This window comes from Bradyrhizobium sp. SZCCHNS1050 (assembly GCF_032484785.1).
In the GTDB taxonomy this organism is placed as follows: Bacteria; Pseudomonadota; Alphaproteobacteria; order Rhizobiales; family Xanthobacteraceae; genus Bradyrhizobium.
On record NZ_JAUETR010000001.1, the window covers coordinates 3,735,823 to 3,793,347 of the forward strand.

The 57,525-nt window shown below is 66.4% G+C and carries 48 protein-coding genes and 1 other RNA gene (1 of these 49 only partly in view); 30 read left to right on the forward strand and 19 right to left on the reverse strand.

The features are described from left to right. Positions 1-99 precede the first annotated feature (99 nt). Complete coding sequence (locus QX094_RS16870) at positions 100-303, reverse strand: hypothetical protein (RefSeq protein ID WP_315713915.1); 204 nt, start codon at positions 301-303, stop codon at positions 100-102. Between the two features lie 211 nt (positions 304-514). On the opposite strand from QX094_RS16870, the gene QX094_RS16875 reads away from it, so the two are divergent. Continuing rightward, on the forward strand, positions 515-1,783 hold the full coding sequence (locus QX094_RS16875) for a serine hydrolase domain-containing protein (protein WP_315713916.1): 1,269 nt from the start codon (positions 515-517) through the stop codon (positions 1,781-1,783). Between the two features lie 3 nt (positions 1,784-1,786). Continuing rightward, entirely contained in the window at positions 1,787-2,428 is a 642-nt protein-coding gene (locus QX094_RS16880; RefSeq protein WP_315713917.1) for a glutathione S-transferase family protein, read from the forward strand. Positions 2,429-2,746: 318 nt separating this feature from the next. On the opposite strand, the gene QX094_RS16885 is transcribed toward QX094_RS16880, so the two are convergent. Next, positions 2,747-3,994: a TAXI family TRAP transporter solute-binding subunit gene (locus QX094_RS16885; RefSeq protein WP_315713918.1), complete on the reverse strand. Its 1,248-nt coding sequence runs from the start codon at positions 3,992-3,994 to the stop codon at positions 2,747-2,749. 116 nt (positions 3,995-4,110) lie between these two features. After that, a complete protein-coding gene (locus QX094_RS16890; RefSeq protein ID WP_315713919.1) occupies positions 4,111-4,566 on the reverse strand; it encodes a DsrE family protein in 456 nt (151 codons plus the stop codon). A gap of 346 nt (positions 4,567-4,912) precedes the next feature. Between QX094_RS16890 and QX094_RS16895 the strand changes: the two genes are divergently transcribed. The 4 genes from QX094_RS16895 (at position 4,913) to QX094_RS16910 (ending at position 8,988) form a co-directional block, all read left to right on the forward strand. Beyond that, positions 4,913-6,601 (forward strand): IS1182 family transposase, encoded by a 1,689-nt coding sequence (locus tag QX094_RS16895; RefSeq protein ID WP_316188052.1) that lies wholly within the window; start codon positions 4,913-4,915, stop codon positions 6,599-6,601. 707 nt (positions 6,602-7,308) lie between these two features. After that, positions 7,309-7,470, forward strand: a non-coding RNA gene (ssrS, locus tag QX094_RS16900) — 6S RNA. 110 nt (positions 7,471-7,580) lie between these two features. Continuing rightward, positions 7,581-8,162, forward strand: a complete 582-nt coding sequence (locus QX094_RS16905) for a 5-formyltetrahydrofolate cyclo-ligase (RefSeq protein ID WP_315714372.1) — start codon at positions 7,581-7,583, stop codon at positions 8,160-8,162. 1 nt (position 8,163) lies between these two features. After that, a complete protein-coding gene (locus QX094_RS16910) occupies positions 8,164-8,988 on the forward strand; it encodes a TIGR00282 family metallophosphoesterase (protein WP_315713920.1) in 825 nt (274 codons plus the stop codon). Positions 8,989-8,997: 9 nt separating this feature from the next. On the opposite strand, the gene QX094_RS16915 is transcribed toward QX094_RS16910, so the two are convergent. Together QX094_RS16915 and QX094_RS16920 are read right to left on the reverse strand one after the other, a co-directional pair. Then, complete coding sequence (locus QX094_RS16915) at positions 8,998-10,428, reverse strand: methyl-accepting chemotaxis protein (RefSeq protein ID WP_315713921.1); 1,431 nt, start codon at positions 10,426-10,428, stop codon at positions 8,998-9,000. Positions 10,429-10,473: 45 nt separating this feature from the next. Next, complete coding sequence (locus tag QX094_RS16920; protein WP_315713922.1) at positions 10,474-12,222, reverse strand: methyl-accepting chemotaxis protein; 1,749 nt, start codon at positions 12,220-12,222, stop codon at positions 10,474-10,476. 222 nt (positions 12,223-12,444) lie between these two features. On the opposite strand from QX094_RS16920, the gene QX094_RS16925 reads away from it, so the two are divergent. The 7 genes from QX094_RS16925 to ybgC all read left to right on the forward strand — a co-directional run bounded on the left by QX094_RS16925 (position 12,445) and on the right by ybgC (position 17,453). Beyond that, entirely contained in the window at positions 12,445-13,191 is a 747-nt protein-coding gene (locus QX094_RS16925; protein WP_315713923.1) for a YebC/PmpR family DNA-binding transcriptional regulator, read from the forward strand. Between the two features lie 73 nt (positions 13,192-13,264). Then, a complete protein-coding gene (ruvC, locus tag QX094_RS16930; RefSeq protein WP_315713924.1) occupies positions 13,265-13,792 on the forward strand; it encodes a crossover junction endodeoxyribonuclease RuvC in 528 nt (175 codons plus the stop codon). Beyond that, positions 13,789-14,406 (forward strand): Holliday junction branch migration protein RuvA, encoded by a 618-nt coding sequence (ruvA, locus tag QX094_RS16935; RefSeq protein ID WP_008961684.1) that lies wholly within the window; start codon positions 13,789-13,791, stop codon positions 14,404-14,406. Before ruvC ends, ruvA begins: the two co-directional genes overlap by 4 nt. 46 nt (positions 14,407-14,452) lie before the next feature. After that, complete coding sequence (locus tag QX094_RS16940) at positions 14,453-14,872, forward strand: cytidine deaminase (protein ID WP_315713925.1); 420 nt, start codon at positions 14,453-14,455, stop codon at positions 14,870-14,872. After that, positions 14,869-15,918 carry a Holliday junction branch migration DNA helicase RuvB gene (ruvB, locus tag QX094_RS16945; protein ID WP_315713926.1) on the forward strand — a complete coding sequence of 350 codons (1,050 nt, stop codon included), beginning with the start codon at positions 14,869-14,871 and terminating at the stop codon, positions 15,916-15,918. Before QX094_RS16940 ends, ruvB begins: the two co-directional genes overlap by 4 nt. 84 nt (positions 15,919-16,002) lie before the next feature. Further along, positions 16,003-16,923, forward strand: a complete 921-nt coding sequence (locus tag QX094_RS16950) for a metallophosphoesterase (RefSeq protein WP_315713927.1) — start codon at positions 16,003-16,005, stop codon at positions 16,921-16,923. Between the two features lie 80 nt (positions 16,924-17,003). Continuing rightward, positions 17,004-17,453 carry a tol-pal system-associated acyl-CoA thioesterase gene (ybgC, locus tag QX094_RS16955; RefSeq protein ID WP_315713928.1) on the forward strand — a complete coding sequence of 150 codons (450 nt, stop codon included), beginning with the start codon at positions 17,004-17,006 and terminating at the stop codon, positions 17,451-17,453. Between the two features lie 180 nt (positions 17,454-17,633). Here the strand turns inward: ybgC and QX094_RS16960 are convergent, their stop codons facing one another. The 4 genes from QX094_RS16960 to QX094_RS16975 all read right to left on the reverse strand — a co-directional run bounded on the left by QX094_RS16960 (position 17,634) and on the right by QX094_RS16975 (position 21,605). Then, a complete protein-coding gene (locus QX094_RS16960; protein WP_315713929.1) occupies positions 17,634-19,508 on the reverse strand; it encodes a pyrroloquinoline quinone-dependent dehydrogenase in 1,875 nt (624 codons plus the stop codon). A 257-nt stretch (positions 19,509-19,765) separates the two neighbouring features. Further along, the gene (locus tag QX094_RS16965; protein WP_315713930.1) at positions 19,766-20,128 is read right to left on the reverse strand and encodes a hypothetical protein; all 363 of its coding nucleotides are present in this window, start codon (positions 20,126-20,128) and stop codon (positions 19,766-19,768) included. Positions 20,129-20,300: 172 nt separating this feature from the next. Continuing rightward, a complete protein-coding gene (locus QX094_RS16970) occupies positions 20,301-20,717 on the reverse strand; it encodes a DUF4396 domain-containing protein (protein ID WP_316185855.1) in 417 nt (138 codons plus the stop codon). Positions 20,718-21,077: 360 nt separating this feature from the next. Next, complete coding sequence (locus tag QX094_RS16975) at positions 21,078-21,605, reverse strand: ParB N-terminal domain-containing protein (RefSeq protein WP_316185854.1); 528 nt, start codon at positions 21,603-21,605, stop codon at positions 21,078-21,080. A 284-nt stretch (positions 21,606-21,889) separates the two neighbouring features. Here QX094_RS16975 and QX094_RS16980 point away from each other — a divergent pair, with 284 nt between their 5' ends. Next, positions 21,890-22,870 carry a catalase family peroxidase gene (locus QX094_RS16980; protein WP_316185853.1) on the forward strand — a complete coding sequence of 327 codons (981 nt, stop codon included), beginning with the start codon at positions 21,890-21,892 and terminating at the stop codon, positions 22,868-22,870. An 80-nt stretch (positions 22,871-22,950) separates the two neighbouring features. On the opposite strand, the gene QX094_RS16985 is transcribed toward QX094_RS16980, so the two are convergent. Beyond that, positions 22,951-23,094, reverse strand: a complete 144-nt coding sequence (locus QX094_RS16985; protein WP_315713934.1) for a hypothetical protein — start codon at positions 23,092-23,094, stop codon at positions 22,951-22,953. A gap of 885 nt (positions 23,095-23,979) precedes the next feature. On the opposite strand from QX094_RS16985, the gene QX094_RS16990 reads away from it, so the two are divergent. After that, positions 23,980-25,446 carry an outer membrane protein gene (locus QX094_RS16990; RefSeq protein WP_316185852.1) on the forward strand — a complete coding sequence of 489 codons (1,467 nt, stop codon included), beginning with the start codon at positions 23,980-23,982 and terminating at the stop codon, positions 25,444-25,446. 84 nt (positions 25,447-25,530) lie between these two features. Here QX094_RS16990 and QX094_RS16995 read toward each other — a convergent pair whose 3' ends face one another. Continuing rightward, the gene (locus tag QX094_RS16995; protein ID WP_315752629.1) at positions 25,531-27,720 is read right to left on the reverse strand and encodes a methyl-accepting chemotaxis protein; all 2,190 of its coding nucleotides are present in this window, start codon (positions 27,718-27,720) and stop codon (positions 25,531-25,533) included. Positions 27,721-28,047: 327 nt separating this feature from the next. Here QX094_RS16995 and QX094_RS17000 point away from each other — a divergent pair, with 327 nt between their 5' ends. The 4 genes from QX094_RS17000 (at position 28,048) to QX094_RS17015 (ending at position 32,968) form a co-directional block, all read left to right on the forward strand. Beyond that, positions 28,048-29,049: a helix-turn-helix domain-containing protein gene (locus QX094_RS17000; RefSeq protein ID WP_315713937.1), complete on the forward strand. Its 1,002-nt coding sequence runs from the start codon at positions 28,048-28,050 to the stop codon at positions 29,047-29,049. A gap of 147 nt (positions 29,050-29,196) precedes the next feature. Then, positions 29,197-30,714: an aldehyde dehydrogenase gene (gene adh / locus QX094_RS17005; RefSeq protein WP_315713938.1), complete on the forward strand. Its 1,518-nt coding sequence runs from the start codon at positions 29,197-29,199 to the stop codon at positions 30,712-30,714. 444 nt (positions 30,715-31,158) lie between these two features. Continuing rightward, complete coding sequence (locus tag QX094_RS17010) at positions 31,159-31,680, forward strand: PAS domain-containing protein (RefSeq protein WP_315713939.1); 522 nt, start codon at positions 31,159-31,161, stop codon at positions 31,678-31,680. Next, entirely contained in the window at positions 31,658-32,968 is a 1,311-nt protein-coding gene (locus QX094_RS17015) for a methyl-accepting chemotaxis protein (protein WP_315713940.1), read from the forward strand. The genes QX094_RS17010 and QX094_RS17015 overlap by 23 nt, the downstream gene beginning before the upstream one ends. A gap of 65 nt (positions 32,969-33,033) precedes the next feature. Here the strand turns inward: QX094_RS17015 and QX094_RS17020 are convergent, their stop codons facing one another. The 5 genes from QX094_RS17020 to xylB form a co-directional block, all read right to left on the reverse strand. Continuing rightward, on the reverse strand, positions 33,034-33,372 hold the full coding sequence (locus tag QX094_RS17020; protein WP_315713941.1) for a Rieske 2Fe-2S domain-containing protein: 339 nt from the start codon (positions 33,370-33,372) through the stop codon (positions 33,034-33,036). Between the two features lie 287 nt (positions 33,373-33,659). Beyond that, on the reverse strand, positions 33,660-34,607 hold the full coding sequence (locus QX094_RS17025) for an ABC transporter substrate-binding protein (RefSeq protein ID WP_315713942.1): 948 nt from the start codon (positions 34,605-34,607) through the stop codon (positions 33,660-33,662). A gap of 100 nt (positions 34,608-34,707) precedes the next feature. Next, complete coding sequence (locus QX094_RS17030; protein WP_315713943.1) at positions 34,708-35,748, reverse strand: ABC transporter permease subunit; 1,041 nt, start codon at positions 35,746-35,748, stop codon at positions 34,708-34,710. After that, positions 35,741-37,264 carry a sugar ABC transporter ATP-binding protein gene (locus QX094_RS17035; protein ID WP_316165753.1) on the reverse strand — a complete coding sequence of 508 codons (1,524 nt, stop codon included), beginning with the start codon at positions 37,262-37,264 and terminating at the stop codon, positions 35,741-35,743. The genes QX094_RS17030 and QX094_RS17035 overlap by 8 nt, the downstream gene beginning before the upstream one ends. Positions 37,265-37,412: 148 nt before the next feature. Further along, the gene (xylB, locus tag QX094_RS17040) at positions 37,413-38,858 is read right to left on the reverse strand and encodes a xylulokinase (protein ID WP_316185851.1); all 1,446 of its coding nucleotides are present in this window, start codon (positions 38,856-38,858) and stop codon (positions 37,413-37,415) included. 128 nt (positions 38,859-38,986) lie between these two features. Here xylB and QX094_RS17045 point away from each other — a divergent pair, with 128 nt between their 5' ends. From QX094_RS17045 to QX094_RS17060, 4 genes are all read left to right on the forward strand, one after another. Further along, positions 38,987-39,820 carry a glucose 1-dehydrogenase gene (locus tag QX094_RS17045; RefSeq protein WP_315713946.1) on the forward strand — a complete coding sequence of 278 codons (834 nt, stop codon included), beginning with the start codon at positions 38,987-38,989 and terminating at the stop codon, positions 39,818-39,820. Between the two features lie 186 nt (positions 39,821-40,006). Next, on the forward strand, positions 40,007-41,131 hold the full coding sequence (locus QX094_RS17050; RefSeq protein ID WP_316185850.1) for a GGDEF domain-containing protein: 1,125 nt from the start codon (positions 40,007-40,009) through the stop codon (positions 41,129-41,131). Between the two features lie 113 nt (positions 41,132-41,244). Next, complete coding sequence (locus tag QX094_RS17055) at positions 41,245-42,579, forward strand: acyclic terpene utilization AtuA family protein (protein WP_316185849.1); 1,335 nt, start codon at positions 41,245-41,247, stop codon at positions 42,577-42,579. Positions 42,580-42,665: 86 nt separating this feature from the next. After that, positions 42,666-44,216 (forward strand): GMC family oxidoreductase, encoded by a 1,551-nt coding sequence (locus QX094_RS17060; RefSeq protein ID WP_316165747.1) that lies wholly within the window; start codon positions 42,666-42,668, stop codon positions 44,214-44,216. A gap of 3 nt (positions 44,217-44,219) precedes the next feature. On the opposite strand, the gene ggt is transcribed toward QX094_RS17060, so the two are convergent. Further along, positions 44,220-45,893 (reverse strand): gamma-glutamyltransferase, encoded by a 1,674-nt coding sequence (ggt, locus tag QX094_RS17065; RefSeq protein ID WP_316185848.1) that lies wholly within the window; start codon positions 45,891-45,893, stop codon positions 44,220-44,222. Between the two features lie 216 nt (positions 45,894-46,109). Between ggt and QX094_RS17070 the strand changes: the two genes are divergently transcribed. Both QX094_RS17070 and QX094_RS17075 read left to right on the forward strand, forming a co-directional pair. After that, the gene (locus QX094_RS17070) at positions 46,110-47,603 is read left to right on the forward strand and encodes an amidohydrolase family protein (RefSeq protein WP_315826045.1); all 1,494 of its coding nucleotides are present in this window, start codon (positions 46,110-46,112) and stop codon (positions 47,601-47,603) included. Further along, positions 47,600-48,529 (forward strand): GTP-binding protein, encoded by a 930-nt coding sequence (locus QX094_RS17075; RefSeq protein WP_316188053.1) that lies wholly within the window; start codon positions 47,600-47,602, stop codon positions 48,527-48,529. The genes QX094_RS17070 and QX094_RS17075 overlap by 4 nt, the downstream gene beginning before the upstream one ends. A gap of 16 nt (positions 48,530-48,545) precedes the next feature. On the opposite strand, the gene QX094_RS17080 is transcribed toward QX094_RS17075, so the two are convergent. Together QX094_RS17080 and QX094_RS17085 are read right to left on the reverse strand one after the other, a co-directional pair. Next, on the reverse strand, positions 48,546-49,682 hold the full coding sequence (locus QX094_RS17080) for a GGDEF domain-containing protein (RefSeq protein ID WP_315713953.1): 1,137 nt from the start codon (positions 49,680-49,682) through the stop codon (positions 48,546-48,548). Between the two features lie 93 nt (positions 49,683-49,775). Next, the gene (locus QX094_RS17085) at positions 49,776-50,843 is read right to left on the reverse strand and encodes a J domain-containing protein (RefSeq protein ID WP_315752637.1); all 1,068 of its coding nucleotides are present in this window, start codon (positions 50,841-50,843) and stop codon (positions 49,776-49,778) included. 129 nt (positions 50,844-50,972) lie between these two features. On the opposite strand from QX094_RS17085, the gene QX094_RS17090 reads away from it, so the two are divergent. From QX094_RS17090 to QX094_RS17110, 5 genes are all read left to right on the forward strand, one after another. Continuing rightward, on the forward strand, positions 50,973-51,140 hold the full coding sequence (locus tag QX094_RS17090; RefSeq protein WP_315713955.1) for a hypothetical protein: 168 nt from the start codon (positions 50,973-50,975) through the stop codon (positions 51,138-51,140). A 194-nt stretch (positions 51,141-51,334) separates the two neighbouring features. After that, entirely contained in the window at positions 51,335-52,210 is an 876-nt protein-coding gene (locus tag QX094_RS17095) for a dihydrodipicolinate synthase family protein (RefSeq protein ID WP_316185847.1), read from the forward strand. A 277-nt stretch (positions 52,211-52,487) separates the two neighbouring features. Then, positions 52,488-54,827 (forward strand): xanthine dehydrogenase family protein molybdopterin-binding subunit, encoded by a 2,340-nt coding sequence (locus tag QX094_RS17100; protein WP_316185846.1) that lies wholly within the window; start codon positions 52,488-52,490, stop codon positions 54,825-54,827. Between the two features lie 390 nt (positions 54,828-55,217). Continuing rightward, positions 55,218-56,279 carry a linear amide C-N hydrolase gene (locus QX094_RS17105; protein ID WP_315767824.1) on the forward strand — a complete coding sequence of 354 codons (1,062 nt, stop codon included), beginning with the start codon at positions 55,218-55,220 and terminating at the stop codon, positions 56,277-56,279. A gap of 241 nt (positions 56,280-56,520) precedes the next feature. Next, positions 56,521-57,525, forward strand: partial view of an amidinotransferase gene (locus tag QX094_RS17110; RefSeq protein WP_316185845.1) — the 5' portion only. The gene runs 114 nt beyond the window's last position; only the first 1,005 of its 1,119 coding nucleotides appear in the window; its start codon is at positions 56,521-56,523; its stop codon lies off the right edge, out of view.

Sequence of the window (57,525 nt, forward strand, 5' to 3'; positions counted from 1 at the left end):
GCCCGTAGCCTCAATGAAGGTCAGCGATATCCGAGACCATCTCGGTGCCCGCGCTTTCCCGGGCGTCGCTTCGCTCATGCGGGCTACATGGCCCTCGCGTCAAAGACCCTCCAACAGCGTCGCGATCGTCTCCAGCGGGTAGGCCGCCGCCAGGCTACCGACGCCCAGGCCGATGACGCCGAGGACAATGGCGCCGATCCAGCCATGATAGTGAAAGCCGACGGCTGCGCCGACGAAGGCTCCGGTCGCAAGCGTACAAATGGCCCAGAGCGTGTGAAGGATGAGTCCGATCGTCCTCAGCATGCGTGATCTCGCGTGTCAGCGGTCTCGCCCGTCTCCCTCCGATTGGTCGCGCGGATACGCCGTTGTGCGGCAGCGAGGCCGATCACGTCATCGCGATGCGATCGTGTTGCGACCGCTTGTCGTTCCTCCCTGTGTCCTCTACTCATTGTCCAGGCGGAGCCATTGAATCCCGTGGCGACAAACGGGATCGTCCGCGCATCAGGGAGTGCCCATGAAGACGCTGCTCAAGGCGGCCGTAGCCACAGCCTTCACCATGATCATCACGCAGCTCGCGGCCGCGCCGCTGCCCGAAGCCAAGCCCGACGAGGTCGGCTTCTCGCCGGCGGGTCTCGCGCGCATGGATGATTTCTTCGCCCGCGAGATCGCCGCCAAGCGCGTGCCCGGCGCGGTCGTGGCGATCGCGCGCGACGGCAAGCTCGTGCATTACAAGGCCTACGGCCAGCTCGATCCGGTCAAGGGCACGCCGATGCCGCTCGACGCGATCTTCGCCCTGGCCTCGATGACCAAGCCGTTGACTGCGGTCGGCGGGCTGATGCTGATGGAGCAGGGGCGGCTGCCGCTGCAGGCCAGGCTCGCCGACTACTATCCGGCATTCGCCGACATGAAGGTCGGCGTCACCCAGGAAAACGGAGCGCTGCTGCTGGTGCCGCAGGCCCGCCCCATCCTGATCCATGATCTCTACCGCCACACCTCGGGCCTGATGTATGGCGGCCGGCCGGACAGCTCGAGCGCGGTGGCGCGGCTCTATCCCGACGGCACCGCGCCTGCGATCGAAGGCGACACCCAGGCGTTCATCGAGCGCATCACCAAGCTGCCGCTGGCGCATCAGCCCGGCACGCAGTTCGAATACGGCTTCTCCATCGACGTGCTCGGCGCCGTGATCGAGAAGGTCAGCGAGCAGCGGCTCGGCGAATATCTGTCGGCCAATCTCTGGAAGCCGCTCGGCATGGCCGATGCGACGTTCGCGCCGACCGACGCACAGCGCCCGCGGCTGGCGCATCCGTTTCCGAACAATCCGCTGACCGGCAAGCCGCAGGCGATCAAGCTGCTGGACACGCCGACCAAGTCGGACTGCGGCGGCGTCTGCTCGTTCGCCACCATCGGCGACTACGTCCGCTTCGGCCAGATGCTGCTCAATGGCGGCGAGCTCGACGGCGCGCGCATCCTGAGTCCGAAGACGGTGCACCACATGACCTCCAACCATCTCGGGCCCGAGATCAAGAACACCGTCGCCAATGTGGAGCCGCATCGCGCCGGCTTCAGCTTCGGGCTCGGCGTCGCCGTGCGCGTCAGCGAGGGCCTGTCGGCGGTGCCCGGCAATCCCGGTGAGTTCAGCTGGAACGGCGCCTATGGCACGCAGTTCTTCTGCGATCCCAGGGAGCGTCTCGTCGTCGTGGTCGGCACGGCGGCGCCCGGGGACTTGCGCAAATATTATCGCGAGCAGGTGCAGGACATCGTCTATGGCGCGATGGTGAAATAGCGCATGCTCACGGTTCATCACCTCGGCAAGTCGCAGTCCGAACGTATCGTCTGGCTCTGCGAGGAGCTGGAAATTCCGTACGAACTGAAATGCTACACGCGCGACGCCCGGACGATGCTGGCGCCGCCCGAGTACAAGGCGCTGCATCCGATCGGCGCGGCGCCCGTGATCACCGATGGCGATCTCGTGCTCGCCGAATCCGGCGCGATCGTCGACTACGTCACCGCGACCTACGGCCAAGACCGCTTGCGGCCTGGGCCTGATGATCCCAGCTTCGCGCCGTTCCTCTACTGGCTTCATTTCGCCAACGGTACGTTGCAGGCGGCGATGGGCCGACTGATGATCCTCAACCGGCTGCATCTGCCCGACGACAATCCGGTTCTCGGCGCCATCAGGGCGAGGCTCGACCGTGCCTTCGCGCTGGTCGAGGCGCGTTGCGGCGAGGCGGATTATCTCGCGGGAAACGCGCTCACCACCGCCGACATCATGACCGTCTTCTCGCTCACCACCATGCGCTACTTCCTGCCCTACGATCTCGGACCCTTCCCCAACATCCGCGCCTATCTCGCCCGCATCGCTGCGCGCCCGGCCTATCAGCGCGCGATGGCCAAGGGGGATCCGGGGATGGCGTTGTTGTTGAGCTGATCGTCGCGGGTCGGAAGATCGCTTTGGCGGCTTGCTCGGTTTACCTCGCCCCGCTTGCGGGGAGAGCTCGGATTGCATCGTGAGATGCAATCCGGGTGAGGGGGGACAGGTCTCACCACGTGCACTCCCCGTGCGTCGGCCCCTTATCCCAACCCTCTCCCCGTGAGAACGGGGAGAGGGAGCAGACTGTCCGAGCCGCCATGTCTCGTCCCACTATTTTTCAGCTTCTCGCAACACGCCAGCGTTAGGGCGAGAATGCAAATGAACTTATGGTCGACAGCCCACCACCTCGCCCGCTGTCATCAGCCCATCGCCTGCTCACTTCTGCCGCTTGCGGCTCCAGTCCAGGAAGGAGCGATACAGCTCCTCCTTCTCCGCCTTCGAGGTCGGCGCCTTGGCCTGCGATTCGAGAAAGGCATCGAAGCGCTCCTGCTGCGAGAGACTGCCGGCCGCGGCGGGCGGCAGGCCGACATTGGCCTCCTTCTTCATCCGCTCCAGCACGGCGTCGACATACGGATAGCGCTGCCAGCCCGGCACCTGGGCCTCGAGATTGAGATCCTTCCAGCCCGGATGGAACGGCGGCTGCTGCAGCCGCGCGAGGTTGGTGAACAGCGTGTCGACGAAGCGGTTGACGCGGTCGGCGCGGTCGCTGCCCGGCTTCCAGTTGTAGACGGCCAGCACCGACGGCACGGCGATGGTTTCCACGGCGGTGTCGGGTGCGACCAGCCCTGGATAGGTGTCGGCCTTGATGCTGGTCGGATAATAGAAGTCCGAGAATTGCTGCGTGTACGGCACCGGCACGAAGTGGAATCCAGGATCCGCCTTCTTGCCGCTGAACAGTTCGCCGGGCTTGGAGGCGACATACACCATCGCGGCGATCTCGCCCTTGTGCAGCTTCTCCAGTGCGACGGGGCCACCGACCGCGACCGGCTCGATGTCGATGCCGAGGCGCCGGAAGATCAGTGGGCCGGTGTGGGCGGCGGCCACGCCCGCCGTGCCCACCGCGACCTTCTGGCCCTTCAGGTCCTGCAGCGACTTGAACTCCTCGCGCGCATAGATGTGCACGTCGGAGATGAAGAAGCGCAGCACGTAGCGGATGCGGTCGTTGATATTGGAAAGGCCGGCCTGCCTGGCATAGAAGTCGAATGCATCGGCATAGGTGATCGCGACGTCGACACCGCGCAGATAGAGCAGGTCGGCGATGTTCGAGGTGGTGCCGCGCGTCACCATCGGGATCAGGCGCATGTTGTCGCCGTCGTCCATGGTCCGCGCCATCTCGCTGGCGAAGCGCACGAAGCCGCCGTCGGGCAGGCCCGCGGCCAGGCCGACGGTCCATTGGTTCATGCGCGTCTTGATGGCGGCTTCGTCCGAGGCGCTCCGTGGCTCGGGGGCGCGGGTCTCGGAGACCCGAGGCTCGACGGCCCGCCGTTCCGACGCGCGCGCAGGCTTGATCGAGAGCGGAGCGGCGGACTGCCCTTGCGCAAGCACCGCGCCGACGGGGGTGAGCAAGGCAGCCGAAAGCGTTGCCAGCGCCAGCAGCGCCGGCCGGGCGAGTACTCTGTGCATGTGACTAGTCCCCGATCGCGTCTGCTCGCCATCCCCCGAGCAGACTGATGACACAGCTCAATCCAAGGTCGTATCTCAATGAGCCCTAAAGCTGGCAGTTTTGGGGCAGAAACTACCTAAGGTTTCAGATAGCTCCAGCCGCTCTCCTGCAGTTCCATCAGCCTCACCGCGCCCGATGGCACCAGGCTCGCTTCGGCGACGATCGCAATCGGATGTCCTTCGCGTTTCTCCATGCCGCGCTTGGTGATGTTGCAGGCGGAGAACTTGATCTTGGCGGGAAAGCTGAGCTCGGCGATCTGCTTGAGCCGGTCCTTCACCGGCGAGGTATCCTCGCGCAGCATGTTCAGCCCGGGTCCATAGGTGACGAGTTCGATCTCGACCTCCTCGCCCTTCTCCTTGAACGTCTCCATGATGTTGGTGGCGTTGTTCAGCGCCAGATTCATGATTGCCGGATCGTTCTGATCGACCTGGATCGAGACGCGATGAATCTTGACGTCGGCGGCGAGGCTCGCAGCAGCCGACGCGATCAGTAGCGCGCAGGCGGCCGTGACGGTTTTGAGATCGAAGCGCATGCCAGGACTCCAATGTACGATACAGGGCATTGGGATGTAGGCATGATCTGCCACAACCTCAGCTCCAAGTCGATGAGCCTGAATCGTGGCAAGACTATGCGCTGCCGACGCGGCGCTGCCGCGGGAGCGCCGTCATCACCACGGCGTCATTGCGAGCGCAGTGGCGAGGCGAAGCAATCCAGGCTGCATCTGCGGAGAGATCCTGAATTGCCTCGGCGCAAGGGCGCGCGAGGCCGGGACGACGGCGGAATGTTGAGCTGGCGGCACGGGAGCAGATGCACGTCGTAAACTGCACGACGGGCAAACCGCGCATGTCGATCATGCGCAGACTGCCCGTCGCGTTACGATGTCGCAGGCCGCATGGCTTGCCGTGTCGAGGCTGGGCAAGAACTCAGTGTTCACGGTAAGATTTGGAGGCATGACGAATCGGCCGTTCAAGAGCGGCGAGAGCCGCGATCAAGAGAGCCTGCTTCCGCCTCGGATTGAGGATTATGTCGGGCCGGACAATCCGGTTCGTGCGATTGACAGCTACGTCAACGCCCTCGATCTTGCCAAGCTTGGCTTCCGCCACGCCAAGCGGAGGGGATTGGGTGTCGGGCAGCCGCCGTACGATCCGGCGGACCTGCTGAAGCTTTATCTCTATGGTTATCTGAACCAGATCAGATCGTCGCGCCGGCTCGAGCGTGAAGCCGGCCGCAATCTGGAGCTGATCTGGCTGTTGAGGAACCTGAAGCCCGGCTATCGGACGATTGCGAACTTCCGCAAGGAGAACTGGGCTGCCTTGAAGGCGGCGAACCGTAGCTTCGTCCTGTTGCTGCAGGAGATCGGGCTGATCGGCGGGACCCTGGTCGCGGTCGATGGCGCGCTGTTCCACGGCAATGCCAGCAAGGACAGCATCTTCACGCGCGGGAAGCTCGCCAAACAGATCGCCAAGCTCGATGAGGAGATCGAGGCGTACGGCAAGTCTCTCGACACCAACGACGCGACGGAAGCCAAGCGGCCCGGCGACGGCAAGGATGACAACAAGGATGGAGGCGATGTCGGGGACAAGATCAAGGAGCTGATGGCCAAGCGTGAACGCGCACAGTCCGATCTGGAGAACCTGGACAAAGGCGACAAGGGACAGGTGTCGAAGACCGATCCCGATGCGCGGCTGCTGAGCAAGGGCGACCAGACGATCGCAGGCTACAATGTCCAGAGCGTCGTCGACGACAAGCATAAGCTGATCATCGCCAGCGAGGTCGTCAATCGCAGCGATACAGGACACCTTCATATGATGGCGAAGGCGGCCAAGGAGGGCCTCCAGGTCGAGGCGCTGCAGATACTGGCGGATGTCGGCTATTACAACAGCGGGGATCTCAAGGCTTGCGAGGATGACGGCATCACCGCCTATGTCCCGCTGCATCACGGCAATGGCAAGAAGCACGGTCGCTTCACGCGAGGTGACTTCACCTACAATTCCGCAACCGACACCTATCAGTGTCCCGCAGGCCAAGCGCTGCATCCAACGAAGAAGCTCTGGAAGAATACGAGCGGCAGGATGGAACGCCGCTACCTGGCCTCCGTAGCGACTTGCGGCATCTGCCTCCTCAAGGCGTCTTGTCTCTCTGCGAAGGCAAAAAGCCGCAGCGTCTCTCGATGGGAGCACGAAGAGGTGCTGGATCGTCACCGCCAGAGGATGGCGAGCGAACAGGCCGGCCGATTGATGCGCCGCCGCTCAGCCATCGTCGAGCACCCGTTCGGCACGCTCAAGTGCCGCGCCGGCTATCAGCACTTCCTTGTCCGCGGCTTCGACAAGGTTCGCGGGGAATGGAGCCTGATGGCGCTCTCCTACAACCTCACCCGCGTCCTCAACATTCTCGGTTTCGACGACTTCCTCGCCCGCATCGCCGAATGGGCTCTTGCAGCTCTACATGCCACTTCTGGCAAGGCAAGGGGCGCATGGGAGGCGATTTCGTTTGCCCTCATCCGGTTCTGGACCATGATGCAGTCATGGCTCGAAATTGCACCGCGCCGAGCCCTCTCAGCCCCCTAATTCGGATTCTTGCCCAGCCTCGTCGGGCAAATCAGGCGGATGCTTCCGCTCGTCCTGCTGCCGCATGAGGGGCGTGTCGCGACCGTCACGAGGCGTTGGCAGTGGGATGCGATGGGCGTGGATTGCCGCAGCGTGAGTTGATCGCGCGGACGAACGGCGATGCACGTACGGTCAAGTCGCGTGGTCCTGACACCCCGATGCTGGTGTCCCGCGCAACGCGCGCAAGCGCGTTGTCGCGCATGGTGGCCAACAAGCCCGGCGCACCAGGGAGATCGCGAAGCAGCCGTTCAAACCGTCGCGCAGGGAAGGCCGGGTGTTTCCGGCTGCACCTGTGGTACCTGCCGCCTGCATTTTTTACGCAGGCGGGCCACGGGCGTCAGCCGACGCCCGGCCTTCCCTGTGCCCTCTGTGTCGAGAGGGCGAGCCAAATGAACAACTCGGACGCCGAGCGCCACGAGGACGCGATGCCATGCCTATTCTGATCTGCTCTGCCGTGTTCGGCCCGGCTCCTACCACCCGACAACTGTCATCGCCCGCGAAAAGCGGGCGATCCGGTACGCCGCGGCCTGTCGGCTCAACCACTGCTGCCTCGGCGTACGGGGGCGCCCGGTCAAGCCGGGCGACGACGCCGAGGTTGGACAACGGCAGCGCGCGTCAATCCGCTTCCACCGCTGGCAAAATCACCCCGCCATGGTTACATTGCGTCAGCGAGGCTGCGACGCGCGTCCGGAACCAACATATCCCCGGGGCCTTATCGATCCTTTAGGGAACTGTCCCTGGCCAGGTCCGTGGACCTGGACATATGGTGCCCACCTACTTTCGTAGGGAACTCCGGGATCGAGCGTTTCAACGGCGATTGCGGCTTCGCGCTTGTCTCTCTCCCTCTGTTCTGTCCCCTTGATTGCCGACCTGCTGCGTTTCTGAGAACGTTGGAGTGCCCGCGTCCGCGAGCTCTTGACGGAGATCCCGCCGCATGCCGATGAAGGCCGTCCAGCACACCAAGCAGCAGCTGCGAGCTGCAGCCCTCGCCGCGCGCGACGCGCTGAGCGACGAGGCGCGCAGCGCCGCCGCGCAGGCCATCGCGGCGCGCGGGCTCCCCTTCGCGCTGGAGCCGGGCCAGGTGGTCTCGGGCTATGCGCCGATTCGCAACGAGCTCGATCCGGTGCCGCTGATGCGCGTGCTGGCGGCGAAGGGTGCGCGGCTGGCACTGCCGGTCATCCTGGCGCGCGGCCATTCGCTCTCCTTCCGGGCGTGGTCGCCGGGTGATCGGCTGACATTGGGCTCGCTCGGTATCCCCGAGCCGTCGCCTGTTGCGGCCGAACTGGTGCCGGACGTGATGCTGGTCCCGCTCGCCGCCTTCGACCGCACCGGCCATCGCATCGGTTACGGTGGCGGCTACTACGACTACACCTTCTCGCACTTGCGTAAATCGCATCACCTCATCGGCGTCGGCCTCGGCTTTGCCGTGCAGGAAACCGAGGCGATCCCGGCCTTGGCCCACGACGCGGCGCTGGATTATGTGCTAACCGAGCGCGAGACCTTGGATTTCCGGAGCAATTGAGTTGCGAATTCTCTTCGTCGGCGACGTCGTCGGCCGGGCCGGCCGCAGCGCCGTCTCGGACCACCTGCCAGGCCTGATCCGCGATTGGGCGCTCGATCTCGTCATCGTCAATGGTGAGAACGCGGCCGGCGGATTCGGCATCACCGAGGCGATCTATCAGGAGCTGGTCGACGCCGGCGCCGACGCGGTCACGCTCGGCAACCACTCCTGGGACCAGCGCGAGGCGCTGGTGTTCATCGAGCGCGCACCGCGCCTGGTGCGCCCTGCGAATTATCCGGCGGGCACGCCCGGCCGTGGCGCGGCGCTGGTCGACGCCAAGAACGGCGCCCGCGCGCTGGTGGTCAACGTGCTCGGGCGCGTGTTCATGACGCCGTTCGACGACCCGTTCGCGGCTGTCGGCCGCGAGCTCGGCGCCTGCCCGCTGCGCGAGGCGGCGGATGCGATCGTGGTCGACGTGCATTGCGAGGCCTCCAGCGAGAAGCAGGGCCTGGGCTATTTCTGCGACGGCCGCGCCAGCCTCGTCGTCGGCACCCATACGCATGTGCCAACGGCCGATCACCAGATCCTGCCCGGCGGCACCGCCTACATGACCGATGCCGGCATGACCGGCGATTACGACTCCATCATCGGCATGCAGAAGGACGAGCCGCTGCGCCGCTTCCAGTCGGGCATCCCGTCGGCGCGCTTCGAGCCGGCCTCCGGCGAGGCGACGTTGAGCGGCGTGGCGGTCGAGACCGACAACGGCACCGGGCTTGCGATCAAGATCGCGCCGGTGCGCATCGGCGGCCGGCTGTCGCCGGCGAAGCCTTCGTTCTGGGGAGGATGAGAGCCTGGATCAGGCCTTGAGCCGAAAACCCATCCGGAACGCGCCCCAATGCCGGCCCTTGATGAAGATCGGCGCCGAGAGGTCCTTCATCAGCACGAACTGCCCGCCGCCCATGTCGCGGCGGTAGGTCTGCAGCAGAAACGGCTTGTTGCTGGCGGCGGCGACCTTCTTCACCGCGCGGTCCTCGAACAGCCGGCGGTTGCGGCAGTTGGCGTTGTTCCAGACCGGATCGGGCCCCTGCGGCTTGCGGTAGTTCGGATTGTGCGTCGGCAGGTAGCCGCCGCGCGCCCAGGCGACGCAGAACACGATGCGCGGATCGCTGCCCTGGATCGGGTCCTGGATCGCCGGCAGGACGCGGTCGGTGAATTCGACGTAGCGCGTCATGTACTGCTTGGGATTGGTGCCGGGGATCTCGCGATAGCTCTCGTCCATCAGGTCGGCGAGCGTGATCTCGCCGCGGTCGATCGCCGTTTCGAAGGTCGCTGAGATCTGCCGGGCGGTGTCGACGACGGTCTTGATCAGCGGCGCGTCCGCGGTCTGTACGCCGCTCTCGGCGATCAGCCCGATCAGCGCCTCGGAATGATCGAGCAGCTTGGCGATCCGGCTGTCGGCCTGTTTGAGCTCGACCGAGGACTGGTCGACGCCCTTGGCGAGCTCGTTGAGCTCGCTGATCACGGCGTCGCAATGCGCGAGGTTGGAGGTCGCGGCCTTCGCCACGCCGTCGATCTCCTGGCCGACGCTGGTGAAGCCGTCCTGGACGCGGACGATGATGCCGCCGATCTGCTGGGCGCCTTCACCCGCGGTCTTGGCGCGGGAGGAGGCCTGGCCGCTCTCGCCGAGCAGGCTCTTCACCTGCGAGTCGAGCCCGCGCAGGGTATCGCCGATCTCCTGGGTGGCCTGCCGCGTCGCCTCGGCGAGCGACTTCACCTCGCTTGCGACGACAGCGAAGCCCCGGCCGGCGCTGCCGGCACGGGCCGCCTCGATGGTTGCGTTCAGCGCCAGCAGGTTGGTCTGCTTGGCGATCGCCTCGATCGCGACCGAGACCTTGGCGACCTGCGACAGCGCATCGCCGACCGAGCCGAGCCGCTGCTCGATGCGCTCGACGGACTCGACCAATTCGGCGATGTGCCGCACCGCGGTGTCGACCACGTTGCGCGACTGGGCGATGTCGCCGACCGCGGCGGTCGTGGCCGATTGCACCGCCTGCGAGGCGGTGGCGATGTCGTGATTGGCCGCGACCATGGTCTTGGCGGTGGCCTGGAGATGCCCGAACCGCTGCGACTGGTAGCTGACGCGGTTGGCGACCTCCTGGACGTTGCCGGCGACATCGGCGAGCTCGACGCCGAGACCGCCGATGCGGTCGGCGATCTCGTCCATCAGCCGTTCGGCGCCGGTGCGCGCGTCGTGACTTTCCAGAATGGCGCGTTGCGCGACCGACATGTCCAGACTCCCGGGCTTGAAAGGATCAGAAAATCACGGCTTGGCTCACAATTTGTAGGCGGTGCGGAAGCCGCCCCAGTGCCGGCCGCGAACCCGGATCGGCACGTCGATTTCGCGCATCATGATGGTGTTGCCGTTGCCCATGTCGCGCGCGTAGCTCTGGATCAGATAGGGCCGCTGGTTGCGGCCTGCCGCGAGCCCGGCCGGATCGTTGAAGATGCGGCGGTTGCGGCTGTTGGCGGTGTTGAAGGCCGTATCGCCCGGCCGCTGCGGATGCGAATAGATCCGGTTGTGCACCGGCAGATAGCCGTTGCGGTCGATCGCGACGCAGAACGCCATGCGCTGGTCCTTGGCGAGGAAGGCCTCCTGGAACGACGGCAGCACGCGCTCGGCCCAGTCGAGGATCCGGCTGCGGTGCTGCTGCGGATTGGTGCCGGGGATCTCGACATAGTTGGTATCGAACATGTCCTCGAGCGTGATCTCGCCGCGCGCAACGGCGCTCTCGAACATCCGGTTCAGCTCGGTGCCGGCTTCCATGGCGCGGGTGACGAACTCGTTGTTCTCCTCATGCAGCGCCCAGAGCTTGTCCTCGATCTTCTCGCGCAGCTCGGCGCTTGGCGCATCGAACCGCGCCTGGGCGCCGGCCTTGACCTGCTCGGTGACGCGCAGGCGGCACGGACCGACGTCCTCCAGCACGGCGTCGAGACGCTCGTTCACGGGCAGGCGGCTCGCATCCGGGCCGGTGATCAGAAGGCCGTCGTTGGAAATCTCATAGACCGGCGCACCGATCGTGCGTGCGCCCGACTTGATCTCGAGCTTGAGGTGACAGGGCAGACGCTCGCTGCCGCTGCGCACGGGCCGATCGCCCTGCCGCAGCAGCACGGCGCAGCGCGCCTTCAGCTTCTGGGCGTACATGGTCACGGCGCGGCCGGCGTTCGTGACGCGCTCGCCATAGCTCTCGGCCTGCTGGGTGGCGTTGCTGATGTCTGCGGCGCTGTCGACCACCGAGGATATGAACTGCGAGGCCTGGGCCGCATTGTTCGACATCTCGCCGGTGGTCTGGTTCTGCTCGGCGACGGCGCCGTTGACGTTGGTGAAGACGGGGCGGATCGCCTCGATCGCCTGGGAGATGCGGTGGACGGCCTCGGCCGAGCCGGCGGCGTCCTTCTGCAGTGCCTCGATCTTGCGGGTGATCTCCTCGGTCGCGTTCTGGGTCTGGACGGCAAGCGCCTTGACCTCGGTGGCCACCACCGCGAAGCCGCGGCCGGCCTCGCCGGCGCGGGCGGCCTCGATGGTCGAGTTGAGCGCGAGCAAGGTGGTCTGGCGCGCGATCTGGGAGATCAGGTTGACGACGTTGCCGATCGCCGCCGAGGATTCGCGCAGGCGGTCGACGTTGGCCCGGGCTTCCGAGGCGGCGGCGCTGGCCTGGTCGGCGAGCTGGCCGGCGTCCTGGACCTGGGCACGGATACCGTGGGCGGACTGGGTCACCTTCTCTGCGGCGTGGGCGAACGTCGCCGCCGTTCCTTGCGCGGTGCTGCTGCGTCCGCTCAGCGCATCGGCGCGCTGGCGAATGTCCGTCAGCGTCCCCGCCGTCGCCTCGGCGCCGCTGGCGACCGCATCGGCGGCGCGCTCCAGCTGGCGAATCATGCCGCCGAGTTCCAGCTCCAGCAGGTCGAGGATGGCCTTGGCCGAATCGGCATCCGACGACGCCAGCGGCTCCGGCGCGGCCACCGGCTTCGGTTCGGCCACCGGCTCGGGCGCAGAGGCTCGTCTTGCAAAGAAACCAAACGCCATGGGGTAGGCCCCGGTGCGGGTGAAAAGGTGCAGAGGGGCGGCATCGTTGCACTTGACTGTGAAGCCATGGTTAACATTTGGCTTATGGTGCGGGGCAGCCAACTGGCTCTCCGAGGAGGGGGCAGCCACCCTGAAACTACCTCAAATCTTTGATTTTGACGATTCCCGGCCTATAAGGCCGCGCTTCCCCACCTGATCCCCTACGATTGCAAGAGACCTCGCATGGCCGGCCATTCCCAATTCAAGAACATCATGCATCGCAAGGGCCGGCAGGATGCGATGAAGTCCAAGCTGTTCGGCAAGCTGGCGCGCGAAATTACCGTCGCCGCCAAGCTCGGCACGCCCGATCCGGCGATGAACCCGCGGCTGCGCGCCGCCGTGGTCGCCGCCCGGGCCGAGAACATGCCCAAGGACAACATCGAGCGGGCCATCAAGAAGGCGCTCGGCGGCGAGGGCGACAACTATGCCGAGATCCGCTACGAGGGCTACGGCCCGGGCGGCGTCGCCGTCATCGTCGAGGCGCTGACCGACAACCGCAACCGCGCCGCGTCCGACATCCGCTCCTTCTTCACCAAATCAGGCGGCAACCTCGGCGAGACCGGCTCGGTCTCGTTCATGTTCGACCGCGTCGGCATCATCGAATTCGACCGCAGCGTCGCCTCCGACGATGCCGTGCTGGACGCCGCGATCGAGGCCGGCGCCGACGATGTGATCTCGGGCGAGGGCGGCCACGAGGTCTATGCCTCGCCGGACAGTTTCCATGAAGTCGCCAAGAACCTCGAAGCCAAGTTCGGCGAGCCGCGCAAGGCGGCGCTGACCTGGAAGCCGCAGAACACGGTGGCCGTCGACGACGAGACCGGCGAGAAGCTGCTGAAGCTGATGGACCTCCTGAACGAACACGACGACGTCCAGAACGTCTACGCCAATTTCGAAATCTCGGACGCCCTGATGGCGAAGATGAGCGGTTGACGGACGCTCAACCACGTCGTTCGTGCGTTCCGTTTATGTTTCCATCGGTGCGGCGCGAGGCTATCTCTAATCCATGAAAGCCCAGCCGATTCGCGCAGCAATCCGCATCATCGGGATCGATCCCGGCCTCCGCCGCACCGGCTGGGGCGTGATCGAGAGCGAGGGCAACCGGCTGATCTATGTCGGTTGCGGCTCGGTCGAGCCGCCCGATGATCTGCCGCTGGCGAGCCGGCTGCTGGCGATCCATGAGGGGCTATCGGCGGTGCTCGGCCGGTTCGCGCCGATGGAAGCCGCGGTCGAGCAGACCTTCGTCAACAAGGACGGCGTCGCCACCCTGAAGCTCGGCCAGGCCCGCGGCATCGCCATGCTGGCGCCGGCGATGTTCGGAATTTCGGTCGCCGAATACGCCCCCAACCAGGTCAAGAAGACCGTGGTCGGCGCCGGTCATGCCGACAAGGGCCAGATCGCGGTGATGCTGAAGATCCTGCTGCCGAAGGCCGAGCCGCCGTCGGCCGACGCGGCGGACGCGCTCGCCATCGCCATCACCCACGCCCATCACCGCCAGGGCCAGGCGCTGCGCATGAAGGTGGCCGGGCTATGATCGGCAAGCTGAAGGGGCTGATCGATTCCTACGCGGAGGATTTCGTCATCCTCGACGTCGGCGGCGTCGGCTACCAGGTGCACTGCTCGGCGCGGACGCTGCAGGCCTTGCCGTCGCCCGGTGAAGCCGCCACATTGTCGATCGAGACCTATGTGCGCGAGGACCAGATCAAGCTGTTCGGTTTTCGCTCGGATGTCGAACGGGAATGGTTTCGCCTTTTGCAGACGGTGCAGGGCGTCGGCGCCAAGGTCGCCCTCGCGGTCCTAGGCACTCTGCCGCCGGCGGACCTCGCCAATGCGATCGCGCTGCGCGACAAGGCCGCGGTGGCGCGCACGCCGGGCGTCGGCCCCAAGGTCGCCGAGCGCATCGTCACCGAGCTGAAGGACAAGGCGCCGGCGTTCGCCGATGTCGATCCCGGTGTCGTCAGGCTGTCCGGCGCCATCGAAGAATCCCGCGCGCCGCAGCCGATCGCGGACGCGATCTCCGCGCTCATCAATCTCGGCTATGGCCAGCCGCAGGCGGCTGCCGCCATTGCCGCCGCGTCACGCGCGGCCGGCGACAAGGCCGAGACCGCGCAACTCATTCGCCTCGGCCTCAAGGAGCTGGCGAAATAGGCTATCGTCGCCCGGCCGGGCGAGCAGAAGGACATCCGTTTCCCCCATGGTGAGCAAGAAGGACAAGGAGCTGATCGAGGCGGCCGCATCAGCGGTCAAGAGCCGCTATCGCAACGATTGGCAGGAGGTCGGCGCCGCCATGCGCACGCGCGACGGCCGCATCATCACTGGCGTCAACATCGATGCCTATCTCGGCCGCAACGCTGTCTGCGCCGAGGCCATCGCGATCGGCCGCGCCATCACCGAGTTTGGCGACCACGGCATCGAGACCATCGTTGCCGTGCGCCATCCCAAGCCCGGCGAGCCCGGCGAGGTCGCCGTGGTCTCGCCCTGCGGCACCTGCCGCGAGCTGATCCACGACTATGATGCCAAGGCGCGCGTCATCGTGCCGTCGAACGGCAAGGGGCCTGCGGCGGTGACCATCGGCGAATTGCTGCCGAACAAATACAGGCGCGGCAACGAATGAAGCCGCCGGCGCGCATGGTCAGTCCGGAGCGGCGCTCCGACGATGTCGGCGACACTGCGCTGCGTCCGCAGCAGCTGTCGGAGTTCGTCGGCCAGCAGCAGGCGCGCGCCAACCTCTCGATCTTCATCGAGGCGGCGCGCAAGCGCGGCGAGGCGCTCGACCATGTGCTGTTCGTCGGTCCGCCCGGACTTGGCAAGACGACGCTGGCGCAGATCGTGGCGCGTGAGCTCGGCGTCGGCTTCCGCGCCACCTCGGGCCCGGTCATCGCCAAGGCCGGCGATCTCGCCGCGCTGCTGACCAATCTCGAAGAGCGCGACGTGCTGTTCATCGACGAGATCCATCGTCTCAGCCCGGCGGTCGAGGAGGTCCTTTATCCGGCGATGGAGGATTTCCAGCTCGATCTCATCATCGGCGAAGGCCCCGCGGCCCGCTCGGTCAAGATCGACCTGTCGAAGTTCACGCTGGTCGGCGCGACGACGCGCGCAGGCCTGCTGACCAATCCGTTGCGTGACCGGTTCGGCATTCCGATCCGACTGAACTTCTACACGGTGGAGGAGCTCGAAGGCATCGTCACGCGCGGTGCCCGCGTGCTCGGGGTCGGCATGACCGCCGACGGCGCCAACGAGATCGCGCGGCGCGCCCGTGGCACGCCACGGATCGCCGGCCGGCTGCTGCGCCGCGTGCGCGACTTCGCGTCGGCCGCCAACGCCAGTGCGATCGATCGCGCCATCGCCGATCACGCGCTGAGCGCGCTCGAAGTGGATGCCGCCGGGCTGGACGCGATGGACCGGCGCTATCTCTCGACCATCGCGCTGAACTACGGCGGCGGGCCGGTCGGCGTCGAGACCATGGCGGCAGCGTTGTCGGAGCCGCGCGATGCCATCGAGGACATCATCGAGCCGTATCTGATCCAATGCGGCTATCTGCAGCGTACGCCGCGCGGCCGGCTGCTGACGTCGCACGCGTTCAGGCATCTCGGCCTGGCCGAGCCCTCGAACCGCGATCCCGGCCAGTTCGGTCTGTTCGGCAGCGAGGACGATGATTAACGAAACTGCTGACAATCTGCACAGACGCACCCGAAATCGGTTGCAATGATCAGGGAGAAGGGAGCCGCTGCGAGGAGTTTATCGATGCTGTCACGCCGTCGCTTTCTGTCATTCTCAGGCGGTCTTGCCGCCACCGGTTTTTCGACCGCGACCTACGGCGTCGGCGTCGAGCCGCTCCGCCTGGGCGTCACCGACTATCACATCCATCCACGCAACTGGCCGGCTGGGCTAAGACTGAAGATCGCGGCCATCGCCGACATCCATGCCTGCGATCCCTGGATGTCGCTCGCTCATATCGACGGGATCGTCCAGCGAACCAACGCGCTGCAGCCGGATCTGATCGTTCTGCTCGGCGACTACGTCGCCGGTCATCGTCATCACATCGGACGCATCGACGCCGATGCCTGGGCGCCGGTGCTCGGCGGCCTGAAGGCGCCGTTGGGCGTGCACGCCATCCTGGGCAATCATGATTATTGGGATGATCGAACCGTGCAGCGCGACGGCCGCGGCGCGCCGTATGCCCAGAAGGCGCTCGAGGCCGCCGGTATTCCCGTCTACGAGAACGACGTCGTGCGTCTCACCAAGAATGGCCATGCCTTCTGGCTTGCCGGCCTCGGCGATCAGTTGGCCTACATGCCAGCGCGGCGCTTCCGGCCGATGCCGCGGATCGGCATCGATGATCTCGCAGCGACGCTGCGCAAGGTGACGGACAGCGCCCCGGTAATTCTGCTGGCGCACGAGCCCGACGTCGCGCTCCGGGTGCCGCCGCGCGTGGCGCTGCAGTTGTCGGGGCATACGCATGGCGGCCAGATCCGCGTGCTCGGCTGGTCGCCGGCCGTTCCCGCGCGTAATGGCGTCAATCTGGCCTACGGCCACATCCGCACCCAATGCGACGTGATCGTCTCCGGCGGCCTCGGCTGCAGCATCATGCCAGTCCGGATCGGCATGCCGCCGGAGATCGTGCTGGTCAACGTCGGCAGGGAACCCGTCGAGGTGACGTCCTAGCCGGCTCGCGCTGGCCTGCTCTTGCGTTGGCCGTTGAACTGGGCGAAACGATCGCCATTTCCGGCTATCGAGGGCTTCCCTTGACCCAACGACATCTCGACGGCGCGATCCGCGACGGCCGCCACCACATGCAGGTGCGGGTCTACTACGAGGACACGGATTTCTCCGGAATCGTCTATCACGCCAACTACCTCCGCTTCATGGAGCGCGGCCGCACCAATCATCTGCGGCTGATGGGCGCCGAGCAGCACGCGCTGTTCGCGGAGGCGGCAAGCGAGGCCCCGGGCTTCGCCTTCGTGGTGCGCTCGATGACGCTCGACTTCCTGCGGCCGGCCCGTATGGACGACGTGCTCGACGTCGTCACCTGGCCCGTGGCGGTGAAGGGCGCGTCGATCACGCTGGCGCAGGAGGTCAGGCGCGGCGAGGAGGTGCTCGTCAAGGCCGACGTCAGAGTTGCGTTCATCAGCGGCGGCAGGGCGCAGCCCATACCGAAAGCGCTGCGCGACCTGATGAAGGCGGACCTCGCCTAAAGACGTGGTAACGGCGGGCGGAGGGATGAGGATGCGCCCGCCGGCGATCGCGACCTCGCCGCGGTCCAGTCGGCCGCGCCATCTGCGCAGCGAATGCGACGGCAGCTGTATCGCCGCGGCGTAGGCACGGAAGCCATTCCGCTACGGTTCAGCGCAAGCCAGCTGGCGAGCACCGCCGCACTACGGTAGAGCGTAGACGGCGACCTGATCGCCGACCTGGTCCTTGAGGATCGTGTTGCCGCCCGCGATGAAGGCGACGTATTCGCGGCCCTTGTACTCATAGACGGCGGGATTGGCGACCGCGGGGGCCTGGACGATGTCGGACCAGAGCTCCTTGCCGTCGGCCAGCGCGTAGGCCCGCACCTTGGCGTCCATCGAGGCTCCGATGAAGATCACGCCTCCGGCCGTAACCGCCGGGCCGCCGATCGTCACCGATCCCATCGACTCCGGCATGTAGAAGCCCCACTTCTGGGAGGCGCCGATGGGACGGCGCCATTTGATGTCACCGGTGGTCATGTCGATGGCGGCGATCTCGCCGAATGGCGGCTTCCAGCAGGGCATGCCGAGCCAGTTCAGCGCGTTGTCGAGTGACATGCCGTATGGCGCACCCTCTTGAGGATAGAAGCCTTGCTCGTTGCCCGAGCCGGCTGCGCGCTGCTCATATTCTTTCCGGGGGTAGAGCTTGATGGATTGCACCACGTGCGAGAAGTTGACGATCGCGGTCTTGCCGCGCGGATCGAAGGCTACGCCGCCCCATTGCACGCCGCCGGCCGAGTCGGGATAGGCGAGCACGCCGCTGTCCTTGTGGGTCGGCGGTGAGTACATGCCGGCGTAATTGAGGCTCTTCCAGAGCCTCGAGCATTGGCCGAGCCCGAGGGCGTCGGCGACCCACCAGATGGGAGGCTTCTTCGACTGGTCGAGCAGCGGCGCCGGCCTGATCGGAAACGGCTGCGTCGGCGCGTAGATTTCGCCCTGGATCGAGCCGTCGCCACCAGGCACCTTGCGCTCCTCGATCGGCCAGACGTCCTTGCCAGTGCGTCGGTCGACGACGAAGAGGAACCCCATCTTGGTTGCCTGCATCAGCGCTGGGATCTGCTTCCCATCGACGGTGATGTCCATCAACGTCGGCGCGGAGTTGATGTCGTAGTCCCAGATGTCATGGTGCACCCACTGGCGAGACCAAACGACCTCGCCGGTTTCGAGGTTGAGGGCCGTTGTCGATGTGGCCAACGGGATCGGCTCGGTGCGGTTGCCGCCCCAGTAGTTCGGGGAGGGGCTGGAGACCGGGAGATAGACCAATCCAAGTCCCTCGTCGACCGACATGCCCGTCCACACATTGGCGGTGCCGGTGCGGGACGCGATCTTCGGCGGCAGCGTAGCGAAGGACCATTGTCGCTTGCCCGTTTGCGGATCGAGCGAGAATACGGTGCCGGGCGGTGCTTCAGCATAGGCCCAGTCCTTGCCGGCCCAGCCCAGGATCACGTGATTGCCCGCGACCGTCGGCGGCTGAAGCAACGAAAGCGGATATTTGTTGTTCACGTCGTTCCACTGATCGACGTTGAGGACGCCGCCGTTCGCGAAATCACGACAGAGCTTGCCAGTATCCGCGTCCATGGCAAAGAGCTGCGCGTCCATGGTGCCGAGATAGACGATCTTCTGGCACGGCTGGCCCGCGACGGGATTCGCTGCCTCCCAATAGGCGACCCCGCGGTTCTTCAGCGCCGGCTGGGTCAAGGCCTTGAGCGTCGATTTGGAGTCGAAGGTCCATTTGACCTTTCCGGTCGCGGGCTCCAGCGCAACAACGCGATAGAACGGCGTGCCGATGTAGAGCGTGTCATTGGCAAAGATCGGCGTGGCGGACCAGACGCTGGTCGGCAGCTTGCCCGACCCATCCGAAACGTCGCCGGTGTGATACTCCCACACCTTTACCAGCGATCGGACATTGTCGGCTGTGATCTGGGTCAGGGGAGAGTACTTCTGGGCATTGAGCTGACCGTGAAACGTATTCCAGACGGCATGGGTCGGGACGAGCGGGATCGGCTTCGGCGTGGGCAAGCTGCCGGACGGCAGCTGAGCGCCTGCGTCGGCAGCTCCCGATTGCTCGTTGCCCGGTGCTGACGATGCGCGACCGGCATTGCTGTGGGGCTGCTCCGAGCCAGTGCTCGAAGGCCCATGCTGCTCTGGGCCTGGAATGCTTCCGGGGGTGGCAGCCGGATGAGCAGTGTCGTTCTGTGCAATCGCCGGCGGCAGCGCGACCATGACCGCCAGCGTAAGCGCCGCAAATGGGGCGCTACGGCAGAATGAACGGATTCTCATGCCACGGCTCTTCTTGGCTGGGGTGGGGCGACAAGCGTCACAATCAATCCGACGAGTGCGACGACCGTGGCCGCCGCCAGCCACCACGCATGCAGAAAGCAGGCGGCGGTTATTGTGCCGAGCGCGCCGAGCAGCCCGAGGGACCAGAACACCCAGAAGAGCCACCCGCTTCGACCAAACCACAGGACGAAGGCGTCGAAGACGAGTGCCAGACTGGATCCGATGACGAGCAACGCGCCCGGGGCGCCAGTGACCCCGGTCAAAGGAGCTAGGTAGTCGTAGAGGCCGAGCAGCGTGCCGGCGGCGGCTGCCACGAGGATGATGATCGGGCCGAGCGGCCTCTGCTCAAATGAGGTCAAGTCAACGCTCCAAGATTCATGGCCGACGAGCGCGGGGCAGCGGCGGTGATTCAACGGACGAGAAAAGAATGTCTCGTCGAAGCAGGGGTTCCACGCGCCGCATCCGTACCCGTTCGGGGCCGAGAAGGGCCCCCATCCGGTTTGCCAACCCAATTCCTCGGCGCATGGCGGACTATCTCTGGCACTGTCGGTATAGCGGGGGGCGTGAGACAATCCGCAGCTCAATACCAAACGGGCCTCGATCGGCCGCGGAGGTCGCTACTTCTTCTCCTTCGAGCCCCGAGTCAGAAGCCACCAGTTCGCCGGGTGGGAAGTGAGGAACCCAGGAGCACGGAACTCCGGGCTGCTGACCTTCACGAGCCGTAGACCTCCAGTCGCGTGCCGAGCACGTGTCGGAGGCCGTGGAAATGGCAAGTGTGACGCCGTGCATTCCGACCGGCCAAGACGCGATCGAAATCGTATCGGCCTTGGCGGCCGCGATAAGCCCCTGGCCGAGCGACAGACCTCGCATCGGCGCAATCGTGAAATACCGGAAACGGCGTCCGAACCCGTAAGCGCGCAAAAAGTCGATGATCCAGACGGCGAGCATCTTCTCCGAGAATAGGCTTTTTCAGCCGAAGGCGGTTGCGACGAGGGACGTGGGGGCCAACGTCGCAGCCTTTGGCATGCTCGCAGTGATTGCCGCGCTCCCTCGCGTCGCGCTGAGTCGGACGGGCTTGATCCGAGTTGCCTAGCGATCCCGTCCCGCACCGTCCTCCGCGGAGCAACATGCGGGACGGACTCGCGGCGCCTACGGGCAGATCCAGGCCGGTCCGATCTGCATGCAGCCTGATCCCGCTGCGCAAGGCGCATCGGAGAGGCCGCCGGGCGGATCGCGCTGCGCTGACCCGCCAGAAGGACTGCCGCTCAATCAGACCGTGGCCGGGGAGGAACTCGCGCGTTGAAACCGTCAGTATCGCCCGCCGCTGCGCTCTTGTTGCTTGATCCAATCCGACAAGGTCCGGGGCGACGATCCTTGTCCGGGGCGCGATGGTTTCGCGGTGGCAGGCCTGTTGCTCCGGCTCGTCGTCTCCGTCGGCGCGCGCGGGCGCGTCGCGGCATGGGCGCCAGAGACGCCCCTCGGCGCCGTTGTGAGCTTCTCCGCTTCCTCCTTCTCCAGCCGCAGCTTGCGCAGCCGCTCCATCTTCTCGCGCTCAGGATCGACGGGCGGCGGTGGCAGCTCGCGCTGGCGGGCTTCCTCGGCGGAGATCAGCAGACCCATGATGGCGCTTTCGCCGAGGGCCTTGCAGGCTTCGAGGCGGTGCAGACCTTCGACCAGGACAAAATGGTCCTTGTCGCGGCGGACGAGGATCGGCTCGCGCTGGCCGACCTCCAAAATGCTTTCGGCCAGCGCGTCGACCGCGTCCTGCTTCAGCGCCTTGCGCTTCTTGTCGGGGATGTGGATCTTGTCGATGGGGAAGCTTTCCGGTGCGGACACAGTCGAAACTCCGTCGTGGGCGCGCCGTCCGGCGTCAGGGTCGGAGGGGGCACGATCCCCGGATCCGCACCGCAGGGCGGAGGGAGGCAGACCGGGCACGTGCGGCTACAATAGAGACATTCGCCATCTCGCCGCAAGGAGCGGTGATGGGGCGTGATGGCTCCTGTCAGACCGCAAGGTGGATCATGCCGCTGTGATGGGCGCCCAATCGGCCGCGCTCGAAAATCGCTCACGCGTCAATTCATGCTGCTATGCTGCATCGCTCATACAGGAGGACGCCGCTCATGACGATACGCACACTCGTTGCCGCGCTGGCCGGGATTGCTCTCGCGTTGCCCGCCGCTGCCCTCGCGCAGGAACCGCCGGTCGAGGAGCAACTCGTCAATGCGATGAACAAGGTGTTCGGCGTGCACGCCGGCTTTCGCGCCAATCACGCCAAGGGCGTCGTGGTCGAGGGCAAGTTCAAGCCGTCGACCGAGGCGGCAACCTTGAGCAAGGCGTCGCTGTTCAGCGGCGGCGAGATTCCGGTGACGGTGCGGTTCTCGGACTCCACCGGCGTGCCGAACCTGCCGGACGGCTCCGGCGACGCCAATCCGCACGGCATGGCGGTGAAGTTTCATCTCGCCGATGGCAGCGACATGGACCTCGTGATCAATTCGCTGAAATTCTTCCCCGTCTCGACCGGTGCGGAGTTGCGCGATCTGTTCCTGGCGATCGCGGACTCTGGACCGAACGCGGTCAAGCCGACCAGGCTCGAGCAGTTCATCGCCAGCCATCCCTCGGTGCCGGCGGCGCTCGGCACCATCGCGACGCCAGACAGTCTTGCCGACGAGGCCTATTTCGGCGTCAACGCCTTCGTCCTCGTCAACAAGGCCGGCGAGAAGCAGGCGGTGCGCTGGCAGATGCTGCCGGAGAAGGTCGTGCATATCGACCAGGAGGACGCGGCGAAACGCGCGCCGGACTTCCTGATGGCCGAGCTGCCGGCGCGGCTGAAGCAGGGGCCGGTGACGTTCCGCTTCAAGGCGCAGCTCGCCGCGGCCGGCGACGACACCAAGGATCCGGCCAAACCGTGGCCTGACGATCGCAAGCTGGTCGAGCTCGGCGTGCTGACGATCGACAAGGCGGTCGAAGACAGCGACGCCGCGCAGAAGAAGCGGCTGTTCCTGCCGGGCCAGCTCACCGACGGTATCGAGGCCTCCGACGATCCGATGATCGACATCCGCAACGGCGCCTATGCCATCTCGTTCTCCCGGCGCAATCCGTGATGATGGTGGCATGACACGCTATGTGCCGTGCGCACCGCGCGGTGCGGCGGATCACGCTGCGCTGATCCGCCCGACGGGCCTCAGTCTGTCGTCATGGCCGAGGCGAGCCCAGCCATGATGCGCGGGCGGCGCAGGCGGCGCTTGTGCTGATGACCGGACGATTTGGCGGCGAGCTCAAATCCGTATTTCCGGTCGCGATCGGCCGTGCCCTTGCTTCGTTCCATCCTCATCGCAATCCAGAACGAGCGGAAATGGGTGCATCTCTGCGGAGTGCAGGATCGGATCGACACCCTCTGCGGGGCCTTCGAGCCCGGCGAGTGAGCACGACACAACCGGCCGCAATTATGGATGCTTCGCGGCACGCGCCCCCGATGAGTTGCCGCAACGTTGACGGAGCCACGCCTCATTCGGTGCGATTACGGCGGCGTCCGCCGCTTTCTCTCCCGATCGATGACGTCGCACAGGCTGCGCGATAACGGCGAAACCAAGAGCAGGGGTTGTCGACACGCATGGACCGCCGAGCGTCGGCGCGTCGAAGACGATGGCGACCGTGCAGCCGATATGCCGCCCTGCTCGATGTGATGCAATCGAGACGTGTAGTAGATGTGAAGGACGACGATCGCGAGGTGCGCGCGATTAGGAAGCATGCCGTCGAGCGCGGGGCCGCGCGCTGCGCATCCAGTGAGTTCGGTGCGCACGTTCGTCTACGAATGAACTCATGAGCCGCGACGGCATCGCGCATCGCGCCATTTGTCGCAATCGTGTCGCGCGCTGCTTCTTTTTGCCAGAATCCTGCATCTTGCGTGCAACAGTCAAAGCCGAATCTCGATCGCGTCGGGGGCCCGATCTGCATTCCTTCCGAATGACATTTTTCAATTCAGTTCGCGACACAATCTCACCCTCCTGATGCGGCCGCCGTTTGTTGCGGCACGTGTTCAGGAGTTGTGAGTTCGATGCGTCGCGTATTTGGCGTATGCCTTTGCCTATCTACTTTCGCAGGAAGTACGACATCGGTCTGGGCGACTGATCTCGCCCTGCCTCCCCCGCTCCCGCCGCCTGACGTCTTCGCCTACAGGTGGAGTGGCTGCCATGCCGGCGCGAATGCCGGGATGGCCTGGTCACGCCAGCAGCAGACGTGGAGCCAGGTCGCCAATGCCGCCGCCGCGCCCGTTCAGCCCGTGCAGCAACCGGTCGGCAACGCGAACAACCCGCCTGTGGTTGCAAACCCTGCGCCGAACCCGCCGCCGCCGAACAACCCCGGCGGGAATAACGGCGGGTGGAAGCCGCCGCATAAGCCGCCGCAAAAGCCCCCGATCTGTGAGCGCGGCGACAAGGGCTGGTGGCAGCCCGGCAAGCCGTATGGCGACAAGGATCACGACTGGCCAAAGGTTGGATCGAAAGGCGGCGACAACAAGTCGTCCTGGCCGTCGGCGCCATCCAAGAACAAGGACAACAACTACAACGACGTCAAATATGGTGGCGGCTGGTTCGACAAGCATCACGACGACGACCATGACAAGTCGAGCGGCTGGTCGCAGCTGCATTCAAACGGCTACTCCGACAGATCGGCTTGGCTGCACCGTGATCGGCAGGACGATCACGACAAGCCGGCTTCCGGATGGGGTGGGAAGAAGGACGACGGATACGACAAGCCACTCGGTTTCGGCTGGTCGAAGCAGCCGCTGAAGAGCGAGCGTGACAGCTACGCCTGGCTGAAGCCGGATCAACGCGACGACGACAAGCATGGCGGCTATGGCTGGGGCGGCAAGCCGCGCGACAATGATGACGGCAAGGGCGGCTATGGCGACAAGCAGCCCGACAAGGATCATTGGCAGCAGCAGGGCGGCAACTACCATCATGGCGGATGGCCGTATCATCCGGACAAGCCCTGGCCGCCGAAGAATCCGCCGCCGAACAATGGCGGCGGCCAGCCGAACCCGCCGCCGCAGGGCAACAATGGCAACCCGCCGCCGCAGAACCAGCCGCCGGTGGCAGGCGGCGGCAACGTGGCGCCGCTGCCCGTCGCTGCCGTGCAGATTCCGACCGCCATCTCGAGCAATGGCAGCGACGTCATCGGCGGCCTGCAGCTCGGCTGCGATTATCAGATGGACCGCTTCGTCGTCGGCATCCAGGCCATGGCCGATATCGGCATCATCAACGCGTCGAGCCCGCTCGGGCCGGCGCTGACGATGAACACGCGGACGAGCAACCTCTACACCGCCACGGTGCGTGCCGGCTATCTCGTGACACCTGAGATCCTGGCCTACGTGCGCGGTGGTGCGGCGTGGACACGGACCAACGTTTCGGTCGTCAACACCGCCACCGGGCAGTCGGCGAGCGTGGCGTTCAACCGCAGCGGATGGACGGTCGGCGCCGGCGTCGAGTGGATGTTCGCCCGCAACTGGTCGGCCTTCGCGGAATATGATTACGCCGATTTCGGCACCGTGACCGGCACGCTGCCGGGCGCCGCCGCGATCACCGGAGGGCCGAACGTCGTCAGCCAGAAGACCCAGCTCCACACGGCGATGGTCGGTGTCAACTACCGCTTCGAGATGCTGTCGCGCGGCGGCCGCTGAGATCAGCAGCAGACGCATTGCATCCAACACGACGAGGCCGCCTGGCTCATCCAGGCGGCCTTTTCGGTTTTGGTCGGCCGGCGCTCAGCTCGCGCGGACCGAGCTCAGGAACTTGCCGACCTCGTCCCTCAGGCGGCCACTGTCACGCGACAGCAGCTTTGCGGCCGACAGCACCTCGGAGGACGCGGTCCCGGTGCTGCTTGCGCCGCGCTGCACATCCGTGATGTTCGAGGAGACCTGCTGCGTGCCCTGGGCCGCCTGCTGGACGTTGCGCGAGATCTCCTGCGTCGCCGCGCCCTGTTGCTCGACTGCGGCGGCGATGGTGGCCGAGATCTCCGACAGACGTTCGATGGTCTCGCTGATCTCGCGGATCGCGCCGACGGACTCCTGGGTGGCGGTCTGGATGCCCGCGATCTGCTGGCCGATGTCGCCGGTCGCCTTCGCGGTCTGCTCGGCAAGCGCCTTGACCTCGGTGGCGACCACGGCAAAGCCGCGTCCGGCGTCGCCCGCCCGTGCCGCCTCGATGGTGGCGTTGAGGGCGAGCAGGTTGGTCTGGCCGGCGATGCTGTTGATGAGCTCGACGACGTCGCCGATCCGCGCGGCCGCCTTCGACAGCTCGCCGACCCGCCCCGTGGTGGAGCGTGCCTGCGTGACGGCCTCGTTGGCCATGCGCGCGGACTGCTGCACCTGGCGGCTGATCTCGGTCACCGAGGAGGCCATCTCCTCGGTCGCGGACGCCACCGACTGCACGTTGGTGGACGCCTGCTCCGATGCCACGGCGACCGTCGTAGCCAGCGTCTGCGCCCGCTCCGCGGTGGCGCTCAACGAGCCGGCCGACGTCTCCAGCGTGCTCGAGGCAGCCGACACGGTTTCGACGATGCCGCCGACGGACGCCTCGAACTGATCCGCCATCTGGCTCATCGCGTGGCGACGCTGGGCGTCGGCGGCGGCCTGGTCCTCGGCGCGCTGCGCGATGCTCTGCTTCAGGTCGCCCTGCATGGCTTTCAGGGAGGTGGCGAGGGCTCCGACCTCGTCCGCCTGCTCGATGGTGAGGGTCTGGTTGAAGTCGCCTTTGGCGATGCCATCGGCAAACACGGCGCAATCCTGGATCGGACGGGCAATGCCCCGTGCCGCCACCCAGATGAGGAAGATCGCAAGCGCCGTGATCACCGTTCCGACCCCGAGCTGCCACAGCGTGTTGTTGGTCGAGCGGCCGCTGAGCGAGGCGTCGAGCTGCCGTGCGGAGGCGAGAACGACGTCGCGCGGGACGGAGATCACGACCGACCAGGGCGTGTCGGTGAGACCGAATGTGATCGGGGCGTAGATGTCGACGTTGGGATTGTTGGGCTCGTCGAGAACGGTGCCCTTGCCGGTGCGAACGATGGCGGCGCTGTCGGCCCAGCGCGAGTCGGCCTCGGCGGCGGATTTGCCGATGACGTTCTGGTCGGCGCTGTCGGCGACGACGAGGCCGGTGTCGTTGAGGATCACGACCTTGCCCTTGCCGTCGAACAGCGAGGTGTTGATCTTGACCGCCAGCTTCTGCACGAAGTCGAGATTGTAGTCGGCGCCGGCGAGACCGCGGAATTTGCCGTCAATCATGACGGGAACGGACATCGTGGCCAGGAACACCGGCTTGCCCTGGACGATGTAGGGCAGCGGTCCTAGGATGTTCTCCCTCCCGGTGGTGCTCGGGTTGATGTACCAGGCGCCCTTCACGAGGCCATTCTGATGGCGCTCGCTGCTGTCGTATTCGACCAGCGGCTGCACGGCGATTGCGCCGCCGGCGCTTCGCGTCCAATAGGGGAGGAAGCGGCCGGTGTGGTCGGAGCCCATTTCCTTGTTGGCCTTGAAGGCCGCATCGTTGCCGTCCAGCCCGTCGGGCTCCCAGGCCGAATAGGTGCCGTTGAAGGCGGGATTGAGCTCCAGCACGTGCCGCAGCACGGCGTTGAGCTGCGCGCGGCGGGCGCTCGTGGCGGTCCCGTTCTTGGCGTCAGCCAACACCGCAAAGGACTGCGCCAGCGTGCGCGCGGCGTCGAACCCGACCTCCAGCTCGGCCTTGATGACGTTGGCCTCGGTGGAGGCCCGGTTCATCAGGCTCTCCTTGGTCTGGCGATCGACGAGCTGCATCACCTCGTGGTTGACGTACTGGTTCATGCTCTGCGTCGAGAACAGACCATAGCCGATCAGGATGACGCAGGTGAGCGCCAGGCAGAAGCCGGCGATCAAGGCGATCTTGGTCTGGATGGAGCGTATTGCCGCAAAGGATAGGCGCATGTTTCCCTCTCATGGTTGCCTCGCGACACCGGCAATGACGTTCGTCGGTGCGAAGCGCATACGGGAACCATCCGGACTGAGGATTAATGCGCTTCAAGGCACCGGCTCCATTTCAGGGCACACGGACCAGTTCGGGCGAGGGAGTGTCGCAGTGTTGCGACACCCCCGTAGTCGTCCGGGGAAAGTGAGGCATCGGTCGCGGCCCCGGCGGCGAGCGAAGGATTGCAGCCTGGTCGGCGTTCCTTGACGCCGGTCAAACCGCGGTGCTGTAGTTGCGCTAGTCTAGCAATAAGCCGCGCCAACGCGGGCAGAGCCGGGAGGAGGGACATGGGGCGTTCGCCCGGGAATGCCCATTCGGATCGCGTCCTGGAGGCCTTGGCCAAGGGGGATGCGAAGGCTGACGCAGACAGCAGAGCCGACAGAGGCGCGCCGGCGGTCTCGGCGCTCGCGGCATCATGGCGCCGCTCCGGCCATCTCCATGCGCTCGATCCCGCCACGCCGAAGCTGCCGGCTCGCCTGACTGCCGCCGAAATCGCGGACGCGCGCGCGCGGCTCGGGCGGCTGCTCGCGATCGCGCAGGCGAGCCTCGACCGGCTGTTCCTGGCGGTTGGGGGCGTCGGCTGCTCGGTGCTGCTCGCCGATGCCGACGGCACCGTGCTCGAGCGCCGCGGCGCCCGCGGGGACGACGCCACCTTCGAATCCTGGGGCCTGTGGACCGGCGCGGTGTGGAGCGAGCGGCACGAGGGCACCAACGCCATCGGCACCTGCCTGGTCGAGAAGCGGCCGCTGACCATCGACCGCGATCAGCACTACCTGTCGCGCAACGCGCGCCTGTTCTGCACCACCGCGCCGATTTTCGACGAGCACGGTCAGCTCAAGGCCGCGCTCGACGTCTCCTCCTGTCGTGCCGATCTCACCGAAGGCTTCAGCCGGCTGATCGCGACCACCGTCGCGGATGCCGCGCGCCTGATCGAGGCGGAGAATTTCCGCCAGGCCTTTCCGCACGCCCGCATCGTGCTCACGCCGGACAGCGAGCGCGAGATCAACTCGCTGCTGGCAGTCGATCGCAACGACCTCGTCATCGGTGCCACACGGGCGGCGCGCCGTGCGCTCAACCTTTCTTCGTCCGCGCTGGCGCGCCCGGTGCCAGCCGGCGACCTGATCAAGGACGCAACCACCGAGGGCGACGACATCGACGCCGCCGAGCGTGCTGTTCTGAAGCGCGCGCTGGCGCGCGCCGGCGGCAACGTCTCGAAGGCGGCGAAGGAGCTCGACATGTCGCGCGCCACCCTGCACCGGAAGATGAAGCGGCTCGGGCTCGAGCGGTGAACGCGCCGCGGCTGTCGAATCGCAGCCAAGATGTCGCAGAACTGCGACACTTCCTCGGACGCGCTCGCTCCGGCCTCTGGTCTGTTGCGTCGGTTTGATCGAGCCTGTCTCCAACGCCGTGTGCATCGGCGTGAATGGGAGAGACAGATGACCAAGGTTGACGTCAATGCGGCGTTCAAGCCGCCGTTCGCTGCGCGTTACGACAATTTCATCGGCGGCGCCTGGAAGGCCCCCAACGCCGGCAAATACTTCGACAACATCTCGCCGATCACCGGCCAGCCGGTGTGCCAGATCGCGCGCTCCGATGCCTCCGACATCGAGGCCGCGCTCGACGCCGCGCATGCCGCCAAGGACGGCTGGGCCCGCGCCAGCGTCACCGAGCGCGCGATGGTCCTCAACCGGATCGCCGACCGCATGGAGGCCAATCTCGACAAGCTCGCGCTCGCCGAGACCTGGGACAATGGCAAGCCGATCCGCGAGACGACCGCCGCCGACATCCCGCTCGCCATCGATCACTTCCGCTATTTCGCCGGCGTGATCCGCGCGCAGGAAGGCTCGATCGCCGAGATCGACCACGATACCATCGCCTATCACTTCCACGAGCCGCTCGGCGTCGTCGGCCAGATCATTCCGTGGAATTTCCCGATCCTGATGGCGGCCTGGAAGCTCGCGCCCGCGCTCGCCGCCGGCAACTGCGTCGTGCTCAAGCCGGCCGAGCAGACCCCGGCCTCGATCCTCGTGCTGATGGAGATCGTCGGCGATCTGCTGCCGCCGGGCGTGCTCAACGTCGTCAACGGGTTCGGCCTCGAAGCAGGCAAGCCGCTGGCGTCGTCGAACCGCATCGCCAAGATCGCCTTCACCGGCGAGACCTCGACGGGGCGGCTGATCATGCAATATGCGTCCCAGAACCTGATCCCGGTCACGCTCGAACTCGGCGGCAAGTCGCCCAACATCTTCTTCAAGGACGTCTGCGCCGAGGACGACGACTTCCTCGACAAGGCGATCGAGGGCTTCGTGATGTTCGCGCTCAACCAGGGCGAGGTCTGCACCTGCCCGAGCCGTGCGCTGATCCACGAGTCGATCTACGAGCGCTTCATGGAGCGCGCGCTGAAGCGCGTCGGCGCGATCGTGCAGGGCAGCCCGCTCGATCCCGCCACCATGATCGGCGCGCAGGCCTCCTCGGAGCAGCTCACCAAGATCCTGTCCTACATCGACATCGGCAAGAACGAGGGTGCGCAGCTCCTGATCGGTGGCGAGCGCAACATGCTCGGCGGCGATCTCGCCGGCGGCTATTACGTCAAGCCGACGGTGTTCAAGGGACACAACAAGATGCGCGTGTTCCAGGAGGAGATCTTCGGGCCGGTCGTCTCGGTCACGACCTTCAAGACCGAGGACGAGGCGCTGGCGATCGCCAACGACACGCTCTACGGCCTGGGGGCCGGCGTGTGGAGCCGCGACGCCAACACATGCTACCGCTTCGGCCGCAACATCCAGGCGGGGCGCGTCTGGACCAACTGCTATCACGCCTATCCGGCGCATGCGGCGTTCGGCGGTTACAAGCAGTCCGGCGTCGGACGCGAGACCCACAAGGTGATGCTCGACCACTACCAGCAGACCAAGAACATGCTGGTCAGCTACAGCCCGAAGAAGCTCGGCTTCTTCTGAGGCAGGGGGCGCCGGGCCGGTCGGGCATGAGCGCCCCGACCGGCCCGTGCGCGTCTCACGAGGTTGCGTGGCGTCACGTACGCACCTCCTGGTCCTTGTGCCACACCTTCCGACAAGGCGACGGCCGATGCGATCCTCCGGCCAGCGGTCCAGACCCAACGCCGACCATCGAGCCGGCGCGTCCCGTCCCTGCCGCGGGCGGTCTCTGTAGTTTGGCGGACCTCCCGGTTAACGCGATGTTTGACAGTTAACGTCAGATTGAGGCCGGTGAGGCGGACAGCCTTTTTCCTGAGCCGACGAAAGCCGGTCGATGGGGGTCTCGGCGACACCCGGCCGCATGCCGGACGACGCCGGTTCCGCCAGCGCGTCGACCGGACCGTCCGTGAAGGCCGGGACATCCCGTCTGTCCGCCCCGCATCGTGATGACCGCAAGGAGGACCAGCCATGGCCCACGTTGTGAAGCCGACGGGAATCGAGCACATGCTCGGCGAAGAAGACCTGATCGTCTCGAAGACCGACCGCAAGGGACGCATCACCTACGCCAACGACGTCTTCGTTCGCATGGCCAGGTATAGCTATGACGAGCTCCTGGGAGCGCCTCACAGCCTGATCCGCCATCCCGAGATGCCGCGCTGCGTCTTCAAGCTGCTGTGGGACACGCTGGAGGCCAAGCGCGAGATCTTCGCCTATGTCGTCAACCTGGCCAAGGACGGCAGCCATTATTGGGTGCTCGCCCATGTGACGCCGACGCTGGACGACCAGGGCAATATCATCGGCTACCATTCCAACCGCCGCAGACCCGATCGTGCGCCGATCGAGCGGCTCAAGTCCATCTACAAGGCGCTGTGCGACGAAGAGGCGCGCCACGCCAATGCCAAGGACGGCCTGCGCGCAAGCTTTGACATGATGGTCGCGGTGATCAAACAACAAGGCGTTGAATATGATGAGTTCGTGCTCTCTCTCTAAGGCGCAGATCGCGATCGCGGCCGCTGCGCTGCTGGCGCTTGGCGCGCTGGCCTGGCTCGTCGTCGCCGGCGCGACCCCGCCCGCGGCAGGCGGAGCGCTGCTCATCGCGGTCGCGCTGCTGCTCGGCCTTGCCCTGTGGCAGCTGCGCTTGGCGGCCGCCGTGGTCGCGGAGGCGGCCATGGTGTGTCACAGCGCGGCCAAAGGCAACCTTGAGCCGCGGGTGCTGAGCCGGCGCCAGCACGGCGACATCGGTTTGTTGCAGAAATCGATCAACGACATGCTCGACATCACCGACGCCTTCGTGCGCGAAGCGTCGGCCTCGATGGACTATGCCAGCCGCGGCAAGCATTTCCGCAAGATCATGGCGCGAGGCCTGCCTGGCGCATTCCGCCGGTCCGCGGCGATCATCAACCAGGGCACCGACAGCCTCGGCCGCCGGGTGGTCGACATTGCGGGTCTGGCCCGGCAGTTCGGCACCCAACTCGATCAGATCGTCGTCAGCCTCGTCGGTGCGGCGGAGGATCTCGAGTCCGATGCCGGCCACGTCGCGACGGCCGCGACGGAAACCAGCCGCCAGACCGAGGATGTGATCGCCGCCTCGGGGCGCGCGTCGTCCAATGTTCAGACGGCGGCGGGCGCGGCCGATCAGCTCGCGTCCTCGATCGCCGAAATTGGCCGGCAGGTTTCACGCTCCACCGAAAGCGCCGGGCGTGCGGTCAGCGAGGCCAATCGTGCCGGCGGGGAGATCCGCGAACTGGCCGATGCCGCGGTCCGGATCGGCGACGTGGTCAAGCTGATCAGCGAGATCGCGGAACAGACCAATCTCCTGGCGCTCAACGCGTCGATCGAAGCGGCGCGGGCCGGCGACGCCGGGCGCGGTTTTTCCGTCGTTGCGGCCGAGGTCAAGAGTCTTGCCGATCAGACCGCCAAGGCGACCGAAGAGATCAGCGCCAAGGTCAACGAGATGCAGCACTCGACCTCCACGTCGGTCGCGTCGGTCGAGGCGATCGCGCGAACGATCGCCGAGATCGACGAGATCGCTTCCGCCATCTCGGCCGCGGTCGACCAGCAGGCGGCGGCGACGCGAGACATCGCGCACAACGTTCAGGAAGCCTCGTCCGGCACGGCACGGGTCGCGTCCAATGTCGGCGCGATCAGCAGCGCTGCCGCCGACACCGGCCGGATCGCGGCGCGGGTCAACAATGCCTCCGAGCGGGTCCATGGTGAGGTCGAGACGCTGCGTCGCGAGGTCGACCAGTTCATGAAGCGGCTGATGGCAACGGGATAGCTGCGGCGGTGTGCGGGCAGGTGTCTGCCGCGCGACCGTCGAGCGCCCGGCCGGCCTGGGCCCGATCAGCTCGCGGCGCGTGCCGGCTTCACCGGCCCGACATCCACCTGGATCTCATCGCCCTCGACCTGCAGCGGGTAGGCGTGCAACGCATTGCGGACGAGGTGGGTGACGCACTTGCCGTGGGTGGCGTCGAAGCCCCATTGATGATGCGGGCAGGTGATCGTCCGGCCGTCGAAGGTCGCTTCCGCCAGCGGCACGTCGGCATGCGGGCAGCGGCCGCGATAGGCCTTCAGCTCGCCGCCACGGGGCCAGAGCAGCAGCACGCTCTTCTTGCCGACCTGGTACAGGCCCATGCCGCCTTCGGTCATGGCGCTTGTCGGACAGACTGCGGTGAAAGCCATCGGATCGCCTGCTGATTGATGCGGTCAGGCAGGCCCACGCAAGTTCCGGACCAGCGGAAAGCGGGACAAACAGGGGAGTCTTGTCGCAAACGCGACAAGGCGCAGCGCAGGTTGAATTCCCCCGTCGAGAACGTTGTTTGCCACATCTGCCATCGACGTGCGAGTCTACGGCGATCGGTCGTTGAAGGCACGCCGACGAGACAGAATGTGGTTCCAAGCACAACGCCGCCCCAGAGAGGGCGGCGCTTCTCGATGCTTTCAATCAGATGCGGGTCGACGATCGAGCTCTATTCCTTCCGCTCCGAGGTCCAACCCTTGTACTCGCCGACATTGTCGCGCGTGATCAGCTTGGAGGGCAGCAGCTCGACCGTCGAGGCCGGTTTCTGGCCATTGAGCAGGCCGACGCCGATCTGCACGGCGCGGCGGGCCATGAAGAACGGATCCTGCGAGGCCGAGGCTTGGATCTGCTGCGAGGCCGGATCCTTCAGCGCCGCCTCGATGTCGGGGGCGCCGTCGACCGCAGTGATGATGATGCCGGTGCGCTGCTGCTGACGCGCAGCGAGATCGGTGCCGATCGCCTGCGGATCGTTGATGGCGAAGATGGCGTCGATCTTCGGGAAGCGGGTGAGATAGCCCTGCGTCACCGTGAGGCCGCCCTCACGCGAGCCCTTGCCGTCCTGGTCGCTGGAGAGAACCTTGATGCCGGGGGCCTTGGCGAACACGCTCTTGCAGCCGTTGACGCGGTCGATCACCGCCGACACCTGCGGCCCGTTCTCGATGATCACGTCACCCTTGCCGCCGAGTTTGTCGACGATGTACTGGCACGAGATCTCGCCGGCCTGCACGTTGTTGGTCGTCACGGTGGCATCGGCGCCCTCGGCCGCGGTGTCGACCGCAACGACGAGGATGCCGGCCGCCTGCGCCTTCTTGATCGCCGGGCCGATCGCCTTGGGATCTCCCGGGTTGAGCAGGATCATGTCGACGCCGGCGGCGATGAAATTGTCGATCTGGGTGACCTGCTTGCCGAGATCATATTCGAAGCCGACCGCGGTGATCTTGACGTTGGGATTGGTCTTCTTGGCCTCGAACTCGGCGCCCTTCGACAACGCGACGAAGAACGGGTTGCCGAGTGAACCCAGCGACACGCCGATCGATTTCAGCTCCTTGGCCGATGACGGCGCGGAGCTCATCACGAGCGCCAGCGCGGCACCGGCTGATAACATCGACTTGACCATGTGTTTCCTCCCTGGTCCTTCCTGTTCGTCTACGCACGGCGGACCAGTGGCCGTGGAAGAATGCGTTGTGGCGGGCCCCGGTGGCGCCCGCCATGTTGTCTCAGGTGCGGGCCGAGCCCTGCAGCCGGTAGCGGTCGAGCGCGACGGCGCCGATGATCACGAGGCCCTTGATGACGTATTGCCAGATGTCGGACACGCCGACCAAGATGAGCCCGTTCGACAACACCGCGATGATGAGCGCGCCGACCAGCGTGCCCCAGATCGAGCCGATGCCGCCGACGAACGACGTGCCGCCGAGAATGACGGCGGTGATCGCGTCGAGCTCGTAGGACTGGCCGAGCTGCAGACCGTTCGCCGCATAGAGCCGCGCCGCCTGCATGCCGCCGCCGAGGCCGGCGAGCAGGCCGGACATGCCGTAGACGAAGATCAGCACCGCCCAGACCTTGATGCCGGCGAGCCGCGCGGCGCTCTCATTGCCGCCGACGGCATAGATGTGCACGCCGAGCACGGTCCGGCGCAGGATCAGCCAGGAGCCCAGGATCACCAGCAGCGCGATCACCGACAGCCAGGGGATCGAGACGACGCCGGGAATGATCGTCAGCGAGGCGTTGCCGATGAAGGCGTAGGGAATCGATGGGTTGAACACGGTGGTGTCGCCACCCATCAGGCGGGCGAGACCGCGCACCGCCGTGAGCGACCCGAGTGTCACGATGAACGGCGGCAGCCGCAATAGCGCGATCAGCGCGCCATTGACGACGCCGAAGGCAAGGCCCGTCAGCACCGCGGCCGGCAGCCACAGTGCGCCGAGATCGGGCATCTTCGACAGTGTCAGGCCGGCCATGGCAGCCGCGGCGAGGATCGAGCCGACCGACAAATCGATGCCGCCGGTCAGGATGACGAAGGTCATGCCGGCGGCGAGCACGGTATTCACGGCGGCCTGCTGCAGCACGATGCCGAGATTCTGTCCGGAGAAGAAGCGTCCGTCGGACAGCATGTGGAAGCCGACGCAGAGGATCAGCAGCACCGGCAGCATGCCGGCGGCGCGGATCATCAGCCGTAGCCGCTGCTGCTTGTTGTCCGATGCGGACGGCAGGCCGGATGAAGGCGCGGTCTTGGCTTGCGACGAACTGTTGTCAGGCATCGACGTGCTCCGTCCCGGTGGCCAGCGCCATGATGTCTTCCTGGGTGATGGGGGATGTCGCGCTCTGCTGCAGCTCGCCGGCCAGATGCCCTTCGCGCATCACCAGCACGCGGTCGCAGATGCCGAGAATTTCCGGCAGGTCGGACGAGATCACCAGGATCGCGGTGCCGGACTTGGCGAGATTGTCGATGATCGAATAGATCTCGGACTTGGCGCCGACATCGACGCCGCGGGTCGGCTCGTCCAGGATCAGGACCTTCGGCGCGGTCGCAAGCAGGCGGGACAGCAGCACCTTCTGCTGATTGCCGCCCGACAGGCCGCCGACGGTGACGCCCGGATTGGGAGCGCGGATGCCGAGCGCGCTGAACGCCTCGTCGGCGCGTGCGCGCGCCTTGTCGCGGTCGAGAATGCCGCCGGGCTTCGCGTCCCGTCCGATCACGGCGAGGTTGATGTTGTCGGCGCAGGACATGTCGAGGAACAGCCCGAGCGCCTTCCTGTCCTCGGTCAGATAGGCGATGCCGGCATCGAGCGCATCGCGCGGCGTGTCGATGCTGACTTTCTCGCCGTCGAGCTCGATGTGTCCGGTCGTCTTCGGCGCGGCTCCGATGATGAGATGCGCGAGCTCGGTGCGTCCGGCGCCGATCAGCCCGGCGAGGCCGACCACCTCGCCGGCATGAACGGTCAGCGAGCAATTCTTGACGCGATGGCCGTCGCCGAGGTCGACAGCGCTGAGCACCGCGCGATCACGCTTGGCGTGCGGGTCGTGGTCCTTCTTGTAGAACGACGACACGTCGCGGCCGACCATCATGCGGACGATGCTGTCGGCGCGGATCTCCGGCTTGTCGAGCGAGCCGACCAGCCGGCCGTCGCGCAGCACGGTGACGCGGTCGCCGAGCGCATAGACCTCGTCCATGCGATGCGAGATGTAGATGATGGCGAGCCCTTCGGCGCGGAGCTGGCGGATCAGCGCGAACAGCTTCTCGCTCTCGCCGGCCGACAGCGAGGTGGTCGGCTCGTCCATGATCAGGATCTTGGATCGTGCATGCAGCGCGCGGGCAATCTCCACCAGCTGGCGCTGGCCCATCGACAACTCGGCCACCAAGGTGGAGGCCGTGAAATCGGCGCCGAGCCGATCCAGGATCGGTCCGACGCCCTCGCGCATCGCGCTGCGCGCGAGCAGGCCGCTCTGCGACAGCTCGCGGCCGAGATAGATGTTTTCGGCGACCGTCAGGTTCGGCGCCAGCGACAACTCCTGGTAGATGATCGAAATGCCGGCGTTGCGGCCGCCCATCGGCCCTTCGATGCGCACCGGCCGGCCCTCGATGCGGATCTCACCGCCGGGATCCGGGCGATAGGCGCCGGAGAGAATCTTCATCAGCGTGGATTTGCCGGCACCGTTCTCGCCCATCAGCGCATGGACTTCGCCGGCGTAGACGGTGAGGTCGACCTTGTGCAGGGCCTTGATGGTGAAGAATGACTTCGACACCCCGCGCATCTCGAGGATCGGACCGCTCATCGTGCCTCCCAATGCACGTCGTCTCGTCGTCCGCGGCTCGTTGATCGCTGGCGCGGGAAGCCATTAAACTAGAGGCTGTTGCCGAATACAATATGAAAGAGACGCCGCCGCAACACGTCGCCGCGACGAATGCCTTTCAGAGATCCGGTTAGCTCGGCCGACGATAGAGCTGTCGCCAGCGCGGCCGCCGCTCGGCATAGGCTGCCGACAGCGCGACGTCCGGAGCGAAGGTCCGCACGCGCGCCGGCGGCGTGCAGACCGCGCCGATGTCCTCACCGGTGACGGCAAGACGTGCCAGCCGCGCCGCGCCGAAGGCGGCGCCGGTCTCGCCCTCGGCCAGCCGATGAACGGGAATGCCGAGCACATTCGCCAGGATCGCCAGCCAAAGGTCCGAGCGCGATCCGCCGCCGATCGCATCCGCTTTGGCAATGACGAGCCCGGTTTCCGTCAGCGCGTCGCGGCAGTCGGCCAGTGCGAAGGCGACGCCCTCGAGCACCGCCTGGACGATGGCGTTGCGGTCGGTGGCGTGGCTCAGGCCGTCGAGCAGGCCGCGGACATGGGGATCGTCATGCGGCGTGCGCTCGCCCGAGAGATAGGGCAGGAAGCTGACCGGCGACGGCGCGGCGGGGCCCGCGCCCAGCGGGGCGAGCAGCTCGGTCTCGCTCGCGCCGAGCAGCCGCGCGACCCAGGCGAGGCATGAGGCCGCCGACAGCATCGCGCCAGCCTGTAGCCACATCGCCGGGATGGCATGACAGAAGGTGTGAACGACGCGCTCGGGATTGGCCGTGACGGCGTCGACCGGCGAGATCACGGCGCCGGACGTGCCGAGCGTGATGAATGTGGCGCCCGGCCGGACAGCACCGATGCCGATGGCGCCGGCCGGGTTGTCGCCGGCGCCGCCCGCGAAGGCCGGACGCTTCGTCATGCCCCAGCGTTCCGCGAGGTTGCTGCGCAGCCGGCCTGCCGGCGCGCAGCCTTCGACGAGGCGCGGCATCTGCGCACGGGTGAGGCCGGTGGCGGCGAGGCCCTCGTCGCACCAGTCGCGCCTGGTGACATCGAGCCAGAGCGAGCCGGACGCATCGGACATGTCCTCGATCGCATCGCCCGTCAGCACCAGCCGGACATAGGCCTTCGGCAGCAGAACCAGCCGCGTGGCCGCGAAGATCTCGGGCTCGTGCGCCGCGATCCACATCAGCTTCGGCGCGGCGAAGCCGGGCATCGCCTTGTTGCCGGTGATCGTGCGCAAGGCGGGCCAGCGCTGCTCCAGCGCAGCGCATTCGCGCTCCGACCGGCCGTCGTTCCAGAGAATGCAGGGCCGCAACGGATTCGTCGCGGCATCGAGCAGCACCGGGCCATGCATCTGACCCGACAGGCCGATGGCGTCCACCGCCGCCAACGCGCCGGGATGATCGGCCTTCAGCGCATCGAGCGTGGCGAACACCGCGCCGATCCATGCGGCGGGGTCCTGCTCGGCCCGGCCCGGTCGCGGCACGTCCATCGTCAAGGCGTGGCTGCGGCTCGCAACGACGCGCTGCGTGTCATCGACGATGATCGTCTTGACCGAGGATGTTCCAAGATCGATGCCGAGATACATGACGTCTCACGCCTGCGTGCGCAACGACGGATACGGAGTGGAGCGATACCAGACTCCTGATAGCCTTGTCATCCGAACGCGAGTCATCGCAGGGCGCTGAGGCGAGATCATTTTCACGGAGTCGAGACATGGAGCCATCTGACCAACCAGCCGAACGGGCGTCGCGTCTCGTCGGACACTACGCGCTGGTGACGGGCGCAACGCAAGGCATCGGCCGCGCGATCGCGGTGCGGTTTGCCGAGGAGGGTGCGCATGTCGCGATCAATTTCGGCGGCCCGTCGCCGTCCGGCGACGAAACCCTGGCGCTGGTGCAGGCCGCCTCAGCCGCGCATGGTCACGGCTCGCGTGATCACGTTGCCGTGAAGGCCGACATCGGCGTCGAGGCCGAGATCGCCGAGATGTTCGAGACGGTGCTGAAGCGCTGGCCCCGGCTCGACTGCCTGGTCAACAATGCCGGCTTTCAGCGGGAATCGCCCAGCGAGGCGCTCGACGTCGACACGTATCGCAAGATCCTCGAGGTCAACCTCAACGGTGCCGTGCTCTGCGCGCGTCACGCGCTGGCGCATTTCGTCACGCGCGGCGGCGGCAACATCATCAACACCTCAAGCGTGCACCAGATCATTCCGAAGCCCGGCTATCTCGCTTATTCGATCAGTAAGAGCGCGATGGCGGGCCTCACGCGGACCCTGGCGCTCGAATTCGCCGGGCGCGGCATCCGCGTCAATTCGGTCGGGCCGGGCGCCGTCGACACGCCGATCAACGCGGCCTGGACCGGGGACCCGGCCAAGCGCGCGGCGGTCGAGTCCCACATTCCGATGGGGCGGGTGGCGAGCCCGGAAGAGATCGCCGGCGTGTTCGCCTTTCTCGCCTCGTCCGAAGCGAGCTACATCACCGGACAGACGATCTATGCATGCGGCGGCATCACGCTGTTCGGCGAATTCCGAGACAATTGGGCGAGCTGATCCCGCCCCTGCATCGCTCATGCGCGCGTGCGCGTACCATCATTCGCATTGTATCCACTTGCATTGTCATCGTCGCGGTGAGGATCTCTTAAGCATCCGCGGCGCATGGCAGCCCTTCGCGGGTGCAGCGAGATTTCGTTAAGGCGTGGGTACGAGAGTGCGCGCGCTTGGCGAACTGGAATTGCGATGCATCGATTGGACCCGGACATTCGTCGCGATCTCGCGCATCTGCTGTACAGCTCGATGCCGCTGGTCGGGACGATCTCGGCCGCCGCCGTCGTGATCGGCAGCGTGATGGCCTGGGTTGCGCGCGATCCGGGCTACGCCGCGATCACGGTGGTGCTGCTGGTGATCGGCGCCCTTCGTGTTCTCAAGCTACGGATGTTCGCCGCGCGCTTCGATCGGCTCGATCACGATGCGATCATTCGCTGGGAACGCCTCTACGGCCTCGGCGCCGCCGCCTTCGGTCTGGCCGTCGGTGCGTTGTCGGCACGCGCGTTTCAGATCGGCGACGGGCCCGGCATCTGGATGTGCTTCGGCCTGTCGATGGCCTTCTGCGTCGGCATCGTGTCGCGGGTCAGCCCATGGATCGTCATGACCTCCTCGGCGGTGCTGCTGATTCCGACCGTGGTGGCTTGTCTGATGCAGCCCGAGCCGGTGTACCGGATGGGCGCCGGCATGGTGGTGCTGTTCTGGATCACGCTGCGCGGCACGTCGTATCGACTCACGGCCGCCTTCACCGAGCGGATCACGGCGCAGCAGGCCTTGGCGCGGCAGGCGCTGCGCGATTTCCTCACCGGCCTGCCGAACCGCGCCGCGTTCATCGCCGCGCTCGGCCGGTGCGATCGCCCCGTCGCCATCATCGCGGTCGATCTCGATGGCTTCAAGCTCGTCAACGACCGGTTCGGCCATCAGGCCGGTGACGAGCTGCTGTGCCAGGTCGGCGCACGTCTGCAGGATTGCCTCGGCGAAACGGGCCTGGCGGCGCGGTTCGGCGGCGACGAATTCATGCTGCTGCTGCCCGCGGTGGAACGTGACGCCGCTCTCGCGTTCGCGCAAGCGGCGGTGACGGCGCTGTCGCAACCCTTCACGCTGGCTGGAACGCGCGTTCAGATCGGCGCCAGCGCCGGCATCCTGGTCACCGAGGATCGGCAGGCGGACACCGAGGCGCTGCTCGACCAGGCCGATCGCGCGCTCTATGCGGCCAAGCGTGCCGGCGGCCAGCGTTGGTGCTGGGCCGACGACCACATGGCCGTTGCCGTCGCATGCACGGCGAGCAGCGAGGCGCCGACGCTGGCCCTCGCGGATTAGCAGCACGATCGCAGCCTGACCGCTCCACGCGGACGCTGGCAAGCTCGGACCGCGGCCGCTAATGTGGCCGGCAGAAGCCGACGAACGGCGCACGATGTCAGAAGGAGCGGCCGATGCGGAGCATCAGGATCGGCGCCGGAGCGGGCTATTCCGGTGACCGGATCGAGCCTGCGGTGGAGCTCGCGGCGAAGGGCGGCCTCGACTATCTCGTGTTCGAGTGCCTGGCGGAGCGCACGATCGCGCTGGCGCAGCAGGCGCGCATGAAGGATCCGGCCGCCGGCTATGATCCGCTGCTGGCGGCGCGCATGCAGGCCGTGCTGCCGATCTGCCGCGCCAACAACGTCCGTATCGTCACCAACATGGGTGCGGCCAACCCGGTCGCCGCGGCCGAAGCCACCCGCACCATCGCGCGCCGGCTTGGATTGACGGGGCTGAAGATCGCGGCCGTGACCGGCGACGATGTTCTGGAGCCGTTGAAGACAGCGGATGTCGTGCTCGACACCGGTGACACGATCCGGGCCCTCGGCAATCGGGTCGTCTCGGCCAACGCCTATGTCGGGGCGGGCGCGATCGCGGAGGCGCTCGCGGCCGGCGCGGATGTCGTGATCACCGGGCGCGCCGCCGACCCGGCGCTGTTTCTCGGACCTCTGATCCACGAGTTCGGCTGGGCCCTGGATGATTGGGACCGGCTCGGGCAGGGCACCGTCGTCGGTCATCTGCTCGAATGCGCCGGACAGATCACCGGCGGCTATTTCGCCGATCCCGGAGCGAAGGATGTTCCCGATCTCGCCCGGCTCGGCTTTCCGATCGGCGAGGTGCGCGAGGATGGCGAACTGATCGTGACCAAGGTCGCGGGCTCCGGCGGCTGCGTCACGCCGGCGACCGTGAAGGAGCAACTGCTCTATGAGATCCACGATCCCGAGCAATATTTCCAACCCGACGTCGTGGCGGATTTCTCGCAGGTGACCGTCGAGGAGCTTGGTCCGGACCGGGTCAGGGTGGTCGGCGGTCGCGGCCGGCCGAAGACGGGACTGCTGAAGACCTCGGTCGGCTATCTCGATTCCTATATCGGCGAGGGGCAGATCTCCTATGCCGGCCCTGGCGCGGTCACGCGCGGCCACCTTGCGCTCGATGTCGTCAGGGAGCGCCTCGCGCTCACCGGCGTGGCGGTGAACGAGCTGCGCTGCGACCTGATCGGGTTGAATGCGCTGCATGGCGACGATCGCGCACAGGGCGCCGAGCCCTACGAGGTGCGCGTTCGTGTCGCCGGGCGGACCGAGACGATGGCGGAGGCGATCCGCATCGGCAACGAGGTCGAGACGCTCTACACCAATGGCCCGGCAGGTGGCGGCGGCGCCTGGAAATCGGCGCGCGAGGTGATCGCCGTCGCCTCCTGTCTCGTTGCCGAGGATGCGCCGCAGCTCTGCGTCGGCATGCTGACAGCCTGAGTTTTCGAGGGCTTCACGGATCGCTCTCGGCAGCGCAAGCTGGCCGTCATGGTTGCGGTGCCTGAGAACAAGCGAGAATTCAGTCCATGTATGACGTCATTGTGGTCGGCGGCGGCTCCGCGGGAGCGGTCGTCGCTGCACGCCTGTCCGAAGACCCCCGGACGCGGGTCCTGCTGCTCGAAGCCGGCGCGGACTGGCGCGCGGACGACGCGCCGTGGGAGATCGTGACGCCGAACCCGATTCCGATCATCCACGATCGCGCCTTCCAGGAGAAATGGCAGTGGCCGCAGTTGATGTCCCGCCGCGTCGCCGGGCAGGACATGCGTTTCTACTGGCGCGGAAAGGGGCTGGGCGGCAGCTCGATGATGAACGGCCAGATCGCGATCCGCGGCGTGGCCGATGCATTCGATGAATGGGCGGCCAATGGCTGCACGGGATGGTCAGCCAAGGAGGTCATGCCGCTGTTCTCGGTGATCGAGGACGATCTCGCATTCGGTGATCGCGAGGGGCACGGTCGCGGCGGCCCGCTTCCAGTCACTCGCGCACCGCCTGACACATGGGGCCCGATCGATCGTGGCTTGCGCGATGCCGCGCTGGCGAGCGGCTATCGCTGGTGCGACGATCTCAACGGGCCCGATGGCGAGGGTGTCGCCTGCTATCCGATCAACAGCCGCGCCGGCCGCCGTATTTCCACCAATGAGGGCTATCTCGAGCCGGCCCGCGGCCGTCCGAACCTCGAGATCCGCGGACGGGCGCTGGTCGATCGGCTGCTGATCAGCGACGGCAGGGCGACCGGCGTGCGCGTCCACGTCGAAGGTGAAGGCGTGAAAAACGTCGCGGCGCGCGAGGTCGTGCTGTGTGCCGGCGCGATCCACAGCCCCGCGATCCTGCTGCGCTCGGGTATCGGCCCTGCGACCGATCTGCTGGAGATGGGAATTGCGGTCGTGCGTGATCTTCCGGTCGGCCGGCACTTCTTCGATCATCCGCTGTTCCGCACCACGATCCAGCTCCGCGAGGCGCTGCGTCCGACCGACCGCGACACGCGCCATACCAATTGCTGCGTCACCTACTCGTCGGGCCTCGCCGGCGGCGGCAAGCGCGACATGATCCTGATCGCGTTCAACCATCGGGGCATCGGCGTGCCCGGCGCGATCGGCGCCGGACTGTTCAACGCCTTCTCGCGCGGTACGCTCAGGCTCGCCTCGACCGATCCGAGCGTGGATCCGATCGTCGAAGAGAACATGCTGGCCGATCCGCGCGACGTGGCGCGAATGCGGGACGCGGTGAAGCGGCTGGCCGTGATCACGGTGCAGCCCGCGCTGCGCGACATCGCCGACTGGATTCGCCTCGGCGATACGGAGTTCACGCTGCCGCAGGCGGCTGCGCTGCCCGAGGCCGAGCTCGATGCGCTGCTGCGGCAGGTCACCGGCGACATCCAGCATGCGGCGGGGAGCTGCCGCATGAGCGGATTCGACGATGGCGACGGCGTGGTCGATCCGGACGGCCGCGTGAAGGGCATTGCCGGCCTGCGCGTCGCCGATGCCTCGATCATGCCGTCCGATTGCCGCGCCAACACGCATTTCACCACCGTCGTGATCGGCGAGGCGATCGCGCGGATGATGCGAGAGCGCCTGTAGAGCTCACGTGATGGCGAAGCGAAGCCCGGCGCGGGCGCGCCCGCCGGAGATCGCGATCGGGGTGCCGTCGGCGCGCCAGCACGCGGCTCCTGTCAGCGTGCCGTCGTCGCCGAACGCGATCGCGTTCATGCCGCCGGCCACGACCGGCTCGCGTTTGATCTCGTGCCCGCGTGCGGCGAGCTCCCGCGCCACATGGTCGGGAAACGCCGGCTCGAGCTCGAGCACGCCGCCCTGCGTCCAGAGCCGCGGCGCCTCGACCGCCTCCTGCAGCGACATGCCGTGGTCGATCAGGTTGACCAGCGCCTGGAAGGCCGAGGGAAAGATGCGCAGGCCGCCGGGCAGGCCGAGCGCATAGCGCAAGCGGCCGTCGCGCAGCGCCATCATCGGCGCCATCGAGGTGAAGACGCGCTTGCCCGGCTGGATCGACAGCGCGCGGCCCGGATGCGGATCGAAATTGTACATGTAGTTGTTGGCGGTCATGCCGGTGCCCGGGATCTGTACGCAGGCGCCGAACAGGCCGTTGATGGTCTGGGTCGCCGCGACGACGTTGCCCTCGGCATCGGCGACCGTGACATGGGTGGTGTTGGCGGACTCCGTCGGCGCAAGGCCCGGGCCGAAGCTCCGGGCCCGGCTCATGTCGATCTGCGCCCGCCGCTGCGCGGCATAGGCCTTCGACGTCAGCCGCTCGACCGGCACGTCGACGAAAGCGGGATCGGCGGTGGCGACCGCCCGGTCGGCAAAGGCGATCTTCAAGGCTTCGGCAAGCACGTGCACGCCATCGGCCGAACCGAAGCCGAGCCCGCCGACGTCGAAACCCTCGAGGATGTTCAGCATCTGCACGATGTGCACGCCGCTGGAGGAGGGCGGCGGCGGGCCGATGATCTCATGGCCGCGATAGTGGCCGCGGATCGGCGCGCGTTCGATCACCTTGTAGGCGGCGAGGTCGCTCGCATCGATCAGCCCGCCATTGTCGGCCATGTAGTCGGCCAGCGCGATCCCGAGCGGCCCGCCATAGAGAGCGTCCGGTCCTTGCTCCGCGATCAGCCGCAGCGATGCCGCATAGTCGGTCTGGATCACGCGCGTGCCTGGCCTGACGGGCTCGCCGCCCGGCAGGAACAGCGTCGACAGATGCGGATCGCGCGCGAGGTCGTCCGCGACCAGCCGCACGCAATCGTTGAGATAGGGACTAGCGATGAAGCCGTGCTCAGCGAGCCGGATCGCCGGCGCCATCACTTCGGCCAGCGGCAGCCGGCCGAAGCGCGACAGGGCCTCGCACCATCCCTTCAGCGCGCCGGGCACGGCGACCGCGAGCGCGCCTGCGACGTTGCGGCGGCCGCGGGTCTCGCGCGCCAGCGTGATCTCGTCGGAGACCGGATCATACATTCCTGGCGTGGCGCGCCGCGGCGCGGTGCTCAATCCGTCGAGCACGATGTGCCGTCCATCCGCAAGGCGGATGTGCGATAGCCCGCCGCCGAGAATGCCGACCATCATCGGCTCGACCACCGTCAGCGCGAACAGTGCGGCGACCGCGGCATCGATCGCGTTGCCGTCACGCATCAGCATCTCGGCACCGGCGCTGGAGGCGAGCGGATGATTGGTCACCACCATGCCGCGCGAGCCCGTCGCCGGCTGCTTCTCGCAGGTGAAGTCGGCGATGCGCCGTGTGTGCGAAGCCATTCGGGTCTCCTCTGTCGAACGGCGGATGCCGAGAGGTCGTTCTTCGCAATCCTGACCGATCCCTTGCGCAAGGGGAAGAGCGGCGCCCCAGTTCGACGAACTGATAAGTGCGCCACGCATGGCTCGGAGAGCATCGATCTCTCCCGCCGCGTTCTCATCGCCGCGCATCTGTGTTAGGCCTGCGCGCAGTTCCACTTCGCGAGCCCAGCTGATTTCATGCCTCACTACGATCTGATCATTCGCGGCGGTCGCGTGCTCGACCCGGAAACGAAGCTCGACGCCACGGCCGATGTCGCCATCAAGGATGGCGCGATCGCTGCCGTGGGCGATGTCGGCGGGGCCGCCGATCAGGTGGTCGATGCGGCCGGCCTTGCCGTCGTGCCCGGCTTCATCGATCTGCACGCCCATGGCCAGTCGCTGCCGGCGGACCGCATGCAGGCCTTCGACGGCGTCACCACGACGCTGGAGCTCGAGATCGGCGTGATGCCGGTGGCGCGCTGGTATGATGAGCAGGCGGCGATCGGCCGCCTTCTGAATTACGGCGCAGCGTCGGGCTGGGTGTTCGCGCGGATCGCGACGATGACGACGCAGCAGACCGCGTCCAACATCGCCGGCATGGGCGAGGCGATGCGCGACAAGCGTTGGGTCGAGGAGGTCGCCACGGCTGCCGAGACCGCCGAGATCGTCGAGCGCACGCGGCAGGGTCTGGAGCAGGGCGGTCTCGGCATTGCCTTCCCGAACGCCTACGCGCCCGGCACCGGCATGAAGGAGCTGTCGGAGCTGTGCAGCCTGGCGGCCAAGCATGACGTGCCGACCTACACGCACATCGCCTATATGTCGAACGTCGATCCGCGCAGCTCGGTCGATGCCTACACGCGGCTGATCGGGCTGGCCGGCTCGACCGGCGCCCACATGCACATCTGCCATTTCAACAGCACCAGCCTGCAGGATGTCGAGCGCTGCGCCGAGCTGGTGCAGACCGCGCAGAAGCAAGGCCTGAAGGTCACGACCGAAGCCTATCCCTACGGCACCGGCTCGACCGTGGTCGGCGCCGGCTTCTTCGCCGATCCCGCGTTCTGCCAGCGCATGGGCACCGGCTATGACGCAATCGAGATGGTCGCCGAGCGCCATCGGCTCGGCAGCCGCGACGAATTGCTCGCGCGGCAGCAGGACGATCCCGGCGCATTGGTGCTGATCCATTTCCTCGATGTCGCCGTCAACCAGCGCCACCGCGACCTGCTCGATGTCTCCGTGCTGTTTCCGGGCGGCGCCATCGCCTCCGATGCGATGCCGTGGATCCTGTCCAACGGCACGGACTACACCGGCGACGCCTGGCCGCTGCCGGATGACGCGGTGTCGCATCCGCGCTCATCGGCGACGTTCACCAAATTCCTGCGCGAATGGGTGCTGGACCGCAAGGCGGTGCCGCTGATGGAGGGCCTCGCCAAGTGCACGCTGATCCCGGCCCGGATTCTGGAACCGTCGACGCCCGCGATGCGCAAGAAGGGACGGCTGCAGGCCGGCTGCGACGCCGACATCGCCGTGCTCGATCTCGCCAGCCTGCGTGACCGCGCCGACTTCCTCAACATGAACCGGCCGTCCGAGGGCGTGCGGCATCTGCTCGTCAATGGCCGCGCCGTCATCACTGATGGCGAGCTCGTTCGCGACGTCCGGCCGGGGCAGGCGGTACGCCGTCCGGTCCTGTCATGATCGTCCCGGTCCTGCTGGTCGCCGGATCGCTCGGTGCCGGCAAGACGACCCTGCTCAATCATCTGCTCGCCAATCCGGACGGACGGCGTATCGCGGCTGTTGTCAACGACTTCGGCGCGGTCGACATCGACGCGCAATTGCTCGGCACCGTCACCGAGGAGGTGATCAGCCTCAAGAACGGCTGCATTTGCTGCTCGCTGCAGGGCGACCTGCTGCGCACGCTGTCCTCCGTCATCAAGCGCGATCCGGCACCCGACGCGATTGCGATCGAGACATCGGGCATTTCCGATCCCGCCGAAATCATCCGCAGCCTGATGGATCCCGTGATCTTCAAGGTGGCGCCGCTCGAGACCGTCGTCACCTTGGTCGACCCGCAGCGGCTGCGCGATGATCCCGAGATCGAACAGGATGTGCTGTGGCGCTCGCAGTTACGGGCCGCGGATTTCGTGCTGCTGACCAAGGCCGATCTGCTCGACCGCGCCGCGCTCGATGCGGCCCGCGCCGTCGTCGGCGGCACCAAGCCGCAATCGGCGATCTTCGAGATCGCGCATGGCGTCGTCGCGCCGGACCTGCTGTTCAGCCGCGACATTCGCGCGCCGCGAGAGCTGCCCAAGCAGGTGCCGACGATGTCGCAACCTTTCGCAACCCTCACCTGGACCTCCCGTGCTCCGCTGTCGCTGGCCCGCTTCCAGCAGGTGATCGGAAAGCTCGCGCCGCGCGCCCTGCGCATCAAGGGCATCCTGCTGTTCACCGACCATCCGGGACAGCCGATCCTGTTTCAGTCGGTGGCGACGCGCGGCACCTTGGCGCCGTCGCCGGTGTCGCCCGCCGATGGCCTCACGGCCCAGCTCGTGCTGATCGGACTCGAAGGTGAGCTCGACGCCGGCGAGATCGACGCGCTGCTGCACGAGGTGATCGTCGCCTGAGATCGAAGGCCGCGCGTCAGCCCGCCTGCCGCAATGCGCCGTCCGCGGCCTCGGCCCAGGTACAGCAGCCGCCCCCGGCGCGCTTGGCGGCATAGAGCGCGCTGTCGACCTGGCGCAGCACCTCGTCCATGGACTCGTCCGTGAGCGGCCGGTCGTTCACCAGCAGGCCGGCGCTGGCGCCGATCACCACGGGGATGTCGGACAGCAGGAATGGCATCGACAGCGAGCGGATTGCTTCGCGCGCCAGCGCCAGCGCCTCGTCGCGTCCGTCCGCGCCGCCCGTCACCGGCTTCAGCAGCATGAACTCATCGCCGCCGAAGCGCGCGGCGAGACCGCCCTGGCCGACACAGCTCGACAGTCGGGCTGCGACCTGACGCAGCAGGTCGTCGCCGGCGTGGTGGCCATGGCGGTCGTTGACGGGCTTGAAGCCGTCGAGATCGATGGCAATGATCGCGACAGTCCGGGTCGTGCGTTCGAGCGCAGCCAGGAAGGCCGCCCGGTTGGGCAGGTCGGTCAGGAAATCATGGTTGGCCTGGCGGGCCAGCGCGTGCTTGGCCTCGAGCCGCTCGATGAACGCGGTGCTGAGATGGCGCGAGGCTTCGCGGATCGAGAACCAGAACAGCACCAGCAGGACGGCCCCGAGCTGATAGGGCAGCTCCGGGCGCATCAACCCGGCGATGAGCGTCGGGGCGAGCAGCACGGCGGTTGTCGTCAGCACGACCCACGGGCGGATCGCCGCGCGCGACACCATGCCGACGCAATAGGACATCGACAGGCCGAAGGCGATCCATGCGCCCGGAGCATCGTTGAGCTGGAACGCGCGGAAGGTGAGAGCGCCAAGCGCAAGGCCGAAGGCGGCGGCGCCCGCGGCGTAGACTTTCTCCCAGAGGATCACGTCGCGATCGGACAGGCGTCCCGCATATTGTTTGTAGCGCAGCAGGCTGACCACGCGACCGATGGCGTTGACGATGATCGCGAACGTGATCGCGATGTAGCCGGGATCGCCGTGCAGGACCGCAAGCGTGACCGAGCCGGTGATGGCGGCCGCGTTGATCGACATGACCTGCGGCAGAGACGTGTACAGCAGATCGACGAGCTCGCGCCGGATCGCCGGGTTCGGATGGATGAATCTGGAAAGCAGCCCATGTCCCATGGGAACACCATGGGACACCTTTCCTAACAGTTGATGGGCGCGAACGATTCGCGCGACGAAGGTTCGGAGTTACCTTAAATCTTCGTCAATCGCTCAGGGGGCGCGGCTGGGGTCGGTGGTTGGATAGACCGGCGTCGCCGTCGACATCCGCGAGGGCATCGGCGCCGCCGCCGCCACTTTCGGCGCCTCTGCCTTCGGCGTCTCCGCCTTGATGTCGGACTTTGGCGGCTCGAGCTTCAGCGGCCGCAGCGGCTGACGCTTCGCCATCGCGTCGAGTACGGCGCGGTTCGTCTTCTCGATGCGCTTTGCGGCCGCGACGTCGGCAAAGGCGCGGTCGAACTTGCGCATGCGATAGAACACGATGCCGCGGTCGATATAGGCCTCATGGTAGCGGGGATCGAGCTGGATCGCCGCGTCGAGATCGGCCAGCGCCGCCGCGAAGTCGCCCTTCTGGAACGCGGCCATGCCGCGATCGTGATGGGCCTGGGCCTCGTTCGAAGCCGTACCCCCGGCGAGCATTGTATCCGCCGTGCATGGCGCGGTCGCACCTGCCGCGCAGGGCGCACGCTCCTGCTCGGCAGAATAGACCGTGTCGATCTTGCTGACGCGTAGCGGAAGCGGATCGGATACCGAGGCATTGCTGCCCGATGCGCTGCCGACCGTTGCGCTGGCAGCCGTCTCGCCGCCGGAATTCGCGGCCGCATCGCCGGTCGTCGCCGCGTCAGTGGCGCTATCGATCGGTTTGGCGGGAACCTCGTTCGGCTTGACCTTGTTGGTCGCAACCACGATCGGCTTGAGCGGCGCGACGGAAGCCGACGACATGTGGGTGAACAGCAGGTAGCCGGTTAGCGCCACGGCGGACGCTCCGGCCAGCGCCATTACGCCGGACGCGACCTTGTGGACCTTGGCGACGACGGCCAGCTTGGAATCCTGCTGATGCTCGTCCTGCGCGGCGCCGAGCAGCCGGTCATAGGCCGTGCGCTGCTCCTTGTCGCCGAGAATGTCGTTGGCGCGGATGATCTGTCGAAACCGCAGCGCGGCATCCGGATCGCCGGGATTGACGTCGGGGTGGCTCTCTTTGACCGCTTTGCGGAAGGCCGCCCGGATATCGTCAGCGTCATCGTCCGGAAGAGCTCCGAGTAAATCGTAAAGCGTCTTCATCGTCGTTCTCGCTGCAGGCTTCCCTCGTCTCCGATCGAAATTCCTACGGCGAATTTACGCTGGAGCACTCGTACTAACTCTTTCCGCTTCGCATGATGGTTGGTCAATCCGGCGGAAAAATGACTGAAAATGGCGAAGTTCGTAGCCATTTTTGCCGTGTTTGAGGTCATCGCGCTCGTCCTTCTTCGCCACGGTGCGCGCAATCCCAGATTGAATCGCTGCCCTCTGACCGCCTCCGCCGCGGGACATGCACCAATGGTGGAGAGAAAGTTTGAAGCCGGATTTAACGTGAGCTGATTGGCAGCTCGGTTTGCGGCAACACCCCGCATTCCATCGCGGCAGTGTGGCGCTGCTACACACCGGCTCTTGTCCGCTGGTGTCAGGTCCCTGAGGCAGATGTCGCTGCGGGCAACAGGCCGGGCCTGAGAAGGGCGCCTCCCGCTTCGGCGGCCGCCTTGCGGAACCAGCGACCCGGCCGCTATACCGGCCGCATGACTGAATTTGATGGTGTCTTTCCCTACCTGGCCTCGCCGATCGGCGCGGATGGAACGATCCGTACGGAGGTGCTGGGGCGTCTTTGCGACGATCTGATCCTTGCCGGTGTGCACGGCCTGACGCCGCTCGGCTCCACCGGCGAGTTCGCCTATCTCGATCGTGCCCAGCGCATGACCGTCGTGGAGACGACCATCGATGCCGCCCAGGGCCGCGTTCCCGTGATCGCAGGCGTGGCCTCGACTGCGATCGCTGACGCGGTGGCGCAGGCCAAGGCTTACCAGAAGCGCGGCGCAAACGGCATCCTGGCGGTGCTCGAAGCCTACTTCCCGGTCAACGACGCCGGCATCGAGGCGTATTTCCGGGCGATTGCCGATGCCGTCGACGTTCCCGTCGTCATCTACACCAATCCCCAGTTCCAGCGTTCCGACCTGTCGCTCGACGTCATCGCGAGCCTCGCCGAGCATCCGCGCATCAACTACATCAAGGACGCTTCGACCAACACCGGCCGGCTGTTGTCGATCATCAATCGCTGCGGCGACGCCATCAAGGTGTTCGCGGCGTCCTCACACATTCCGGCCGCGGTGATGCTGATCGGCGGCAAGGGCTGGATGGCCGGGCCGGCCTGCATCATCCCGCGCCAGAGCGTCGAGCTCTACAATCTCTGCAAGGCGTCGTGCTGGGACGATGCGATGCTGCTGCAGAAGAAGCTGTGGCGCGTCAACGAGGCCTTCGCCCGCTTCAACCTCGCGGCCTGCATCAAGGCCGGCCTGTCGATCCAGGGCTACGACGTCGGCGATCCCGTGCCGCCGCAGGCCCCGCTCTCGCCCGAGCAGCGCAAGGTCGTCGAAGAGGTACTGCGCAGCCTGGGGTGAGCTAGCCCCGGCTTTGGCCCCCGCTCTCTCCTCATCGTCATTCCGGGGCAGCCCAAGGGCTGAGCCCGGAATCCATACTCCGCGACCTCTCGGGTGGGCAGACCGGGAGACATCGAGCCTCCAAACTACCGGTCGTGGTTATGGATTCCGGGCTCGCGCTGCGCGCGCCCCGGAATGACGGTTCGTCATGACGCATCAGCTTAAACACGTGTTGGCCACCGCAACGCCGATCCGCTAAGACCCTGCCAAATTCATTGAACTGACCAAGGACTGACGAATGAACATTCTTCCCAACAATATGCGGTTTGGTGCGGGGCAGCCCCTCAGGCGCCTGGAGGATCAGCGGCTGCTGACCGGGAAGGGGCAGTTCATCGACGACAAGGCGGAGGACGGCGCGCTGTGGCTCTACGTGCTGCGCTCCCCGCATGCGCATGCCAGGATCCTGTCGATCGACACCGCCGCCGCCCGCGAGATCGCGGGCGTGCAGGCGATTTACACCGGCGCGGACCTCGTCGCTGACGATGTCGGCACCATTCCGACCCTGGCAATCTTCAAGCGTCCCGACGGCAAGCCGATGACGGTGCCGCCGCGCCGCCTGCTTGCCCATGAGATTGTCCGCTTCACCGGCGAGGCGGTCGCCGCCGTGGTCGCGACCTCGCGCACGGTCGCGCAGGAGGCCGCGGAAGCGATCGTCGTCGATTACGAGGTGCTGCCGGCGGTGACCGATCCGGTGAAGGCGATCGAGCCCGGCGCGCCCGTCGTCTGGGCGGAGGCGCCCGACAACGTCGTCGCCGCGATGAGCTATGGCGATGCCGCCAAGGTCGAGGCGGCGTTCGCCGGCGCTGCGCACAAGGTCTCGCTCGACATCACCAGCCAGCGCCTGGTGCCCTCGGCGATGGAGCCGCGCTCGACCATCGCCGAGATCGAGAAGAAGACCGGCCGGCTGCTGCTGCACGTGCAGTCGCAGACCCCGGCCTCGACCCGCGACGTGCTGGCGGAAGCCGTGCTGAAGCGCCCGAAGGAGAGCGTGCGCGTGCTGGTGGGCGACATCGGCGGCGGCTTCGGCCAGAAGACCAACCTCTATCCTGAGGACGGCATCGTCGCCTATGCCGCCACCAAGCTTAACAAGAAGATCCGCTGGCGCGCCGAGCGCACCGACGAGTTCGTCGGCGGCACGCATGGCCGCGACCTCACCTCCACCGCCGAGTTCGCTTTGGACGCCAAGGGCAGGGTGCTGGCCTATCGCGTGCGCTCGATCGGCGCCACCGGCGCCTATTCGTCGGGCGCGGCCAACATCATCCCGCTGGTGCTCGGGCCATTCGTGCAGACCGGCGTCTATGATCTGCCGCTGGTGCATTTCGAGGTGAAGACCGTGATGACGCATACGGCGCCGGTCGGCGCCTATCGCGGTGCCGGACGCCCCGAGGCGGTGTTCATCGTCGAGCGGCTGTTCGATGCGGCCGCGCGCCAGATCGGGATCGATCCGCGCGCCATCCGCAAGACCAACTACATCAAGCCGGCGCAGCTCCCCTACACCAACGCCGTCGGCCAGGTGTATGATTCCGGCGCCTTCGCCCACATGCTGGAGCGCGCGTCCAAGCTTGCCGATTGGGACGGCTTCAACGCGCGCAAGCGCGAGGCGAAGAAGCGCGGCATGCTCTACGGCCGCGGCCTGACCAGCTACATCGAATGGACCGGCGGCCGCGCCCACACCGAGAAGGTATCGCTGCACGCGACCTCCGAGGGCCGCGTCATCCTGCATTCCGGCACCATGGCGATGGGGCAGGGCCTGCAGACCACCTATACGCAGATGATCTCCGATACGCTCGGCATTCCGCTGGACAAGATCGACGTCGTGCAGGGCGACACCGATCTCGCCACCGGCTTCGGCAGCGTCGGCTCGCGCTCGCTGTTCGTCGGCGGCACGGCGGTGGCGGTGTCGTCGAACGACCTCATCACCAAGGCGCGCGAGAAGGCGTCCAACCTGCTGGAGACCGCGGTCGAGGACATCGAGTATCGCGACGGCTTCCTCACCGTCGTCGGCACCGACCGCCGCATCAGCCTGTTCGACATCGCCGGGAAGGAGCAGGGCGCCAAGCTGTCGGTCGACAGCGAGGGCGAGGTCGACGGTCCGAGCTGGCCGAACGGCACGCATGTCTGCGAGGTCGAGATCGATCCGGAGACCGGCATCAGCCGCGTGGTGCGCTACACCACGGTCGACGACGTCGGCGTCGCGGTCAATCCGATGCTGGTGGCGGGCCAGATCCATGGCGGCGTCGCCCAGGGCATCGGCCAGGCGCTGTACGAGAACGTCGCCTACGATGCCGACGGCCAGCTCCTGACCGCCACCTATCAGGACTATTGCATCCCGCGCGCCGACGACGTGCCGCCGATCGTGGTCACGCTCGACGATTCCGCGCCGTGCAAGACCAACCCGCTGGGCGCCAAGGGCTGCGGCGAATCCGGCGCCATCGGCGGCCCGCCCTGCGTCACCAACGGCGTGATGGATGCGCTGTTCGAGCTCGGGATCACCAACCTGCAGACGCCGCTGACGCCGGAGAAGGTGTGGGCGGCGATCTCCGAGGCGAAGGCGGCAAAGGTCAAAGCGTCGGCCTGAGCGAGCGCGCGGGACGCTCCCGCGCCGGACGTGCTCCTGTTGCGTCGCTCAACGCGCCGATCTGCGCCGAGCTGTTCGGTGATGAGGGCGGCGAGGGTTACGCCCGCATCTGGTCGCGCCCCTGCATGCGCAGCGGCGACTGATCTTGCAGCTGCCGTCATAGCCCGCCATTCCGGGCCAGCCCGTCAGGGCTGAATCCGGAGTCTCGAGATTTTCGGTGCAATTGTGCATCTGAGGGGACGATGCTGTCGGATCTCCCCGCCGCGCCCGGCAAGACAACGATCTCATGCGAATCGCCGCGGCGCCGCGACCGACGATGATTGACCCAGATCAAGGTCGCCGACGCGCACTCGCCTCTAGATTGTATCCAACACAACGAGGAGCGCGACCATGCGGCGGTGTGCGGGCGTGATGAGCGTGGCGATGGCTTTGGCAATCGTCGCGTTTGGATCATCTCTGGCGGACGCGTGTTCGCGCGTCCTCTGGGCCGATAATGGTCAGGCCGTTGTCACCGGGCGCAACATGGATTGGCCCGAAGACATGCGCACCGATCTCTGGGCCTTCCCGCGCGGCCTTGCGCGCAAAGGCGAGAGCGGCGACGACAACGAACTGAGCTGGACGTCGAAATACGGCAGCGTCGGCGGGGCGGTTTATAACCTGGCGATCGCCGACGGCATGAATGAAAAAGGTCTTGTCGCCAACCTGCTGTGGCTCTCCGAGAGCGATTACGGAAAGCGCGATCTCAAGCGCCCCGGCCTCGCGCTGTCGCTCTGGGCGCAATACAACCTCGACAACTTTGCCACCGTTGCCGAGGCGGTGGCCGACATCGAAACCGGTCGCTATCAACTCATCGCCGCCGGCATGCCCGGATACGCGACGGCGACCGTGCATTTGTCGCTTTCGGACGCGACGGGCGATTCGGCGATCATCGAAATCGTCGATGGCGGCAAGGTGCGCGTTCATCACGACCGCCGCTATCTGGTCATGACGAACTCGCCGCCCTTCCCCGAGCAGCTCGCCAATCTGAAGAAATACCACGTCTTTGGCGGCACCGAAGCGCTGCCGGGGACGAGCGAAGCGGCCGACCGCTTCGTCCGCGCCGCCTATTACATCCAGAACCAGACCAAGCCGTCGGACACCCGCCAGACCGTGGCCCGCATGTTGTCCGTCATGCGCAACGTGGCGCAGCCTTTCGTGCGGCCAGACCCGAAGCGACCGGAGGCGTCGCATACGATCTGGCGCGCCGTCGCCGACTCGACCGACCGGCTCTATTTCTTCGAATCGACCCTCAGCCCGAACATCGTCTGGGTCAACTTGCCGCTGTTGGACCTTTCCGTCGGCGCTCCGATCCGCAAGCTCGACCTGTCCGGGGCGGACAGGGATCTGGTCGGCGAGGTGAGCAGCCAGTTCAAGCCGGCCGCGCCGCTGGAATTCAAGAAAGGCGGCTCCTGACAGGGCAGAGCCCTACGGACAGATACAACGTCATCTTTATATCCGCGTTGTGGCGCTCGCACGCCGCGCGACATGACTGCGGAGCGCTCGCCGTGAAGCCCTGCCACCGCACTGGGCTGGAAGCGCCGCGCCGTTTGTTAAGGACGGATTGTGGTGCATTGCTGCACTGAGGCTATGCGCCGGCGATGCTACCGCATTAGAGTATTCGTGCCACAACAGCACCTCTTGCTTTGGTCATGCCATGATCACGCACGACAGCGGCCCGGATTCCGACCGCAAGGTAAGGATTTCTCCGGTCAACTCGCACAATGAGTGGGATCCACTCGAGGAAGTGATTGTCGGAAGGCTCGAAGGCGCGACGATTCCATCCGCTCATCCGGTCGTCGCCTGTAACATTCCGGGAATGGCTGCACGGGCGCAAGCGCTGCTCGGGGGCTTCCGCTATCCAAGGATGATGATTGAACCGGCTCAGCGCGAGCTCGACGGCTTTATTGCGCTGTTGCAGTCGCTTGGCGTGGTGGTCACCCGGCCGGAACCGGCTGATTTCAAGAAGCGCTTCAGCACGCCCGAATGGTCTTCGCGCGGCTTCTGCAACTCCTGCCCGCGCGATAGCATGCTGGTGATCGGAGACGAAATCATTGAAACGCCTATGGCGTGGCCCAGCCGCTATTTCGAGACCCATTCCTTTCGTCCGGTCCTGAAGGACTATTTCCGTCGCGGCGCCCGCTGGACTGCCGCGCCGCGGCCGCAACTCACGGACGAACTGTATAACGCCGATTTCAGACGGCCCGAAAACGGTGAGCCGATGTCATATATTCTGACTGAATTCGAACCAGTGTTCGACGCTGCCGATTTCGTCCGCTGCGGGCGCGATCTGTTTGTAACCCTCAGCAATGTCACCAATGCATCCGGCATCGAATGGCTGCGCCGCCATCTCGGCGACGGCTATCGCATCCACGAGATCGAGAGCCGCTGTCGTAACCCGATGCACATAGACACGACCATTTTGCCGCTGGGGCCGGGCAGGCTTCTGATCAATCCCGAATACATCGACGTCAGCCGCCTCCCGGACATACTGAAGAAATGGGACATTCTCGTCGCTCCCGAGCCTGATCCGATCACCGATCGCTTGCTCAATATCACGTCGCTCTGCGGAAAATGGCTCAACATGAATGTACTGATGGTGGACGAAAAGCGCATCATCGTTGATCCGCATCATGTGCGAACGATGCGTGCGATCGAGCAA

Excerpts from the sequence above, each read along its gene's own strand:
- QX094_RS16870 (WP_315713915.1), bottom strand. The coding sequence starts at position 303 with ATGCTGAGGACGATCGGACTCATCCTTCACACGCTCTGGGCCATTTGT.
- QX094_RS16875 (WP_315713916.1), top strand. The coding sequence starts at position 515 with ATGAAGACGCTGCTCAAGGCGGCCGTAGCCACAGCCTTCACCATGATC.
- QX094_RS16880 (WP_315713917.1), top strand. The coding sequence starts at position 1,787 with ATGCTCACGGTTCATCACCTCGGCAAGTCGCAGTCCGAACGTATCGTC.
- QX094_RS16885 (WP_315713918.1), bottom strand. The coding sequence starts at position 3,994 with ATGCACAGAGTACTCGCCCGGCCGGCGCTGCTGGCGCTGGCAACGCTT.
- QX094_RS16890 (WP_315713919.1), bottom strand. The coding sequence starts at position 4,566 with ATGCGCTTCGATCTCAAAACCGTCACGGCCGCCTGCGCGCTACTGATC.
- QX094_RS16895 (WP_316188052.1), top strand. The coding sequence starts at position 4,913 with ATGTCGCAGGCCGCATGGCTTGCCGTGTCGAGGCTGGGCAAGAACTCA.
- QX094_RS16905 (WP_315714372.1), top strand. The coding sequence starts at position 7,581 with ATGAAGGCCGTCCAGCACACCAAGCAGCAGCTGCGAGCTGCAGCCCTC.
- QX094_RS16915 (WP_315713921.1), bottom strand. The coding sequence starts at position 10,428 with ATGTCGGTCGCGCAACGCGCCATTCTGGAAAGTCACGACGCGCGCACC.
- QX094_RS16920 (WP_315713922.1), bottom strand. The coding sequence starts at position 12,222 with ATGGCGTTTGGTTTCTTTGCAAGACGAGCCTCTGCGCCCGAGCCGGTG.
- QX094_RS16925 (WP_315713923.1), top strand. The coding sequence starts at position 12,445 with ATGGCCGGCCATTCCCAATTCAAGAACATCATGCATCGCAAGGGCCGG.
- ruvC (WP_315713924.1), top strand. The coding sequence starts at position 13,265 with ATGAAAGCCCAGCCGATTCGCGCAGCAATCCGCATCATCGGGATCGAT.
- ruvA (WP_008961684.1), top strand. The coding sequence starts at position 13,789 with ATGATCGGCAAGCTGAAGGGGCTGATCGATTCCTACGCGGAGGATTTC.
- QX094_RS16940 (WP_315713925.1), top strand. The coding sequence starts at position 14,453 with ATGGTGAGCAAGAAGGACAAGGAGCTGATCGAGGCGGCCGCATCAGCG.
- ruvB (WP_315713926.1), top strand. The coding sequence starts at position 14,869 with ATGAAGCCGCCGGCGCGCATGGTCAGTCCGGAGCGGCGCTCCGACGAT.
- QX094_RS16950 (WP_315713927.1), top strand. The coding sequence starts at position 16,003 with ATGCTGTCACGCCGTCGCTTTCTGTCATTCTCAGGCGGTCTTGCCGCC.
- QX094_RS16970 (WP_316185855.1), bottom strand. The coding sequence starts at position 20,717 with ATGCTCGCCGTCTGGATCATCGACTTTTTGCGCGCTTACGGGTTCGGA.
- QX094_RS16980 (WP_316185853.1), top strand. The coding sequence starts at position 21,890 with ATGACGATACGCACACTCGTTGCCGCGCTGGCCGGGATTGCTCTCGCG.
- QX094_RS16985 (WP_315713934.1), bottom strand. The coding sequence starts at position 23,094 with ATGGAACGAAGCAAGGGCACGGCCGATCGCGACCGGAAATACGGATTT.
- QX094_RS16990 (WP_316185852.1), top strand. The coding sequence starts at position 23,980 with ATGGCCTGGTCACGCCAGCAGCAGACGTGGAGCCAGGTCGCCAATGCC.
- QX094_RS16995 (WP_315752629.1), bottom strand. The coding sequence starts at position 27,720 with ATGCGCCTATCCTTTGCGGCAATACGCTCCATCCAGACCAAGATCGCC.
- QX094_RS17000 (WP_315713937.1), top strand. The coding sequence starts at position 28,048 with ATGGGGCGTTCGCCCGGGAATGCCCATTCGGATCGCGTCCTGGAGGCC.
- adh (WP_315713938.1), top strand. The coding sequence starts at position 29,197 with ATGACCAAGGTTGACGTCAATGCGGCGTTCAAGCCGCCGTTCGCTGCG.
- QX094_RS17010 (WP_315713939.1), top strand. The coding sequence starts at position 31,159 with ATGGCCCACGTTGTGAAGCCGACGGGAATCGAGCACATGCTCGGCGAA.
- QX094_RS17015 (WP_315713940.1), top strand. The coding sequence starts at position 31,658 with ATGAGTTCGTGCTCTCTCTCTAAGGCGCAGATCGCGATCGCGGCCGCT.
- QX094_RS17020 (WP_315713941.1), bottom strand. The coding sequence starts at position 33,372 with ATGGCTTTCACCGCAGTCTGTCCGACAAGCGCCATGACCGAAGGCGGC.
- QX094_RS17025 (WP_315713942.1), bottom strand. The coding sequence starts at position 34,607 with ATGGTCAAGTCGATGTTATCAGCCGGTGCCGCGCTGGCGCTCGTGATG.
- QX094_RS17030 (WP_315713943.1), bottom strand. The coding sequence starts at position 35,748 with ATGCCTGACAACAGTTCGTCGCAAGCCAAGACCGCGCCTTCATCCGGC.
- QX094_RS17035 (WP_316165753.1), bottom strand. The coding sequence starts at position 37,264 with ATGAGCGGTCCGATCCTCGAGATGCGCGGGGTGTCGAAGTCATTCTTC.
- xylB (WP_316185851.1), bottom strand. The coding sequence starts at position 38,858 with ATGTATCTCGGCATCGATCTTGGAACATCCTCGGTCAAGACGATCATC.
- QX094_RS17045 (WP_315713946.1), top strand. The coding sequence starts at position 38,987 with ATGGAGCCATCTGACCAACCAGCCGAACGGGCGTCGCGTCTCGTCGGA.
- QX094_RS17050 (WP_316185850.1), top strand. The coding sequence starts at position 40,007 with ATGCATCGATTGGACCCGGACATTCGTCGCGATCTCGCGCATCTGCTG.
- QX094_RS17055 (WP_316185849.1), top strand. The coding sequence starts at position 41,245 with ATGCGGAGCATCAGGATCGGCGCCGGAGCGGGCTATTCCGGTGACCGG.
- QX094_RS17060 (WP_316165747.1), top strand. The coding sequence starts at position 42,666 with ATGTATGACGTCATTGTGGTCGGCGGCGGCTCCGCGGGAGCGGTCGTC.
- ggt (WP_316185848.1), bottom strand. The coding sequence starts at position 45,893 with ATGGCTTCGCACACACGGCGCATCGCCGACTTCACCTGCGAGAAGCAG.
- QX094_RS17070 (WP_315826045.1), top strand. The coding sequence starts at position 46,110 with ATGCCTCACTACGATCTGATCATTCGCGGCGGTCGCGTGCTCGACCCG.
- QX094_RS17075 (WP_316188053.1), top strand. The coding sequence starts at position 47,600 with ATGATCGTCCCGGTCCTGCTGGTCGCCGGATCGCTCGGTGCCGGCAAG.
- QX094_RS17080 (WP_315713953.1), bottom strand. The coding sequence starts at position 49,682 with ATGGGACATGGGCTGCTTTCCAGATTCATCCATCCGAACCCGGCGATC.
- QX094_RS17085 (WP_315752637.1), bottom strand. The coding sequence starts at position 50,843 with ATGAAGACGCTTTACGATTTACTCGGAGCTCTTCCGGACGATGACGCT.
- QX094_RS17090 (WP_315713955.1), top strand. The coding sequence starts at position 50,973 with ATGGCGAAGTTCGTAGCCATTTTTGCCGTGTTTGAGGTCATCGCGCTC.
- QX094_RS17095 (WP_316185847.1), top strand. The coding sequence starts at position 51,335 with ATGACTGAATTTGATGGTGTCTTTCCCTACCTGGCCTCGCCGATCGGC.
- QX094_RS17100 (WP_316185846.1), top strand. The coding sequence starts at position 52,488 with ATGAACATTCTTCCCAACAATATGCGGTTTGGTGCGGGGCAGCCCCTC.
- QX094_RS17105 (WP_315767824.1), top strand. The coding sequence starts at position 55,218 with ATGCGGCGGTGTGCGGGCGTGATGAGCGTGGCGATGGCTTTGGCAATC.